Genomic DNA, 57,671 nt, shown 5'->3' on the forward strand with positions numbered 1-57,671 from the left:
CGACTCAATCAAGATCAATGTAGTCGACAATAGCGGAAATTCGATCTTCGGTGTGATCGAGCATCAGGTCCTGAAGGCTTGACCCGCGATTCGGCGAGAGCTTAGATGTTCGTCACTTCTCTTTGTCATTTCCTCGTTTCCTTTGCCCGCATTATCGCTGGCAAATGAAACGGCCAAACCGCCTATCCGACTGCCCAAATCTGCGCGGCTTTCTCTCACCACACTGCGCTCGGCTAGCAAAGCTGGTAGCGCGCATCGGGTCCGCGTGTGACAGTTTATTGGACGCGGATCATCGGCGGCAATGTGTAGGTTCCATTCAAGATCGAAAGATCTGGCAGGTATGCGCGTAGCGTGAGATTGAACGCACCGGCGGGTGCTGGCAGCCAGTTGCTGGTTGGCACACCTGCTGGCCGCGTGTGGCTAACGGCAAGCACGAGCGAACCGTCGTCTGCGAACTGAAAGTTTGATGCCGGATAGGATAGTGCGTAGATTTGATCGGGATTCGGATAGAAATAGGCCTGCGCCTGATTCGTACCACCATACAACGTCAATGACCAGAACGCACGCGCCGGGGGAAGTTGTCCGGCAGGAAACGCGATCTCGTAAACACTGTTGCCGTCGTAAGTCACACCCGCCGCGTTCGTTGGCCCCGTGCTGGCATAGTAGGTCGCCTCGCTGCTCGGGAGTGCCCCGAGACCACTTAACGCGACATGGGCACGCAGCGCGTAATCGGTTCCGTAGTTTCCGATTGCTGACGGGGCGACAGTCCACGCGTTCCCGGCGACACTCTTATCTGGTACCTGTTGCTTTCCCCCGCTTGACGTCAGGCTCGCCAACGCCTGCGCTGCGCCCGTGCTAATCGATGCTGCGTCTGTAGACGGTGGTTCGAAAGTTTGCGTCGGCCCCACGCCGATAACATCAAGCGCGTTCGCCAATACGTCCGCGTCCTGTGGGGCGGGCGGGTTTTTCTTTAGAAGCTGGTTCACGTACCGGAAATAAGATGTCCAGTTGGCATAGCCGGGCGGTATCTGCTTGTCCACACTATCCCACGAGGTGACGCCCACATCGGCAGACTGCGACGCCACCAGTTGATTCTGCACTGCCCATGCTGCCGGATAGTCGCTCGCGCCGCCCACGTAGGTGCGCGCCAAGGCCCAGACCGCGTTGGTCGACGAGCGGAGTACGGTGACGTCCGCGGGCACGGTGCCTTGCCAGCTCGGCCCTACCACCCAGAAGGTCTTCGCCATGCCGTTATCGACGCTCGTGCCGCGAATTGCAAAGTTGTTGGTATATGCGTCCATCAATGCGAGGGAAAAGTAACGGGTACCGCTCGAGGGTATATCGATACGAACGGGGCCTCTGTCTAATTGAAGCATTGCGTCGGAGTACAGCGTGTCATGATTTGGCTTCGTGACCGAGGTGGACGAAGAGTCGGCGAGCTGGCGGCTGTGCAAAAACGTATTTGGTGCAATGCCCTGTGCGATATAGCGTTGCCGGACCGCATAGAACTGGTATAGCGGGATCGTAAATATCGCGGCACGGCTTGCTGCATCTGCCACGGCGAGGCTCGATGCGACGGAACTGTCGATGCTTTCGCCGTTGCAGCCGACCAGGAGGGCGAAAGATACGGTGTATGCAACGCCGCGCGCTTGGCGAAGAAATCTCATCGGATGGATTGGCAGTGTTGGGTGAATGATTGGATGGGCCGAGCGTGAGATGGCACGTGCGTTGACGAGCCTCGCGAAGGAATCGGCGGTTCGGCGTAAAGAGCCTAGACGGCTTACAGCACGAAACGAACAACTTATTTGGTATTTGCAAATGCGGATAGATGAATAGCTAGCGGATGCCATGGATCGATATTTCACAGGTTTCTTTGCCATGTTTATCCTCGGTTCAAGGCCCGATCGAACCGCGTGTCCGATCGCCCAAAATGACGCGGCAACCTCTCCTCCACACTGCGCTCGGCACTGCAGTGCTGGTTCGAGCCCATTCGACCAGGCTGCTTGCCATAACCTTCCGAGTATTCACGCGCCGAATATGCTTCATTCAGATGATCAAGTTGATAAAGATGCACACTAGCTCGATCATCACTCCTGACACGAGAGCCAGCCGTTCGAGACTTGGCTCCTGATGGAGGCAAACTATGAAATTCCCCTCTCTTGGCAACAGCAGCCTCAATGCAGATGCTGACTCGCTTGCTAGCTACTAACGATTCCGAGGTGTGTCCCCAGCGGGCCAGTCGTCTAGCCTGGTGGTTTTCTAGCCCGCGGTACCGCCACGAAGTGACACAAAGCAGCGAGGAAAACGGACGCCGCGATGTTTGGAGTCAAAACACTGGAGAGCGGGATACCGGTCTAGCGTTCAGTGTTGGACTCTTTAGCTGCGTTGATGGGATGTAATCGACGCGCGTCATGAGGGAATGAACATGGTTGAAAATCGGTGGGCGACAAAATTTGATCGCTGACTCGCGGTGTAGTGTGTTGGGAAAGAATCAGCATGCCTTCGTGGTTATGAATACCAGATATATATTTTGCAGTGCTATGTAATTGGAGGGGAATTTATAATTTAACCGGTTTGGAGGAGGCGATGTTTATAAAAAAAATCAAGACTTCGATGATTGTATCGACATTGATCGTTGCCGGTATTCAGAGCACCTTCGCAACGGAAAACGGATTACAAAGCTATCCAATCGGTGTGGATACCGTGCTCGATGGCATTGTTCCCGCACCTAGTCAGACCCAGTTCTACAACTACACGGCGCTATACACCGCCGATCGCTTTGCCGGCCCCAATGGAGGAAGTGTTGTCCCGAACTTCAAGGTGAACGTCTTCGTTGATAGCGCACGTGTTCTCCATACCTGGGGTTCGATGCTCGGTCCGTTTACGCTCACCTCAGGTATCGCTGTACCCCTGATTCATGCGCAGACAACTGTTCCGGTCGGAGGCGATTCACGCTGGGGGCTTGGCGACGTCGTAGTTCACGCGATGAAGTTTGGATATTCGAATGAAAGTCATAGCCTATTCAGTATTCTCACCTTTGACTTCTCCTTACCGACCGGATCATTCTCCAACACCAAAATCGCCGCGACAGGGACGAATTATTATGCGTTCATACCGAATATGAGCGTGACCGTATTTCCGGTTAGCAATGTCGAGTTCTCGGCAACCGGCGGTTGGGAAATTAATTCACCCAATCACAAAGACGGATATCACTCAGGAAACGTCTTGTTTCTCGACTGGGTAGCTGGCTACTCGATATCGCCGCAGCTACAGCTCGGCGTTCAAGGCTACGCATTGCGGCAGATCACAGATGACACACTCAATGGCAATGTCGTCGAGGATGGTTTCCGCGGACGTGTCTTTGCAATTGGACCGCAGATCCGTTTCAACATCACCCCGACTTCAGGTGTCGTGTTCAAGTGGCAGCATGAGTTCGCCGCCCGGAATCGTCCGCAGGGCGATCGACTCTGGATAGAGCTGACGTTCCCACTGAAGAGTTAAGAGGCGTCTCGCGTTGACAACCGCCAGCATGCGAGATGTACAACGCGATGACTGGAAGTCTCCCTTCTCGCCTCCGTACTACGAATCATTTCGTATGCGGAATTATCTTGCCAGATTCGGAGGCGAAGAGGCCCGCGACGCGTGTGGCGTGTGATGTGTACACGATGTGGCATATCGAGGCCACACACGAACGCTTTGGGTTCTTGCCAATCCATCATCCACGTAGAGGCCGTATTGCCGCCGCTAGTGAAAACGGATTGGGGCTAGGAGGTGCGGTCACATAAGCTTCGGCTGCACGAGTCAAGACCTGTGTGAAACTATGACTATGCGAAAACTGCGCCGTCGACCTCCAGTTCGGCTCCACTGATGTAGCTCGCAGCATCCGATGCGAGGAAAGCAACCGCGTCTGCGATCTCGTCGGGCCGTGCAACTCGTCCGAACGGAATCATTGCCACGATCGCCGACTGGTCAGCGTCAGGAAGCCCGCGGAACATGGCCGTATCAGTTGGACCGGGCATAACCGCGTTCACTCGAATATTCAACGATGCGAGCTCGAGTGCCGCATTTTTTGACATACCTCGAACGGCCCACTTGGACGCAGCATAGGCGAATTGATTGGGTATGCCGCGCGTCGCGAGACAGGAGCTGATGTTCACAATCGCACCTTGCCGGTTGCTCCTGAATGCATCGACTACCGCTTTCATGCCCAGGAACGTGCCCAGTTGATTGACACGGAATAGCGCCTCCATCGAAGCGACCGTCGTATCCGTCATGGCGCCGTGCCGATGAATTCCCGCGGCGTTGACTAGAACATCCAGCTTCCCGAATCTGTTCAGGGTTCGCTCCACGACCTCGCTCCAGTCCTGTTCCTGCGAGACGTCATGTTTGAGGAAAATGGCCTGCTCGCCCAGCGACGCCGGCAACTCGACTGATTGCACGAGATCGGTAAGCACCACCGACGCTCCGCTGGCTACAAATTGCTGTGCTATCGAGAATCCGATACCTCCATTCGCGCCCGTCACAATGGCTACCTTTCCTTCGAGAGAGGTAGGATTCGCACGATTCCTTTCAAAACCCGTTTGCATAGCTTGATGTCTCCTGTCTGATAAATGAGCGCGCCGATCGTGGACGATTTGCGGGGCGTCTGGGGGCATATCCCGAGGAATCTTGGCCGTCAAGATATGCGGGATGATCTATACTATACGAGTGGTAAGTATAGAATGGAAGCCTTTTTAACATGCGGGAGGGAATGCATCTTCCGGTCAGAGCATGAAGTGCTTCGCCTTACCTTCTATCGATGTATGACCTTTGATTCGCACGTCCGCTCGCTTACATGCAGGTCGCTCGACGTACTCGAAGACGATGGTGGAGATCTGATCGGGGGCGTGCTGAGTGTCGTTAAAGCTGTGCGATAGGTCGGTCACGAAGAAATCGGGGACGAATTGATCCTTGAGTGTTGTGCGCATTGTGAGTCGCCCTCACACTGGGGTCAGATTCCGCTGCCGGCACGGGCTCTCATGATCTATCGCGATGATCGAACACGTCAGTGCTTGATATACTGTACGATAGTAAAATATAGTGACGAAGAACGAAGAGGAGACATTCGATGAAATCGTTGACAGGAAAAATCGCACTAGTGACCGGTGGCGCGCGCGGAATCGGTGCGAGCGTCGCACAACGTCTTGCCAGAGACGGCGCGCACGTCACGGTTACTTACCCAGGTGCGTTCGATGGGCCCGATAACGTGCTCCGTGCGATTTCCGACGCAGGAAGCAAGGCGTGGGCAATCGAAGCCGACAGCGCGGTGCCAGAAGCCGTAATCGCCGCAGTCGACCAGGTGGCTCGAGACAGGGGAGGCCTCGATATTCTCGTGAACAATGCCGGGATCATTATCGTCTCGCGTATCGAGGAATTTTCGACAGAAGATTTCGAGCGCATGCTGGCAATCAACGTCAGAGGTGTGTTCATGGCTTCGCGATCCGCGGCGCGACATATGAAAGACGGTGGCCGAATCATCACGATCGGAAGTTGCAATGGCGACAGAATGCCGTTTGAAGGGGGAAGCGTGTACGCGATGACGAAAGCGGCCGTAGCGGGATTCACCCGAGGTATGGCGCGCGACCTGGGGGCGAGAGGGATTACCGTCAATAATGTGCAACCGGGCCCGACAAATACAGATCTGAATCCTTCAGACGGTCCCTATGCGTCAACATTCAAGCAAATGCTAGCGTTACCGCGGTTCGCACATGTGGACGAGATTGCAGGAATGGTTGCCTACCTGGCGAGTCCTGAGGCCGCGTTTGTTACAGGTGCCAGTCTGACGATAGATGGGGGATTTAACGCGTAGGAAAGCGAGATGATCCGGGCTCGGTGTCAAAGAGATGGTTTCGTTGCGGCGACCAGTCGTGGTGACGAGAGCACAATTTTGAAGAAGATAATTCAAGGAGATCGAAATGAATGACGGTTTTGCCGCTGTGGTTCGCCTGAAAATCAAATCCGAGAAACTTGACAGGATCAAGGCATTGCTCGCTGAGGCCGGGCATGCGATGAGCGCAGAGAAGGAGTTTGTTCACGCGTGGGTGCACGAGTCGAAGGATGATCCGACGTTGCTGATCATTTATGAAGCATGGTCTTGTGACATCGACTACTTCATGAAGAACCTGTTTACCAAGTCATACCGAAAGACGTACGAGGATGAACTTTCGAGCGCCCTGCAGGAGGAGCGGAGCATCGAGGTCCTAAACTACGTTCAGAGCTATCCGCAGCGTCGGGAAAGCTAACCGGGCATCTGCGCGGGTCCTTGATGGGAGGGCCTGCGTGTAACCAAGGCAGCAAATCACGAAAGGTGAGCCCAGTCTGTGTCGCCGCACCTGGTGCATCGTCCAGTGCGCACATAGTGACGGCGCGATGGAAAGCTTGCCGCGAAAAGGTCCCCTAAATACGGTAGAGCCTCAACGCTCGCAACGCAGTATGCCTTGCGAGCGCGAACCGCTAATCCGACTTCCCCAGAATCGATATCTGACTAGCCGCGTGACAAAGCGGTTTTCCGTTCGTCGACCGGCTCTTCCCTCTCGACATAGGCGTAGAGGGTTCTGAAATATCTTTCTGCTTCATCGGCTTGCACCCTCTTTCCGCCGCAATCCACAGTTTCCCCCGCCCGACGAAATACTTCACTTCCGCTAGTAAATTTTACGATCGTTAAGTATACTGGCCTGATAGTTATGTCGAGGTGTCGGTCAGTTTCAACGGCATTGTCGAAAGGCATGGAGGGGGTGACTCGCGGTGTGAGTCGTACCTATTAAGTAGAAATGTGGTGCTCAGCGGCGCCGCAACGTATGAATCGATCTGGAGGAGAAATGATTGAAGAACGCGACCTCGTCGTAACGATGAGGGATGGAACCCGCCTTGCCGTTGACGTTTACCGCCCGGATAGCGCTGGCCGATACCCTGTTCTCTATGCCTCGGCACTACACAATAAGGACCTGCAGGGACCGGACATTGCCGATGTTCTACCACCCCAGCCAGCCCATGCACCGCTATGGTTTGGTCCCATCGAAGCTGGCGACTCTCGCCGCTTTGTCGCGAATGGCTACGTGCATGTGATTGCCCAACCGCGTGGTTCGGGCAAGTCGGAAGGGCACTACGGTGAGGAGCAGAGCGATCATTACGACATGATCGAGTGGATAACCCAGCAGCCGTGGGCAGATGGCAACGTGGGGATGGTCGGAATATCCGGTTTCGCTGGTGAACAGTGGCGGGCTGCCGCGCAGGGGCACCCGGCGCTTAAAGCGATTTTCCCCTATGACGCGTGCAGCGCTTACGGCGGCATGTTCGGATTTCGCGATTTCAATCCTGGTGGCGTGGTGCACACGTTTCCGTACCTGCTCGACGTGTTCAGCACGGTGCATGAGCCGCGTGGCGTGCCTGGCACGTTGCCGCCAGAGCAAGAGGAGTTCTGGCAGTCGGCAATGGGAAACCCCGACTATAAGATGTACATCAACCTGTACAACATCCTGACTCAGAAGGGGCAGCGAACCCGGGTGATGTACCACATCATGACCAACCCGTGGGAACCTGAAGGCACCGTGCAACGTGCTGAGGAAGCCTTCAAACAGATCAGGATTCCGTTTTACACCGGCTCGGGTGCTTATGCTTACACATACAAGCTGCACTGGCTTGGCGCGCAACATTATTTTCAGAACGTCAAGCAGCCGCGCAAGCTTCTCTTCACCGGTCCAGCGCACCTTGAGCGACCGTTCCATCAGTACCACGACGAAATTTTGCGTTGGTACGACTATTGGTTAAAAGGTATCGATACCGGAATCATGGACGAGCCACCGGTTCGTTACTGGACGATGGGGGCGAACGAATGGAGAACCGGCACCGACTGGCCGTTACCGGAGACGCAATGGGTCAAGTATCACCTTGCAGGATGGGAGCGGCTAACTACGGAGGAGCCCCGTGATGCCAGCGAGACTAGCAATGCGGCACGCGCTCCCGATGTCTATACACAGATGCCACTGACGAAGACAACTCGCGTTGAGCGCCTGCGCTACATGACCGAACCTTTGTCGCAGGATGTGCTGGTGGCGGGACCGATCTCACTGACGCTTTACGCGGAAATCGATCAGAGTGACACCAACTGGATCGTAATACTGAAGGACGTAGGTCCGGACGTATCGGTCGTTACTGCGCGGGTCGGCGAACGTAACGTGCCGGTTACGTTGCCTGAGCGCGAACTCACTCGAGGCTGGCTGAAGGCCTCGTATCGGGCAATCGATCCTGGTCGCTCCAAACCTTGGGAGCCGTTTTACAAGCTCACAAAAGATTCAATTGAGCCGGTTACGCCTGGAGAGGTTGTCAAATACGAAATTCAGGTGTTGGCGACGGCGAACCAGTTCAAGGCGGGGCACAGGATTTGCCTCGAAATCTGCAGTCTGGATGTGCCCACCGGTACTGGGGCGATGACCGACGTTGAGTACATTCCGTATCACGTGTGTAGCAGTACGACTGTCACACACAAGATTTATCGCGATGCGGATCGTCCATCACATTTGCTGTTGCCCATCGTTCCCTTGACGATGCAATCTTCCTGATTACATACCGCCTGGTACCGTTCGATTCCGGGATAGGTTCGAACGGAGAAACCTGGCAAAGTGAGCACAACAGATGAAAAGCATCAGATTCGAACGTGACGGCAGCGTCGGCACGATAGTGCTGGCCAATCCGCCTTACAACAGGCTCGATGTGCGCTTCGCGCACTGGCTAGAAGAGGCCGTCCACGAAGCCAGCGAAAGCGATATCCGTGTGCTGGTCGTGCGTGCTGAAGGACCGAACTTCAGTCTAGGTGGAGAAGTCCGCGAATGGCCGGGAAAGGATGCGAACTGGTTCCGTACTTTTGTCAGCAAGATCAACAGTTCGTACCGGTCGATCGAGGCGTTGCGCGTTCCGACGGTGGCGGTGGTGCAGGGTGGGGCGTTCGGGGGCGGCTTCGAGCTTGCGTTGAGTTGTGATTTCATCGTCACTGCTCCCGACACGGTTTTTCGCTGTGTCGAGGTTACGACCGGGATGCTTCCCCTCGCCGGCGCCTTGCAGCGACTAGCCGAGCGGGTCGGCCGCGGTCGCGCATCGCGCTTCGCCATGTTGGGCGAGCCGATACTGGGCGTGCAAGCGGCTGAACTGGGAATCGCAACCCATGTGGCCGAGCCGGGTTCGCTTGAGCACGTGGCAGACGAACTGGTCAGGCAGCTCGCGAGCGGCCCTACGCTTTCGTACGCAACCACCCGCACGCTGCTCAAGGCCTGGTCGAGTGGAGGCGTTGCGGCAGCCGACGCGGTTATGCTGGATGTCTGCATTGGCCTATACGACAGCGAGGACGCTACCCGTGGCTTTCGCAGTACCGCTGCGGCGTTTGAAGCGGACGAAGTACCGCCAGATATGATCTTCTTCGGCCGCTGACGCGCAGATACGGCGACTATGTATGCAATTCGCGATCGCAGACTGTGATTGAACCGAGGCACTTTTTCCGGTGACGTGAAATGCGCAGCGTAGTTGGGTTGGGCGAGCAGTCGGCCGGAGGGTATTCAGGCGAATTTGAATCGGGCGATTCGAAGTCCGTTGGCAGGAGATGATCCGATGAAAGTGTCACAAGGTTCGCCTGCGCTGATCAGGCCGTGCGACGGTGTTTCGTACGTCCGAGGCTCCACGGACATTCCACTTAGTGAAGCCACTATTGGGCAGTTTCTCCGGGATACTGTGCAGCGCGTTCCCGACCGTCCTGCCGTTGTGTTTCGCGAGCAGGGCATCCGCTGGACATGGAGAGCATTCGACGAAGAAGTAGATCGACTCGCTTGCGGATTGGCATCGATCGGTATAGCGAGAGGTGATCGCGTCGGCATCTGGTCTCCCAATCGGGCCGAATGGCTGCTAACGCAGTTTGCGACGGCGCGAATCGGCGCTGTACTGGTCAACATCAATCCTGCATATCGGCTGGCCGAGGTTGAGTACTCGCTGAACAAGGTTGCGTGCAAAGCGCTCGTAACCGCCGAGCAATTTAAATCATCGAACTACCTGGCGATGCTTCTCGAGCTCGCCCCGGAGCTCGCTGTTCAAGATGCTGGTCATCTTGAGATTGCGCGCTTACCGGAGCTGCGCGTTATTGTCAGCATGGGAGAGCCGAATCTACGTGGTGTTCTGGCATTTGCCGATCTCATGGAAACCGGCCGGATTGCGCTCGAAGGTGGGGCGAGTCGCGCAATCGGTGCCGAGCTGTCAGCGTCCGACAAGATCAACGTTCAGTTTACGAGTGGTACGACGGGTAGCCCCAAAGGCGCCACGCTGACCCACCGGAATGTTGTTAACAATGCACGTTTCATCGCGATGGCGATGAACCTTTCCGACGCAGATGCGCTTTGCATTCCGGTACCGCTCTATCACTGCTTCGGAATGGTATTGGCTGTACTCGCATGCGTATCTGTCGGGGCAAATATGGTCTTTCCGGGAGAGGCATTCGACCCCGGCGCAACGCTTGCAGCAGTTGCCGAAGAGCGGTGCACGGCACTACATGGTGTGCCAACGATGTTCATTGCCGAACTCGAACATCCACAGTTCGCGTCTTTCGATCTGAGCTGTCTCCGCACTGGCATTATGGCAGGCTCTCCGTGCCCAATCGAGACGATGAAGCAGGTCGTGGCAAGGATGCATCTTCAGGAGATTACGATTGCCTACGGGATGACTGAAACCAGCCCGATCTCATTCCAGAGTGCAACCACCGACCCGCTGGATAAGCGCACTACAACGGTGGGACGAATTCAACCTCATCTTGAGGTCAAAATTGTCGACGAGTTCGGCACTACTGTACCGATCGGTGCGACCGGTGAACTGTGCACGAAGGGTTACTCGGTCATGCAGGGCTATTGGGAGGACGACAAGCGGACTCGGGAGAGCATTGTGGATGGTTGGATGCATACGGGCGATCTCGCAACGCTGGACGCTGATGGCTATTGCAATATCGTAGGCCGACTCAAGGACATGCTGATTCGAGGAGGAGAGAATATCTATCCTCGCGAGATCGAAGAGTTCCTGTTCCGACATCCAAAGATTCAAAATGTGCAGGTATTTGGTGTACCCGACGAGAAGACAGGGGAGGAGGTTTGCGCGTGGATCGTGCTTCGGCAAGGGGAGGGGGCAACTGAGGACGAGATACGAGACTTTTGCCGGGGTCAGATTGCACACTACAAAGTGCCTAAGTACGTTCGGTTTGTGAGCGAACTGCCGATGACGGTCACAGGTAAAGTTCAGAAATTCGTGATGCGCGAGCAGATGATCGAATTCTTGAAGCTTGCCGATCAGAGAACTGCATGACGATGCTCAGCGTCCCCGTCAGGTGACGCTAATATCGATTGGGCCGCGCGCCGTGACCTTGCGATGAGCTGAAGGTGGAGCTCGCCGCCTGATTGGGCGTAGATGGTCACGTCTCCCAAGGGGACATTCCCCAGAACGTAGGTAGTCCCAAACCAAACCAAACCTGCCGTGCCGACCGTTCGTTCGCAAACGAGCAATCAATCGTACATCAACCATTTGCCATGTAAAGTGTACGGGCGTAAAGTATACTGAGAAACTCGATTTGGACCGAAGCGCGGGCCGGAGAGAATTTGAACAGTCCGCCCATGTCCTGTCTGATGACGGAGAGACGATGTGATCGAAAGGAGCGTTTCGATGAATCAATCAGTGAATCGGCAGGTGTGGCTCTGTTCTCGTCCAAACGGTATTCCGCGTGCAAATGACTTTGCCGTGCGGGAGGTCGGCATTCCCAAGATTGAGCAGGGGGAGTTTCTGGTGCGCAACCGCTTTTTGTCCGTTGATCCCGCAATGCGCGGTTGGATCGCGGACAAGAACAATTACTGGCCTCGTATCGAAGTGGGTGACACGATGCGTGCTTTCGCCGCTGGCGAGGTGGTCGAGTCGAAAAATCCCGAATATGAGGTCGGCGAGCAGGTCATGGGCATCTTCGGGTGGCAAGACTATGCGGCCGCCAAACAATCACAGGTGATGCGCAAGGTTCGGGAGCGTGATCTACCGATGTCACTTACGCTGGGTGTTTTGGGCCTCAACGGCATGACGGCCTACTTTGGCATGCTCGACGTGCTTCGCCCGACGGAGGGGGAGACCGTTGTGGTATCGACGGCTGCGGGTGGCGTTGGTTCAGCAGCCGGACAAATCGCAAAACTTCGCGGTTGTCGCGTGGTGGGCGTGACAGGTGGTCCTGAGAAGGCACGCCAATGCCTTGACGACTTTGGCTACGATGCCGTAATTGACTATAAATCTACTAAAAATATTGAAGCAGCATTGGCCGAACACTGCCCTAACGGCATCGACGCCTACTTCGACAACACTTCCGGCGCGACGCTGGACGCGGTGCTGCGTCTTATCAACGTGCATGCTCGCATTGCGATCTGCGGTACGGCCTCATTTGCCAGTTGGGATCCGTGGAACGAGGGGCCACGGCCGGAGCGGCATCTGTTAGTCAAGCGTGCGACGCTGCAGGGATTTCTCACCACCGACTTCGCGCCACGTTACGAAGAGGCAGCTACTGCTCTCGCGGGCTGGATTCGTTCTGGGCAGTTGAAATATCGTGAGGATCTCCACGAAGGTATCGAATATGCCCCAGGTTCAATCGAGAAGCTTTATGCAGGCGAGAACAAGGGTAAGTTGATCATTCGTCTATAGATGCGTCAACCCGGCGATATTCCACGGGTATGAAGAGGGCGTCCTGTCGCGGCTATAGCGCGGGCGTCCAGCCTGAGAGAGGTGGAAATTGAACAAGGTAATTATCAGCTGCGCAGTTACGGGCTCGATTCATACTCCTTCCATGAGTCCCCATCTGCCCATCACGCCTGATCAGATTGCAGATCAAGGCATTGAGGCGACGGAAGCTGGTGCCGCGATACTTCATCTCCACGCAAGAGATCCAGAGTCGGGCAGGCCAACCCCTGACCCGGCCGTCTTCATGCAGTTTCTTCCGCGCATCCGCGAGAGGACCGACGCGATTATTAATATTACGACCGGCGGCGGTCAAGGCATGTCTCTGGACGACAGACTTGCGGCGGCACTGGTGACTTCACCTGAACTCGCATCGTTAAACATGGGGTCGATGAATTTTGGTCTCTTTCCGGCGCTCGGTCGCTACAAGAAGTTCCAGTACGCGTGGGAGCCGGCCTATCTGGAGGGATCGCGAGACTGGATTTTTCGCAACACGTTCAGCGATATCGAGTCGATTCTTGAGAGACTGGGGAAGGGCCATGGGACGAAATTTGAGTTCGAATGCTACGACACCGGACATCTTTATACGTTGGCTCACTTTCTCGACAGAAAGCTGGTGACGCCGCCGCTATTTGTGCAGTCGATCTTTGGAGTGCTGGGTGGGCAGGGTGCAGACACCGAGAACCTGATTCATACCAAGCAGCTGGCAGAAAAGCTCTTCGGGAATGACTACCGCTGGTCGGTTATGGCAACAGGCCGGCATCAGTTGCCGTTCACGACTATGGCCGCGCTGAACGGAGGCAACGTCCGGGTGGGGCTCGAGGATTCACTCTATGCGGGAAAGGGGCGCCTCGCGACATCCAATGCCGAGCAGGTTCGAATCCTTCGTAGCGTATTGGAATTGCTTTCGCTCGAGATCGCTACACCTGCCGAAGCGCGAGAAATCTTGTCCCTGAAAGGAAGCGGCAACGTTGCGTTCTAACGGTCGCCGGGCCGCGCGTTGAGGAAGGTGCATTAAAGGGATCGATTTCAGAACATATGCCAATGAGATCGGGCGCGGGTTAGCCTGGAACAACGCATTGCCTTGCAAGGTTCTGGGGCAGCGGAGGGTGTACTCGCTGCGATTGACCATGTGAGAGGAGCATCAGATGAACGTGCAAGCAACTCAGCCACAACAACTCGGAGATGGAATGTTCGCTCGGATGGAATCCCTAGTTAAGGCTGAGTCTATGGCATACGTCATGTTCGAGCGTCGGGATGTCGAGAAGATGACGCAGTTTCTCACTGACTTTGGTCTCATCCTGCTCACCGCAATTGATGGTGTGTGCTATTTCCGTGGACACGGAACTGTGCCATGGCTTGTCTCGATAGCACCGTCGACAGAAGATCGGTTTGTCGGGTTTGGTCTGACTGTCGCAACAGAGGCAGATTTACATGTACTCGCGTCCGCGACTGGCGTCGCGGTTGAGCTCGCAGATGGTCCGGCAGGTGGCAAGCGAGTGCGGCTCACGGATCCTGAAGGTTTGGTGGTTGATGCTCTGTACGGTGCGAAACCTCTCCCCCCGTTGCCGACACGCAGAGAAAAAATCCAGGTGAATACACCATTGGGTGACGCTCGAATTAACAGCGGAGTAAGACCGCCACTTGAGCCATCAGCCATTTTTCGCTTTGGACACGTCGTACTCCAACGGCCGGACTTCATGCGTTCTGCCCGTTGGTATATGCGGCATTTCGGCTTCATTCCATCGGACATCCAGACTTTAGAGAATGGTCAGCCAGTGTTGGGATTCTTTCGGTTGAACCGAGGTGCAGTGCCTTCCGATCATCACAGTATTGCAATCCTCGGTGCAGCGCCGGCGTCTATGCTGCACGTCTCTTTTCAAACCTTTGATCTTGATTCCGTCGGGCAGGGGCATCAGTATTTGCGCGCGAGAGGATGGACGCCGTTTTGGGGGATTGGTCGCCACAGGCTTGGAAGCCAGATCTTTGATTATTGGAAGGATCCGGTCGGAAACGAGTGGGAACATTACGCAGACGGCGATGTATTCGACGCGGAACAGCCGACCGGATACCAGACGTTAGCTCGCGGAACCCTGTGGACATGGGGAGATGATCTTCCTGATTCGATGCGACCAGATCTCAAGTTTGATGACATTCCGAAAATTCATGCGGCCGGTGGATTCGGGGATGTTCCGCTGGATCAGATCACAGAATTTATGAAAGCGATGCTGGTCAAACCACGCCCCTGGCTGAAGTGATTCCTGTTGAGAAGTCGATTACCTATCCAAGGAGAACGATGTGTCGTTATTGGTTACCAGATATCTTCTCGATGGTCGTGTGAATTGGGGAGTGGTGGCAGGAACGCCGCCTTCATCGCCTGACGACCTCGTTGAGATCAGACCTTTGAATGTTGATGCTCAATCCACTGCGGAATTGATCGAAACAATTGAGAGCAAGAAAGCCACCGCTCAACAGTCTTCGACGATCAAGATTTCAGCCAACCAGATGTTGAGCCCAATTACAGGTGATTCGACAATCATCTGTCAGGGCTTGAACTATTCTGATCACGCGGCGGAAGCCCAGCACCACGCACGCAAGCAGAACCTCTTTTTTGCCAAGGCAAGTTCTTCGATAACGGGCGCTTTCAGTGCGATTAAACGTCCAGGCGAAGTAAATCTGCTGGACTACGAGGTCGAGTTTGGCATTGTTCTTCGCCGTGGAATTGATCGGCAAGTCACTGTGACTGAGGCCGAACTGGGCTCTTACGTTGCCGGTGTCGTTCTTGCTAACGACGTTTCCGCGCGTGATGTCATGTTCGGCGCATCGTTTCTGCAGTGGTTTCAGGGAAAGAGCTACCGCACGTTTTGCCCACTTGGACCTGTGCTGTGCTTGATGGAGAGGGAGGAGGTTGCCGAGGTCCTGGCTAATCTTGAAATCAAACTATGGGTTAACGGTGAGCTTAGACAGTCGGCTACGTCATCACAATTGATCTTTGGCCCGGCTGAGACGATTACCCATGTTTCCGGGGTATTGGATCTGAAGCAAGGTGACGTCATCTTGACGGGCACTCCTGGTGGAGTGACGGCCGCGGCGACGCCGAAACTTATCGAAATACTGAAAACGCATCTTCTTGCAGATTCGGTCAGGCGTGAGGAATTGACAGCGGAGATGGTCAAGGGGAGGCCATTTTTGAAACCCGGGGACGTGATTAAAGCCACGCTTCGAGACGTGTCAACAGGGCGAGCACTTGGCGGCATGGAAAATGCGGTTGTGGCGGACGAGAGTTAGCGTTGACGCTCGACCCATATGGGTCTGATACCAAACCGACAATGCGTTTTGAGCCCAATCCGCGTACATCCGAGATGACAAACAACATCACATTGAAGCAGGTGGACGACGTCGCGATTGTCACGATGAACAATGGCGGTCATGCCAACACTGTTGACATGGCATTCTGTGAGGGAATGCTGGGTGCCTTAAACGAGATTGAAGAGTCCTCACGTTACCGGGCGATGATCCTGCGAGGCACCGGGAGTGTATTTTCGGCTGGTGGCGATCTTTCACAGATCCGGGCGGGACTGAACCAGCCCGGCCGGTATCTGGAGCTGCTTATCGACGCATTTCATTCGACGATTCTCGCACTGCGTCGTTTGCGCATCCCCGTCATCGCGAGCGTACATGGCGCTGCAGCGGGAGGTGGGTTTTCGTTGGCGATGGCGTGCGACATTGTTGTCGCGTCGAGTAAGGCACGATTCGTTGTCGGGTACTCGAAGCTCGGTACTTCAAGCGATGGGGGACTTTCCTTCCAGTTGGCACGTCGCTTAGGGGTGGCGAGGGCGTTAGATCTCTTTCTGCTCAAGGACGCGCTGAACGCAGAGGAGGCGGGTTCCCTGGGACTTATTCAACGCATTGTTGATCCGTTGCTACTCGAAGAGACAACTCTTGATCTAGCTCGAAAGATTGCGAGCTATTCCCCGGACGCCGTCGGGGAGATCAAATCGCTTGTGGCATTGCCTGCGGACGACGAGTTGGAGAAGCATCTTGAGCGCGAAAAACAAGCCTTTCTACGGTGTGCCTCTACGGCCGAATTCCAACGACGCGTCGCCGAGTTCGTCGAGCGATCCACCACAGGGCCGGCGCGAACGTCGGCATGATGGTAGAGGTATGTCGACACGATACCGCGCATAGCGAAATGCAGGGAATTTGTATCGAGCGACGATGAACTTAAGGAGTGGGTCATGCGTGCAGTCTTTCAAATAGCGGCAGGCGAACCGGTCGACGTGTTGGCGGTGAGAAACACAGTGTCTCCGACTGCTCCCGGCCCAGGAGAGGTTCTCGTGCGAGTGGTGTTGGCTCCTGTTCATCACGGGGATCTCTTCGTAACGCGCTCAGCGCAATGGGGTAGTGGAGCGGACGGAGAGCCAGAGTTGATTCCTCGGGGCTCGGAGGCGGTCGGTGTCATAGAAGCAATTGGTCGAGGCACGTCGGCGCATGATGGATTGAAGGTTGGAGCGCGCGTTGCGGTGTTCCCTGGCCCAGGCATCTGGCGAGAGAGAATAGTTGTTCCTGCGGCATCGGTCATCGTGGTTCCTTCAAGTCTTCCGGACGACGTTGCGAGCATGGTACTTGTCAACGGCATTACGGCGCGGATGATTCTGCGTCGGACACAACAACAACTCGTCGAAACCGGGGAGGGTATTGTCATTCAGAGCGCTGCTGGCGCCTTAGTTGCGCAATTGCTCGCAACTCTCCTGCGAGAGAGCGACATTCCTGTCATTAACCTGGTTCGACGAAGTGCGAGTACTGCATTGTTGAGTAAGCAGTTCCCAGACATTCCGGTTGTCGCAACCGACGTCGAGCACTGGCAACAGCAAGTTCATCGGTATGCCGATGGGCGATCGGTCGCCGTGGCGGTTGATTGTGTGGGAGGCCCGTTCGCAGGTGCGTTGGCTCTTCTACTCAAGGACGGCGGGGCGATAGTTACGTACGGCGGTCTGGCCGGAGGTCCTATAGATTTGACCAGTCTGCAGATTACGTCTCGAGAACTTGGCCTGAAGGGCGTTTCAATCGGACGTTGGTTCAGCAACACGCCTCCCGAGTTACAGCGGAAGGATGTCGAAGCAGCAGTGGATCTGGCAGTGAAGCACTCGGATCTTTACAGCGTCGCCGCAGAGTATCCGCTTGAACGAATTTCGGAGGCAGTGGTCCACGTTGAGCGCCCTGGTAAGTCTGGGGCCGTGTTGCTTCGCATCAACGATAGATAAATTCAAGGCGAGCACTTCGGCCCAAGGCGCGGACCGATTTTGACGATGGCAAGGCGACGGCATTCCAGTTTGGGATGGCACCGATATGGGCCGGAAACTCGAATCAAGCGATCTGATGTTCGACCGTCAGCGACTAGCTGGTCTGTCGGGGCCGGCCGGAACGGTCATCAAATTTCGCAAATAACTCTGCGACCCAGTCGACGAAAACTCTCAATTTGGTTTGCAGATGACGATTGGACGGGTAAAGCACATGAAGCGGATGACGTGGTCGGTGCCAGTCGCTCAACACCTGCACCAGCGCACCGCTATCGAGATGCGGTCGTACCAGGGCGCTGAATGTCTGGGAGATCCCCAACCCGGTCAACAATCCTGTCAAATGCGCTGTGCTTTCGTTCACTGCAACCATTGTGCGTCCAGTCGTCTCGAACGACTCGTTACCTCGTTGAAATTGTAGCGGGAATGCCTTACCTGTCAGTGATGAAAAGTAGCTGAGCAGATGATGTCGTTCGTTCAGTTCCGCAGGATGCGCAGGTACTCCGTTGGTCGCGAGATACGACGAGCTTGCACAGGTCACGTAATCGAACTCTGCGATGCGCTTCGCTATAAACGAGGTATCGGCCAGTACACCTCCTCGGATGACACAGTCCACCCCTTCTCCAATCAGATCCACTGGGCGATCGCTCACTCCTAGATCTAGTCGGATATCGGGGAAAGACGCGCGGAACTCAGGTAACGCTGGGATAAGAATCAGGTTGGCCAGGGACGATCCGATATCTACACGTAGACGCCCCGTGGGTTGGGCTCGCGCGCCTGTGACCAACGAGTCCATGTCCTCCAGATCCGCGATGAGCCGTATCGCACGCTCAAAATACGTCGCCCCCTCGGGAGTGACGGTTACCCGACGCGTCGTGCGTTGCAGCAGTCTGACCTTTAGATGTCGTTCGAGATCCTGGATCAATTTGGTTGCGGTTGGGCGGGGAATATTCATCGAATCGGCAGCCCTGGAGAATGTGCCGGCTTCTGCAATTCGTACGAAAACGCGCAGGGCGAAAAGTTGATCCATTCGAAGACTCCATGTTCAAGATACGTCATTTTCTACGCAATGATTCTGATCTGCCTGATTTCTACGGGCCATCTCAGTCTTAGAGAATGACCTCTATGATCTACCTCACTGAACGTCAAAACACTCGATCGCTTCTGCTCATCTATCCAACCGCTGCGCGTTAGCCGCTACTACACTGTTCGGATATCGCAGCATATGTATTCGTCTCAGACACGTTTATCCCCACCTATCTGCCGACTAGACTGGGTGTTGGCACCGTCAACAGCTCCTGGCACCATCCCGGCGGTGCTCCCGGCAATCAAACGTGAGAGGACGCAATCATGAACAAGCTCGTTGGCAAAGTAGGAGTCGTAACCGGCGCATCGAAGGGAATTGGCGCTGCTATTGCCGTAGCTCTCGCTAAAGAGGGGGCGTCTGTCGTCGTCAACTATGTGTCCAGCAAGGCAGGAGCCGATGCTGTCGTCGAGAAGATTACCGCCGCGGGCGGCAAGGCGATTGCCGTGCGCGGAGACGTGTCGAAGGCCGCGGACGCACAAGGCATCATTGATGCGGCGATCAACACTTACGGCCACCTCGACATCCTCGTCAACAACTCGGGCATCTACGAGATGTTGCCACTTGAGGAGATCACGGAAGAACACTTTCACAAGCATTTCAATATCAACGTGTTGGGTCTGCTGCTCGCGACCCAGGCTGCAGCAAAGCATCTCGGCGAGAATGCCAGTATCGTCAATATCGGGTCGGTCGCAAGTAGCGTCACGCTGCCGGGCAGCGCCGTGTACACGGCCACGAAGGGTGCGGTGGATGCGATCACGGGTGTGCTCGCGCGCGAACTCGGACCGAAGAAGATTCGCGTCAACTCGGTGAACCCTGGCATGGTTGTTACCGAAGGCACGCGCAGCGGCGGCTTCATCGGCTCTGACATGGAAACGTGGATCCTCGGACAGACCCCGCTCGGCCGCCTCGGTCAACCTGAAGACATCGCTGCAGTCGCAGTTTTCCTCGCGTCGGATGACGCGCGTTGGCTCACGGGAGAACACCTTCTCACAGGTGGTGGGTTGCGCTAAGGTGGGTTCGTTCCTGGCCGCTCGTCGACGTCGCAGGTCCGCTTGAAAAGAAGCGAGGATAACCATCGGCGGTTCTCAATTCGATCGGCCCGACGCTCGGACCGATTCGACATCTGCCTACACCAGGGACGGACGATTCCCTGCTGTCAGGCAGTCCGTGTTCGAAACGCCTCGTTTTCCGCACTATTATCCACAGATGGAAATTCATAAATCGCTTTCCTGATATTTATTCACAGATCAATAGGAAGTACCGTTGCTGCTCTAGGTCCCCCATCGCCGAAAATGCCCGCGTGTTCATAGCGGGCGGGAGAAGGGGCGAACTCGATGCGACGGCACGGACCAATCGCAGCGGTGCAGCGCTTAGGTTTGAGACGCAACATTGCAACTATCTCGAGGAGCGTTTCTTGGTTGCCGTCGAGTTATCAATAAGCTGTCTACGCTTCTGCATGGAAACTCGCTGGCAAAGAGATTGATGAATTGCATGGGCACGTGCCACGAGAGAATCAGATGCAACGAGACTCGATCTTTGGATGCAAAGAATGAAGAATAGCTATCTCACGCAGGTACCAAATTCGCGCCGGAGAGTGCTGCAGGGCATCGTCGGAGCGGCAGCAACGCTAGGTGTGGGCCTTAGCGGCCTCGCTCAGACGCGGTCCACACCAATGGCCCGAGCCAATGTGACTTCTCTTACGCTTCCGCCCGCGTCGGATGCGATAGAGTCGTTTTCCGTTCACGTACCTCAATCTTTGCTGGACGACTTGAAGCAGCGACTGGAAACCACACGATGGCCCGATCGGGAAACGGTTCAGGACTGGTCTCAAGGCGTACCGTTAGAGCGAATGAAGTCCGTGGTGGAGTATTGGCGCACGAGCTATGACTGGAGATCTGTCGAGAAAACTCTCAACAGCTTTGCGCAATTCCGAACCCTCATTGACGGCTTGGGGATTCATTTCCTTCATGTGCGTTCCCCCCATCCTGATGCGTTGCCCATTGTCTTAACCCACGGCTGGCCAGGTTCCGTGATCGAGTTTCTGAAGGTCATTCGGCCGCTTACCGATCCAACTTCCCACGGTGGCAGTGCGAAGGATGCCTTCCACGTTGTCGTGCCCTCGTTGCCTGGATTCGGTTTCTCAGATAAACCTACTACGTCCGGATGGAACATTCCACGCATCGCTCAGGCCTGGGCCCAGTTGATGAAGAAGCTCGGTTATGCCCGTTGGGTGGCGCAGGGAGGTGATTTTGGCGCGGGGGTCACAACGGCGCTTGGCCACCTTCGACCACAAGGCCTGGCAGCTATTCACCTCAATTGGCAATTTGTTTTTCCGGAGAAAATTCCTGATTCGGGACTGACACCGGATGAGGCGCGCGCCGTTGCTCAGGCGAACGCGTTCCTGTCTAAGGGATATGGGTACTTCCTGGAGCAGAGTACGCGGCCGCAGACTGTGGGGTATGGCTTGGCTGACTCTCCCGCTGGCCAGGCTGCGTGGATCTATGAAAAGTTCCAGGCGTGGACAGACAGCAACGGTGATCCCGAAACTGTTCTCAGTCGAAGTCAGATTCTCGATGACATTTCTCTGTATTGGTTGACGGATACCTCGGCATCCTCAGCGCGTATCTACTGGGAAAATTTTCCGGCCAGTTTCGCCGGCGGGCGCATCGACCTGCCAGTTGCTGCCACCGCCTTTCCCAAGGAAATCTATCAGGCGCCGCGAAGCTGGGCCGAACGTGATTATCCTGATCTCATCTACTGGCATGAAGCGGAGCGGGGTGGACACTTTGCCGCGTTCGAGCAACCGGAGATTTTTGTGCGTGAGTTGAGGGCCGCTTTCCGTACGCTACGGGTATAGATATCTGTTTGCGCAAGAACCGATAAATCAACATTTCTCCAGGATCAGTTAATGGGCAAATCTCGTATCGAAAGTCCGAGTCGTCGACAGATAATAGTCAGTTGGTTCGTAGCCACGGCGGCGTTAGGATTTGGTCTTGTCGAGAAGGCAGTGGGTGCGACCATGACTAATCCAGACGTAGAAACAGGCAACCGAGAGAAAGTCTTGAATTCGACAGAGAACCTCCGACTAGCCAAACAGTTTCTCGAGAAGCTGGGTTCCGGTGCCAGCGCTGATGAGATTGCTTCGTTGTGCACACTCGATCTCGACTGGAACGTACCGGGTGACCCAGGCGCATTGCCTTGGATCGGGCACAAGAAGGGACGTACAGCAATGTCGGGTTTCGTTCGCGACTCAAAAACCATGATGGAACGCGTTAGCCTCGATATCCAGGGTGTTTTCGCAAACGAGGAACGAGCCGTCATCCTAGGCCACCTGCAATCGCGGATCAACGCCACTGGAAGACTTATCGATGGCGCATTCGCGATATTCCTGACGTTTTCCGATGCGAAGATCGCAAGCTTTCTGATGTTAGAAAACAGCTTCGCCGTCTCGATGGCCGCCCGACGTTGACAGATAGCACTTGCTTCGCACGAGCGTGGTCCCGGATGCTGCCGACTCACGTCTGAGTCGGTTCCCGACTATTGAGGGGAATCCGCGTGCGGTTTCAGGCACCGTAATTTGATCGCCGGAGTGTTTGCAGCTGCAGCTGCGGTGGCGTTGAGGTTTCGACTTCGTCAAGAGAGTGGCGAACGCGACGTCAGCTACCTTCGTTCGGCTTGCCAATGTTCCCCAGCTTACACATCGGGTTGCCCTGCGCCTGTCAACTTCCTGAAACTACCCCATCAGCCTTCATATCTGCGCCAGAGCAAAGTTGCCTTACGCCCTGCTGTGTCGATGCACATGCATCCGAATTTCAATGAGGGGACGATCTTGTGCTACTCTTCAGCAGCAGTTCTAGGTGCCCCTATTCCCGCCGAAGCGACTTCGGAGGCAGCCGGCGACGTGCAGATACAGCGAATCTGGGTAGCCGCTTGCTGTAGCCCGGCGCAGACCAAATTCGCATTGGTCGTGGCACATTCAATCGGCGGAACAGAGCGGCGAGGTGACTGACGCTTGGGTGAAGGCAATCTCAACTCGAAACATTAGATGGCGCAACGCAATCTTTCCAAGAAAAAAGTCGTCAGCTCGGGCCGACCAGCGGAGCTAAAGCGTGCAGAACAGCAGCGCGCGCAGGATACCCGATCTGCGATCCTGGACGCCGCGCTTGCGGAGTTCGCGGCGAAAGGCTTCACGGCAGCAAGTATCCGCAGCATCGCAGAGCGCATCGGCTTGCAACATCCGCTTATTACCTACCATTATCGCTCCAAGGATATCCTTTGGCAGGCGGTGGCAGAGTATGCATTCAGTCGCATTCGGAAAGAATGGGATAAGAGTTTATCGGGTACGGAATCCATGAACGCAGTGGATCGGCTACGGCTGGTCTACCGGATCCTTTTTCGGTTCACGGTCGAGTTTCCTGAGTTTCACCGCTTTATGAGGCAAGAGACGCAAGGGCACAGCCCACGACTACAATGGGTCGCCGATACGATACTCAGTCCGTTGATTGAGTGGTTGCTACCCCAGATTCGCGCGGCACAGGATGACGGCACTTTGCCGAAAGTGGAGCCAATTCTCATCCACTACCTGTTGATTAGTCTGACCACGACACTTTCTGACTTTGGCCCGGAGATGTCGGTAACTAGCAAGCTCTCTCCCTCGGACCCTGCGGTGATTGACGCTCATTGGCGCACGGTTGAGAACCTGGTGTTTGGTGAACCGCAGGCATCCCGCGGCAAACTGAAGACTGCGGTGCCGAGCGGTGACGCTATCGATCGGCCACGCGTTGCGGCCCGTTCGAAAGCCCGAAAATGAGGCCGGTCTAAGAGTTGAGCCTGTGCGGCAGCGGCAACCTGGCGCGACGTTGAGAGAATCCTGCCAGAAGCGATGCCGCCGTGGTGCCCCTGCGGGCAACTGCGATGGTGAGGCATCGACTCCCGCAAACGGGCCCGAGTGGGGACGACCATGGGAACAGCCCGAGTCGGCGTACATGGTGCGTAACATAGTCACCATAACGTGCTGCATTCATAGCCTTCCCTCATCAGCAACCGGGCGTCCAGCGCCTCGATTCGGGCTGCCGCCTGGTAGCCTTTGCCATGGCATGCCATGCGAGCCGTTTCGCATGGGCAATTTCGCTCTCCACCGACTCCCGCTCCAGCGAGTCGATCACCTTGCTGCCGAACAGGGGGCGCTACGCCACCTGGAGCTTCATATGGGGGCGCAGCGTTTGCCATGCTGAATGTCAACCGCTGTTTCATCGATGGAAGCCTTGCGTAGCGAATTTGGGTGAACGAGCAGTCGACACACTGGACCATTCTTCTATGCGTAAGGTGCTGTCTCTTTATATTTTACTCTCGGTAAGTATAAGTACCAACTGGCGCTCACAGGGTCGATGGGGGACATTAGAGAGCAACTGAGGGCACCGGCTTGGTGCCAACGCGTGGGATAGGTGATGGGTTGATGCACACTGGAGATTGTGTCGATTGAAGATCATTCGTGCTTCGCCATGGTGAGGCTGCCATTGGACAAGAAGTTCGAGGACCTATGTCGTGGCTTCATAGTCCACTTCCTTGTCCCCCCAAAGCTACGTTTTGCTAACGATACGTCGATAGCGGAGACGAAGAGTCTGCAACGGTTCGTCGCGCGCGAAAGAATGCTCGACCTGTTTGTTGTCAGCAGGCGAAAGACTGCGTGACGTCTCGCAACTCCTGGATGCGATCGACACCAGGGTAAGCGAGATGGGTATTCGAGTGTTTTCTTGAAATTATATACTTTACGATAGTATAGTATTGAAAATCAGGGAAGTGAAGGTGACGTGGGCATCGACTGGAATTGCCTAAATTCTTATGTGCCTGAGTGGAAGGTCCATGACGAAGCGCGCACCGCAGATCTTGGGGAAACCGATCCGCGTACAAGAGAGACGGTTTTGGGCTGCCAAGATTTCATGTAATAAAATTAGAAATACTTATTATATGAGAATGTAAATTCTTGACTATGGCGATCGCCCATGTAAACGGTGATGTCATTCTTTGGGACGATGCGGATGTGGATCAGACTGATTGCCTGTGTGCGGAGCGTTTAACAGATCAAGTGTTGATGTGCGGATTGAACAATACCAGGAGACAAGCATGAGCGGACATTTGCCTGCCGAACGCTCGGGAGCAGTCGCGAGCGTAATGGCCAACGCATCGGAAGGCTCAAACCCAGTACAAGATGATTATCAACCTGGAACCGGTAGCACTACACTACGTGCGCTCTGGCAGAGATTTGAAGAGAAAGGACTGGTCATCACGTTGATTGTCATGATGCTGTGCATCGGGATTCCAAATCATGCTTTCTTTAACCTGGCGTCAATCGTTAGCATCTTACGCCAGGCCTCTCTTGTAGCGATCATTTCGTTCGGTATGGTCTTCCTGATCTCCATGATCGAGCTGGATCTGTCGGTCGGTGGAATTTACGCGATGGCGACGACGATCACCGCGCTACTGATAAAGTCGTCCGGACTTGACCCATGGACGGCGGTACTAATCGCTCTTGGTGTATCAACACTACTCGGAGCAGCAAATGGAATTATAGCCAACCTGATTCAGGTCCCAGTGATTATTGTTTCCCTTGGCTCCCTGCCCCTGTTTGTCGGGATCACGCTGACTATCTCGAACGCGCAACCTATCATCGGAATGCCGGAAGATCACACCTTTTTCCAATTGTTCGGCAGCGATTGGTTCGGACTTCCGGCTGCATTCTGGACGATGGTCGTTGTGGGAATTGGCCTCCACGTCGTGTTTTTCCATTCGCGATTCGGAACAGCAGTACGCGCCGTCGGCTCCAACGCACAGGCCGCGTTCTTTACTGGGATTCGGGTCTCGCGGGTCCGCGTAAGTGTCACTGCACTGGTTGGTCTGCTTTCTGGCCTTTCCGGCGTACTGACTTTGGCATTCTTTAAGTCAACTGACCCGACCGTTGGACGTGGCCTAGAACTTCAGGTCATCGCTGCGGCCGTCATAGGGGGTACATCCTTGACGGGTGGATCCGGAACGATACTTGGTGCAGTTCTTGGTGTGTTGATAATTTCGACTATTAACAGCGGTATCGTCTTCTTCGGAGTCGACTCGAACTATGCTGAACTCATTACAGGGATCGTGATTCTGATAGCCATTTCGCTGGATCGGATTCTCAAGCGGAAACGCGGCGCGTAGATTCTCAGAATTGGAATGGACGTACAGATTCAGATTCGTGACTTTTGGTGGATCTGTGCTGCCTCATAAAACAAATGCCAGGAGACGAGATTATGAGAATCAGAATACAGTGCCGTTCGACTTCATCTATTGTTCGATCGCTAGCGAACGTAGCCTGCGCGACTGCGTTTCTCGCGGCCGTGAGTCTGACGCATGCAGCCGAAGCCAAGAAGTCTGTCACCATATCGGTGGTGCTTCCATTCAATTCAATGGAGTGGTCTACGCAGATGCGTGAAGGAGCGGAAGCGGCTGTCGCCCAGTTTGGAGAAAAAGTGCATCTGAAGGTGGTTGGACCTGCTACGTATGACACGGCCAAACAGGTGCAGATGTTCCAAAGCGAAATTCAGGCTGGTAGCGACGGCATCGTGATCGTTAATGTGGCGCAGGCTTTCTTTGTTGAACCGGCCAGACAGGCGCAGAGACAAGGCATCGGGATTGTCTGGGTGGATAGTCCGCCGGCTGCAAGCGTGAAAACGGCATTATTCGTCGGGCAGGATGAGCACGCTATGGCCAAACATGCTGGCGAACTCGTTGCGAGGAACATTCTTGCGCGATCGGGGAAACCAGCGTCGCAAATCTCGGGGGCGGTTGTAACGGGCGCATGTGCGCGCGGCGTCGAGACATTAGATGCTCGCTTGAATGGATTCAAGCAAGCCATCCATGCTGAATTGCCCAACGTGGCGCTCCCAAGTACTTTCGACAGTAAGGTGGATCGTTCGCAAAACTACGCAGCATGGTCACAGGCAATCCAGGCACATCCCGATGCGGTGGCCTATATGGATCCGTGCGAGTATGGTGACGAAAACATAGCAAAGATCCTGAGCGACCAGAAGCGCAGTGCTTCTATTGTGGCGCTAAACGACGCAGCAGAGATTCGCGAGGACATAAAGGGCCGCAGGATTCTGGCGGCACTTCCCGGGAATTATTTCAATGCTGGGTTCATGAGTGTCTATCTGTTGGCTTCACACCTGTTAGCCGGTCAATCCTTACCGTCCGGCTGGTTCGAGACACCGACTACGCAGATCGACGTGTCTAACGTTGACGCCTTGATCGCGGCTAGCAAGAGCAAAGACGGCCTATATCGTTACTACAAGCCAACGCTCGATCAGTTGATCAAGAATCCTCCTGCCCTTCAGTCGCTCGAAAAATGGTATCAATAGGCCATATTCGATCATCTAGTTGCAGCCGGAGGAATGGATGACTGCCATCATGTCCCTGCAGGGAATCAGCAAGCGGTTTGGCGCGAATTATGCGCTCAACAGAGTAGATTTTGACGTGGTTCGAGGGGAGGTGACGGGTCTAGTTGGAGCGAACGGAGCCGGCAAGTCGACTCTTCTCAAAATTCTCGCGGGCGCCATGCGAGCAGACGAAGGGGTTTTGCGTCTGGATGGTACCGAGATTTCACTTTCTTCTGTGGCTGACGCGGGTAGGCAGGGAGTCGCCATCGTGTCTCAAGAGTTGTCTCTTTTTCCTGCGTTGTCGGTGATGGAAAACTTGTGGATGACAGGTAGTCGCGAGAGGCGTATAGAAAAAATTTCCCGAAGCACACAGATGATGAAGTCACTCGGATTGGCGACTCCATTGACTAAAAAGATTGAAAGCCTTTCGCTCGCCGACAGGCAGTTGGTCGAGATTGCGAGGGCATTGCTGCAGAGACCGCGTGTGCTGATTCTCGATGAACCCACATCGGCTCTTGGCAAAGACGAAGTAGACAGGTTGCATGGTGTAATTCGCAAACTGAGGGACGAAGGTGTGGGAATTGTCTATGTGTCTCACTTTCTTGAAGAGCTACTGGATATCGCTGATAGCTTGGTAGTGTTGCGCGATGGTAAGCGCGTACCAGCAACCTTCGGCCCCGGCCTCGCACGCTTGCCAGATGTCGTCGAGGCAATGCTCGGATCTGCGAAAGATACCGCCTGCAGGGCAAACGTAGGACTGAATCCTGTCGGCGCGCCTCGGGGGTACGAAGTTGGGAAGGAAAGCCGGGCAATTCGTTATCTTCCACTCGAGATAAGCAAGGTACGCGGAGGAGGTAATCTGACGATCGACTTTCTGCGAGTAGATCCGGGCGAGATTGTGGGGGTGACAGGTCTGGCCGGTGCGGGGGTGGAGGAGTTGTTCGCGATCCTGTTCGGACTCGTCAAACCTGTGTCCGGGCACATTGCCTATCCGTCTGGTCGAACCAACATCACGTCACCGTCGAATGCCGTGCACGCCGGCGTGGCGTTTATTCCGTCGGATCGGAAGCGCCTGGGGCTGATGAGTGGCCGCAGCATTGCGGACAATACAGTCAGTGTTCGATCACTCGTGCAACGACGCGATGGTTTGCTCCTGTCCGCGCGTCGACTGCGTGCCGCCGCCGAGCGGCGCTGCCGGTCAATTGGTGTTAAGGCAGATTCCGTCTTGCAGCGAGTGGATGAACTCTCAGGTGGCAATCAGCAGAAGGTGGTTTTTGCAAAGTGGATAGAGACGGATCCCTCTCTGGTAATCCTGGATGATCCCACGCGCGGTGTTGACATTGGCGCTAGAGCGGAGATGTATCGGATCGTTCGCTCGCTGGCCGACGAAGGACGCGTGGTACTGCTGTATTCCAGTGATCCGGTGGAGGTATTGGAACTGGCCGACAGGATAGTGGTGTTCGCTCGCGGACGAGTGGTGACGACGCTTCCAGCAGCGGGTCTGACTGAGCATCGTCTTGTAGAGGCGATGAACCAGAGCTAACTTTAAGTGTGACGAAGACGAAACTGCAAGGTGTCGCGACCAGAGTGTCGTCGTTTTTTGTTGACTTCCATTGGTCAGCTTTCCGGGGCGGGCGACGATCTATCGCAACGGATAAAGTTTCTCAACTAGATTACCGTAGGAGATGTTGTTAAATAGCGAGCAAGCGTGAATTTGGCAAACCTGTCAGACATGCGATGTTTATAGAATCATTGCTCGGATCGAGCATTCCATCGGCATGTTAAAGCATAAAGATAGATATTATTTTCTCTTTCTTCGCCGTAAATATGATGGAAAGAAACTTAGGATAATTGATCAGATAACCCAGTTCCGTTGGTGTGCGGGTAACTCTATTCGAAATAGGTGGAGAGATTTTAATTTCCTGCGCGAAGCATCGTCACCGCCGTTGATTGGATTCGAAATATTTTGGCAACTTTCAGGCGACGACATCGGTTTATCGTCTGCCGCACTTACACATGGTGGGGAAAAATATGGCACAAATGCAAACTCTGGCCGGAAAGATTGCGATCGTAACTGGCGCGGCCCAAGGCCTGGGCGAAGCACAGGCCCGTTGGCTTGCGGAGCATGGCGCGCGTATCGTCGTAACGGACGTGAACGAGTCGGCCGGTCAGGCTGTAGCGAAATCATTGGAGAGTACGTTTGGTGACGCTATATTCGTTCACCATGATGTAACGAGCGAAGATGATTGGCGAAACGTCGTCGATTCTGCTGTACAGCGATTTGGGAAGGTGGACGTGCTCGTTAACAACGCAGGAATTGTAGACATTGCCCTGATCAGCGAAATGTCACTTGATCGTTTCAGCCATGTTCTTGATGTTAACGTCACGAGTGTATTTCTCGGGTGTAAAATCGTTCTGCCGGCGATGCGCATTGCCGGTGGTGGCTCGATCGTGAATATTTCGTCGGTACAGGGAATGATCACCAGTGTTCCAGGATTCGGCAGCTATTCTGCGTCGAAGGGAGCTGTCCGATTGCTGACAAAGGCGGTCGCAGGCGAGTACGTTCACTATAACATTCGGGCAAATTCCGTTCATCCTGGAGGCATCGCAACGCCTCTGACGCAGTCCTATTTGGACGATCCGGACACTCGATGGATGATAGTTGGGCGGACACCGATGGGTCGAGCGGGGCGGCCTGAAGAAGTCGCGGCGGCCGTCGGTTTTCTTGCCTCTGACGAATCGTCCTATATGACTGGGTCTGAGATCGTCGTGGATGGCGGTTGGCTGGCCTGCTAGAGAGGCGGATAGGCAAGCTCGGCTTGTTTGGGGCTGAGTCATGGAGATCGATCGATTTCGTTATGAAATAGGCACGTTCCGACTAGCGCGAATATTTTGACGATTGGGGTTGGCGGCAACCGTGCATTTACTCGACGCTTGCCCACGGAGCACGCTGAGACAGCGAGACATCATCGCTCCATTGAAAGTTTCACGTCTCTATGTTGTGCTTAAGTGTAAGCGCGTGGTCATCTCATCTTCAGTTATACTGAGGATCTTGGGAGAATCGTATCCACTTAAAAATAGGGGTACAACATCCGGTCAGGCCGGACAAATTGTCTTCGCATCTTTACAAATATCAACCAACTTCACACGTCATTAACGAGTTGTCTCCCTCTGTACTTAGTTGTTAGAACGAGTGAGTTATCCCGATACTCCCTCCGATGGTCCTCCCGGGTGGCCCATACAATGGGCCATCATTCGAAAGCCCGGTGTTCATCTTTCCACTATTGTTGACGAAGCCAATCTGCGCGTAGATCGATGTTCGTACCATCAGCGAATATCGAACACCAGTAGCCACCATTATCGAATGATTATTCGAGTCGTTCGCGTCCCGAATAAACCACACGCCGGAGTCGATAGATAGTGCAGGGGTTGCACCGTAACTCACACCGCCTCCGTATACGTGATTGTCAAAAGATCCCGCGACCTTGAACTCGGCGAACACTCCCCTGAATCTCAATTTCCCGAACGTATACCCTGCCGCAATTGTGCGGCCGGCGAACGCAACCGTCGAAGACGCTGGAGCAGAGGTGGTTGCATCTCCCGCGTTTCCACTATAGAACGCAGCGTTAGCGAAGACGCCGTTCCGGTCATAGGTCAGGCTTCCTGAGTACTGCCTCGCGGCCTGAAAATTGCCGGACTCGCCACCTAGCGCAATCAGGACGCTTCCTTGCAGTCCTGCGAACGTCGGGCTCGTGTAAGTGATCGCATTGGAGTTAAACAACGACGTCGCGAGAACAGCACCAACGTCGATCGGTGCGATCGATCCGAAATTTGACGCATAACGCGGGTCCGAATGGATGAGCGCTAATATAAACGGGGAGAGCTGCACACCTGCAGTGATAGTGCCGAGATTGCTCGCTAGTCGAAGCCATGCCTCTCGGCCAAATAGATTTCCGTTCGAGTTTCCAAGACCACCATCTGCGAGGCTGATACCGCTCTCGAGTTTGAATGACACATTTACTCCTCCTCCCAGATCCTCAGCACCCGTCATACCAAATCGTGATCCTAGAATCTGCCCATCAACCATGGCGATTTGATGGCCGGCTCCCTGATTTGTCAAAGGATTCAACGTTCTATTTACGTAGGTTACTGAATTATCGAGTATCCCATACAGTGTTACGTTACTCTGAGCAAAAACGGAGCCGGTCAATTTCACGAACAATGTCGCGGCGATCACAGCATGCAGAGCAACCCTCCTGCGACTCATTTCTCCTCTCATATCAATCCTTAATAATTACATAGATATCCTAATGAAAAGTTCAAAAATTCTGATGTAAATTATGTAAACTGCTATGCACCGCTGTCATCGCGAGGACCTCTGATCGACCGCATTGGACAGCTCAGCACGGCCAGCCAGCAGGAATGGTGTTAGCGATTGCGCCACCAACGTTACGTCATTGCAGTGGTCAACATGAGGTCCCTCGCACGCGTCAACTTTCCAGATAACCACTCTCGCGCAATCGATGCCTATTTACTAGCCGGTGTTTATACTTACCATATGTACAGCATAGTGTCGTGGAGCGACATCATGTAGCGCGGAGACTCGAAGGTACCGGGTCGACAGGGTTCTCGGATCGGTTGAGCGAAGCTTCAGCTCGTATCTGAACCCACATTGCCGGTCAACAGGTTCGTTTCTGCAGGAACAAGCGCAAACACCATCCCCAGGAAGTCGCAACCGCCAAGGCCGGCGTCAGCGTGCGTACGGCATGCCGTATCGAATCCGATGCTCCCGGGCCATCCTAGAAGCTGCGACACCACTGGTAAATTCGCCCTGGTACACATCGTCGATGTCTGACATAGCGAAGTGTTGCCGCTACTTTGCAACAGGCCACATATGGTGGACGTCACGGCCCTGCGCACGCGCAGTATGATGACCCGGATCGTTATCCCGATGGCATGCGGTGCGTGCTGGAGCGGTGAATTCGCTAGTGGAGTACAGTCCAGAGCTGCAGCGAGAGGATCTTCTTCCCCGAGGTGTGCCAGCCCGGCGCGCGTGGACTGTCAGACTTCAGCATATAAAAAGCTGTGCGCGACGATTGATGGCACCCGTCATTCGCTGAGGTATCCTGATAGTAGGATAAATTCCAGTGCGCTTACTATTTACATCTGGATTGCTCGCAATCTGATCGTGTGCCGGAACAGTCTGACATGATCAACAGGGTGTGGCCATTATTCACATAGGTGAATAAAGAAAACACTATCCTCATCTTTATCTCCTCATGTGCCTTCACTAAGCTACGGTCATTGATCAAGGCCGCAAGGAGGCCAAAGATGACCGTTTCTCCCTACGTCAACATTCATTCGACTAAACATGCTGGCAAGGTCGCACTCGTGACCGGCGGCAGCACCGGTATCGGTCTTGCCACCGCCAAGCGCCTCGCTCGCGAGGGTGCGACGGTGTTCATTACCGGGCGGCGGCAGGCCGAACTGGACACTGCGGTATCGGAAATTGGCCACGGCGCAACGGCGATCCGGGGCGACATCTCGGTGGCGGCTGACCTGGAGCGCATTGTGAAGACCGTGTCGGCGGCTCGCGAGAGAATCGACATTCTCTTCGCCAACGCCGGCGGCGGTGAATTCTCGCGCCTGGGCGAGATCACTGAAGCACAGTTCGACAAGTACGTCGGCATCAACATGAAAGGCACGTTGTTCACCGTGCAGAGCGCATTGCCGTTGATGCCCGCGGGCAGTGTAATCGTGATTACCGGATCTATCACATCGGTAAAAGGTGCGCCGGCATTCGGTGTCTATGCGGCCACGAAAGCGGCCTTGCGATCGTTCGCGCGCACCTGGGCCTCGGATCTGAAGGGGCGGGACATCCGTGTGAACGTGGTCGCGCCGGGTGTCATCGTCACGCCGGGCTATAAGACCGAACTCAAGATGACCGACGAGCAGATCGAGGCCTACAGCAAGGAGGTTGCCGAAACAACGCCGCTTGGCCGGGTCGGCACCCCTGACGAGATCGCAAAGGCGGTGTCCTTTCTCGCCTCCGACGATGCCAGCTATATCACCGGCATTGAGTTGTTCGTCGACGGTGGCCGCGTACAGGTCTGACTTTTCATCCCCGCGCTCATCCGAGCGTGGGTAAAACATGAACGGAAAAACATCATGAGCTCGGCAGAGAACCTTCGCCTCACCCAGCAGTTTCTTGAAAAAATGGGCTCGGGCGCGAGCCCCGATGAGATCGCCGCGTTGTGCATATCCGATCTCGACTTCAATATTCCGGGCGACACAGGCGTGCTGCCCTGGATCGGCCACAAGAGGGGGCGTGAGGCAATGTCGGATCTCGTTCGCAACTCGCGAACCATGATCGAGCGCGTCAGCTATGAAATTAATGATGTGCTCGCAAGCGACGAGCACGCTGTCGTTCTCGGTCACCTGCAATCGCGAGTCAACGCTACTGGAAAACTGATCGAACTTGCATTTGCGTTCGTCCTGACGTTCTCCGACGGGAAGATTGCAAGTTTCCTGATGCTGGAAGACAGCTTCGCTGTATCGGTGGCCGCGCGACAGTGACAGGTAACACCTGGTCGTGATGCCAGCAGTCCATGGTTTGCCCCGATCTTCAACTACTCGACGGAATCTCCGATGTCTTTTCCAGTGAATGAGCTTCTCAAACGAAACCTCCTCGCTATCTTTAGCGAGCGAGATCCTGCAGCGCGCATGGCGGAACTGAAAGCCATCTGGCTGCCGGAAGGGCTCTTCGTTGACCCGGACGGCCGCTATGTTGGTTTCGATGCCATCGACCGCAGGATTGCCGGGTTACAGGACAAATTCCCCGGTTTCGATTTTATCGAGCGTGGTCCCATTCAGACCATGCATGGAATTGGGCGTCTTGCGTGGGGATATGGGCCCGCAGCCAACCGGACCGCTGTGACCGGTGTCGACATCGCTGTTACACGCGACGGCAAAATTCTCGAGTTGTACGCGTTTATTGACGGCCTGTGATAAGTCGGCGGGAGGTACCGTCAGGCTATTGCCGAGATCAGCGAATACAACGAGTCGTCACGAAGTGTTCTGCCTTCGTTGCACCGGTGGTTGCGGCGCTGCTTTCGGCCTGGTGACTCGATCTCGCTTCTATGCATCGACGTTGATCCGGCTTTGGTGAGACGCAACACGAAGCGCTTTGGCTAGACACAGCGAACGATGTCCATGTAATCGTACAAGGTGCCACAGGAGGCTGAAATGGCAAAACTGAACACCCTACCGCCCGGGCACAAGGTAGCTCTCGTGACTGGCGGCAATCGTGGTATCGGACGGGAAACGGCTTTGCAGCTGGCACAACTTGGCGTGCATGTGATCATTGGTGCACGAGACCTGGCAAAGGCCACGTCGGTTGCAACCAGCCTCCAGAGCCTGGGAGGCTCGGCCGAGGGAGTCGCGCTGGATGTGTCTGCTAAAGACAGCCGGAACGCAGCCGCGGCGATGATCGAGGCGCGTCACGGCAAGCTCGACATCCTGATCAACAACGCAGGCACCTGGTTAGAAAGCGAGGACGCGTCGCATCATGTCGCCAACAACACGTCGACGGTCAGCGAAGACGTGTTGCGTGCAATCTTTGATGTCAACTTTTTCGGGGCGGTTGCGCTGACCCAGACACTTCTTCCGTTGCTCGGTCGAAGCGTCGCCGGCCGGATCGTTAACGTGTCGAGCATACTTGGTTCGCTCGCCTTGCATTCGGACTATGGGTCCGTCATTGCGGGTAGCAAGGCTTTTGGTTACGACGCATCGAAGACCGCACTGAATGCATTCACCGTGCATCTCGCGCATGAGCTGCGTGACACCCGGATCAAGGTGAATTCCATCCATCCCGGATGGGTGCGAAGCGAAATGGGCGGGGCTGCGGCCGATATGAGCGTTGAGGATGGCGCGCAGTTAAGCGTTCGGTTTGCCACGCTTTCCGACGATGGGCCGACGGGCGAGTTCCATTTTGACACCGTACTCCCCTGGTAGCAGGCATCAACGAGACCCATCATGAGTCGAGAACAGAATCTTGTGATTGCCCGGAATTCTTTTGCCAGCCCGATCCTGGGCGACCTTGCCTCGAAGCTGACGGCAAATAGCAGGGCGATCGAAACTACCTCCGCGATCATCCGGATTATTGCCGGCGGCAAGATCCCCTGTTTCCGGATGATCGAAGACGGCTTTGATATCCCCAACGCCGCGCTGGCACTGCCAGTTGTCCGCTGAGGTTCCGGACGATGTCATTCACTGCTCCGAACTCACCGAAATCAGCGCGGCCGACAGACTTCCGTCGTGCGTCAGTGTTGATGGCGCTTTGTCTCGCCGGATTTGCTGTGACGCTCACTTACACCGGAATCGGGGTCGTCGTTCCGGCGATTCAAAACGACTTCCACGCGAGCAGCATCACAGCAAACTGGATCATCAACGCCTTCGTACTCGCGTTCGGCGCATTCGTGATGGCAGCTGGAACGCTGGCTGACCGCTATGGTCGGCGGCGCGTAATGGTGTTTGGCGTCTTCATCTTCACCGCGTCATCGTTCGCTGGCGCGCTTGCCCCCGGAATCGTGTTTCTGGACCTGATGAGAGCGGCGCAGGGCATCGGCGCGGCGCTCACCATGGCGGCGGCCGCCGCCGCTGTGGCGAACGTGTTCCGGGAACGCGACCAGGTGCGCGCGTTCGCGCTGCTGGGAACATGCTTCGGCATTGGCTTCGCCTTGGGCCCAATCCTGATCGGCCTGTCTGTTGGCCGCTTCGGCTGGCGTGCCGTTTTCGCCATGAGCGCCTTGCTCGGTGTGCTCGTCATGCTTGCAATGTACCTGTCGAGCATGCCGGAATCCCGCGACCCGGGCGCGACAAGATTCGACTGGGCAGGAACGTTGGCCTTCAGCTTGATGCTCGTGCTCTTCACTGACGGACTCATGGAGGCTTCCACGCTCGGTTGGACTGACTTGTTGCCGGTGTTCCTTCTGATAAGTGCGGCAGCGATGCTCGTCGTCTTCATTGTCATCGAGCGCCGACAGAGGCGACCGATGCTCGATCTTTCGCTATTTGCCTATCCCCGCTTTGTCGGCGTGCAGTCGCTGCCCGTCGCTGCCGGATTTGGTTTCATCGCGCCGCTTGCCATTCTGCCGATCCGCCTCGTCGGCGCTGAAGGCATGAGCGAGGCGCAAGCCGGGTTGGCCCTGCTTCCACTCTGTCTTCCCATGACCGTCGTTCCTCTTCTCTCCGGTTACCTGACCCGATGGATAGGTCCTGGCGTGCTCTGTGCCGCGGGTCTCGCATTGTCTGCATACGGATTGTTCTCCCTTGCTGGTATTCCTGCCGGAGGCGCGGCGTCAGCTTTTACCGCGCCGCTACTCGCGATCGGTATTGGCGTGTCGTTGCCCTGGGGATTGATGGATGCACTCGCTGTCTCGGTGGTGCCGAAAGAGCGAGCCGGCATGGCAGTCGGCATCTTTGGGACCATGCGTCTCATCAGCGAAGGGAGTGCTATCGCCATCACGATCGCGGTGCTCACCAGCTCGATCAGGATGAATCTGCCACACGTGGCGGCTGCGGGGGAGGCCGCAAACCGGCTCGCGGCCGGGCGATTTCACGAGGCCATGCTGAGAATGCCCGGGCTCAGGATTGAGCAACTGGAGGCGAGCTATAACCATGCGTTCCACGTGACCTTCCTCGTGCTGGCCGTGATTACGGGCGTAGCCGCATTTATCGCTTTCGTAACCGTACGGCATCCCAGCCCAGAGACAGAGGTGCCGGTGCTTGAAAGTTCGTGCGAGGCGTTAGTAGGTTGTGGAGGTGAGCAGTGACTTTGGTTGCCGTATCCCTCGGTTCCTGCGCCTCCAGCTTCGTCAACCGTATAGACGTTTTCGCTGACCGCGGATGCAGATTCGAACAGAGACAATCGATCACAGCGAGAATACTGACATGCTGACCCTCAAGCGCTGTGACGAGATGGGCGGTGGCGACCTGGGCTGGCTGAGGGCCAAACACCATTTTGCAATCGGCAATCACGGTAATCCGGTCCACACCCCGCTTGACAATCTATACGTGCTCAACGACGACCAGATCGCGCCGGGCACTGGTTTTCCGATGCACTCGCACGCCAACGTTGAGATCATCTCCTATATCCGCGAGGGAACGGTTACCCACGAGGATAGTCTCGGCAATAAAGGCGAAACTCGCGCGGGCGATGTGCAGGTAATGAGCGCCGGCATCGGCATCCGTCACACCGAATACAACGAAGGCGACGTGCCGGCTCGTCTTTTCCAGATCTGGCTGCGCCCACGAACCGACATGCGCGGCGGCGTGCCACGCTGGGATACACGACAATTCCCGCGCGCCGATCGTTCAGGAAAATCTGTCCCGCTGGCTAGTGGACACAATGTATCCGATGCACTGCCGATTCTCGCCGATGCCGAGATCCTTGGCGCCATGCTAAAGGCCGGTAGCTCCACTACGTACGATATTCCACTGGGCCACAGCGCATATCTCGTACCGTCGACCGGAACCATCACTGTGAATGGGTTGCGGGTGGAAGCGCTCGATGGCCTCGCGATCACGAGTGAACTGTCGATTACGGTCAAAGCAGTTGCCGACGCAGAGTTGCTGCTTGTTATCACCGCAGCCGCCGAATAAGGTCGTGAGAAAAAGACGAGATCCGGCTACGGAAGTCGGCAAACGGTTGGAGAGGTATTGTCAGATTGTCCGACGCAAGGGCAGTGATGGCATCAAATCTCGTCGAAATCTTATCCACTTCGGTCAACAGTTCAGGAGCTGAGCTGATGGATCATTTGCAGGCCATCCGGATTTTTACCCGCGTCGTCGAAACAGGTGGTTTCGGACGGGCGGCGCTCTCCCTGAAAATGCCCAACGCGACGGTGAGCAAATGGGTCAAATCGCTCGAAATGCACCTTGGCGTGAAACTGCTGGAGCGTAGCACGAGAAGCGTCACTGTGACGACCGACGGTGCCGCTTACTACGAACGTACCCGGCACCTGCTCAGCGAACTGGACGATATTGAGGCGACGCTTGGTCGAGCGCAGGCAAACCCATGCGGCGCGCTGCGAGTCGACATGGGTGGGTCGACCGCCAGCGGCATCCTGATTCCTGCACTACCGGCGTTTCGCGAACGGTATCCACATATCCAGGTGCAATTGAGCGTGACGGACCGGACCGTCGATCTCATCGCGGAGAATATCGACTGTGCCATTCGAAGCACGGCAGACGATCCGGGCCTCGTGACCCGTCGGATTGGCACGCTCGCGTGGACAACCTGCGCAAGTCCAGCCTATCTGGCGAAGTACGGGACGCCCAAACATCCTCGTGAGATCGTCGATAAAAGCATGCCTGTGGTCGGATACTTCTCTGCAAGCTCCGGTCTGACCCAGCCGCTTCGATTCCGCCGAGGCGACGAGGCGTTGACGCTTGAGCGAGTCCGTCACGATGTGCTGGTCAGCGAAAGCAACGCCCATCTTGCTACGGCGCTCGCCGGTCTGGGGATCGTCCACGCGCTGGACTTTATGGTGCGCTCGTTCATCAGGGAGGAAAAACTGGTTCCTATTCTCACTGAATGGGAGCCTGTTCCTCTCGAGGTGTACGTAGTGTATCCACCCAGTCGGAGATACAGCACCAAGGTGAGGGTATTCGCTGACTGGGTAACTATGCTGTTTGCGTCAATGTGAGTCGGCCCTTAGCAATAGCGTAGACCGTACTTATGGAGGTTCTTTCATGACATCACCATCGCCCGACGCTTCGAGATCACCTGACATGGACATCACGCGCCGTACGGTATTGCGTGCTGCCGCGTGGCTTGGCACGCTGGGTCTTGGAAGCGGCGTGGTCGCTGCACGACGAGCCGAAGCGAAAGCAACGGACATTGTGCTTCCGCCTGCCTCGGAAAACGTAACACCGTTCAAGGTGAACGTCCCACCCCCCGCGATTGAACATCTTAAGTTACGACTCGCAGCAACGCGCTTTCCCGAAAAGGAGACCGTCAGCGACTGGTCTGAAGGGGTGCCCCTGGCGAAAACGACGGCGCTCGTGGAGTACTGGCGATCCAGTTACAATATGCACCGTATTGAACGAAGACTGAATAGCATTCCTCAATACAGGACCCAGATAGATGGACTTGGCATTCATTTTCTGCATGTAAGGTCCAAACATCAGAATGCGTTGCCGATTATCCTTACGCATGGGTGGCCAGGCTCTATCGTTGAATTCCTGAAAGTTATCGAACCACTAACGGACCCTACAGCACACGGGGGTACGCCAGACGACGCTTTCCATGTCGTCGTACCATCTCTACCAGGATACGGGTTCTCTGACAAGCCGACTGAGCGCGGGTGGGGCTTGCCTCGTATCGCGAGAGCCTGGGCCGTGCTAATGAATCGATTGGGCTATACAAGTTGGGTTGCACAAGGCGGAGACTGGGGGGCCGGAGTGACTACATGGATGGCCAGGCAACATGTGGAGGGACTAAAGGCTATTCATCTGAATCTTCCCATTCTCTTTCCACCACCGCTCGAAGGAGAACCAGGCGCCGACGAGAAGGTTTCAATTGCTCAACTTGTGACGTTCTCCAATAACGGCGCGGGATATGCAAAATTGCAGTCCACAAGGCCGCAAACAATCGGGTATAGCCTTGCGGATTCGCCGGCCGGCCAGGCTGCCTGGATATATGAGAAGTTCGCCCAATGGACCGACACCAACAATCGACCAGAGCTCGAACTATCGCTCGACGAGATGCTCGATAACATTACGCTGTATTGGCTTACCAATACAGGTGCTTCTTCTGCCCGCTTATACTTTGAAAGCTTTACGACCGACTTTTCGCGGCAGCAAATTGACATCCCCGTTGGCGTGTCGATCTATCCCGGCGAGCTCTATCGACCTCCTAAAATTTGGGGTGAGCGCACCTATTCAAAACTCTTCTACTGGAATGAGGTCGCAAAAGGCGGGCATTTCGCCGCTTTCGAACAGCCTGACCTTTTCGTCGCTGAATTGCGTGCTTGCTTTAGTCGGCTGCGCTGAACAGGGATATACGCGAGCTCGCCACGCCTGGCGGCGCTTCTGGGGACTACGACGATGAAGCGAGCTCGTGAGGACGTTCCACGGTAGCCATCGAGCGTGATTGCGTCTGCTGCGTGGCCCTGATACCTGATCTCCCTCCTGAAAGAAACCTGAGCTGTGCTCGGGTTGCGCCTCGCTCTGAGCATGAAGTCTACCGCCTCGTCCGCCCGATCCACCGCCCGGTACGGATAGGTTTACCTGCCACTGATCTTTGCACAGGGTTCGTCGACGCTCTGCGATTGGCCCACTACCGGTTTGCGCCAGAACCTCTTCCTTGCGCCTCTCGTTGCCGTCGAAAAACAAGACCATTGAGAACCGAATAGAATATGAAATGTGTCATTGGGGACATTTCATTCACACCGGTGAACAATTCAGGAGCTGAGCCGATGGATCATTTGCAGGCCATCCGGATTTTTACCCGCGTCGTCGAAACAGGTGGTTTTGGACGGGCCGCGCTCTCCCTGAAAATGCCCAACGCGACGGTGAGCAAATGGATCAAATCGCTCGAAATGCACCTTGGCGTGAAACTGCTGGAACGTAGCACGAGAAGCGTCAGTGTGACGACCGACGGTGCCGCTTACTACGAGCGTACCCGGCACCTGCTCAGCGAACTGGACGATATTGAGGCGACGCTCGGCCGGGCGCAGGCAAATCCGCGCGGCGCGCTGCGAGTCGATATGGGTGGGTCGACTGCCAGCGGCATCCTTGTTCCTGCGCTACCCGCGTTTCGTGAGCGGTATCCGGATATCCAGGTGCAATTGAGCGTGACGGACCGGACCGTTGATCTCATCGCGGAGAATATCGACTGTGCCATTCGAAGCACGGCAGACGATCCGGGCCTCGTGACCCGTCGGATTGGCACGCTCGCGTGGACAACCTGCGCAAGTCCGGCCTATCTGGCGAAGTACGGGACGCCCAAACATCCTCGTGAGATCGTCGATAAAAGCATGCCTGTGGTCGGATACTTCTCTGCAAGCTCCGGTCTGACCCAGCCGCTTCGATTCGGCCGAGGCGACGAGGTGTTGACGCTTGAGCGAGTCCGTCACGATGTGCTGGTCAGCGAAAGTAACACCCATCTTGCTACGGCGCTCGCCGGTCTGGGTATCGTCCACACGCTGGACTTTATGGCGCGTCCGTCTATCAAACAGAAGACACTGGTGCCGATTCTGGCCAAATGGCGGCCTGAGCCTCTTGAGGTGTACGTCGTGTATCCACCTAGTCGGAGATACAGCACTAAGGTGAGGGTATTCGTCGACTGGGTGGCCGCGTTGTTTGGTTCAATGTGAGTCGAACTGCGGTAATTGAGAATTCAATTGACGCGGAGTCGGGCGATAATTGTGTAACTCGCCTGAGTCAAATCGCCGCGTTGAGCTTCTCGTCGATCACATCGGTCCATACGTGGCGGACCCCAAGTTACATTTCTGGCGGAGAAGAATTGCTCTGGATTAACGGTTACCACGATCAACCGTGTCTCCACTTTTCCGTCGATTGTCGATCTCACTAGTTGCACCAGAGTCGACTTGAAAGCTACCCGATTGCCTTTTCCACCGTATTCCGCAAGGTACCGATCTTCTCGATCTGAACCTCGCAGACGTCACCGGTTTTCATAAAAATCGGCGGCGTGCGGGAGAAGCCCACACCAGACGGTGTTCCAGTAGCAATGACGTCGCCCGGTTTTAACGGTACGAGTGCCGAAGCATACGCGATGATTCGTGCGACACCGAAGATCAGGTGACGGGTATTGCTGTCCTGAAGGGTCTTGCCGTTGAGCAAAAGCTTGATGTCAAGGCAGCTCGGATCTGGGATTTCGTCGGCCGTGACAAGCCACGGTCCGAGGCCACCGGTTTGCCAGAAATTTTTGCCGGAGGTTACCTGGCTCGAGTGATATTGCCAGTCGCGCACACTACCGTCGTTGAAGCAGGTATACCCCGCGACATGGTTCAATGCGTCGGCTTCGTCGATATAGCGTCCACCTTTTCCAATGATCACGGCCAGTTCTGCTTCGTAGTCGAACTCGTCCGATACCTTGGGTATTTGCAAAGGTTGGTCATGTGCGGCCAGCGATTCCGGAAAACGGGGAAACAGCGATGGGTGCTTCGGTTTCGGGCGTGCGATACCGGCATCCTGGACCTCCTTCAAATGGTCTGCGTAATTGACGCCGACACAATAGAAATGGGCTGGGTCCGGGATAAGCGGCAGGAACACCACGTCGCTGAGAGCGTGGTCGGGTTGCGTCTCCTGAAACTCGGCGGCAGCCGCAAGCTTCCCGGCCTCAAGCAGTGCGCGCATGCTATTCACGCCAAGCCGCCTGCCGATGTCGACAATGCCGCTATCAACGAGCGCGCCTAGACGGGGAGTGCCCTCGAACTCGTAAGACAGAAGTTTCACGTTACCTCCATTTCGTCGATTGGGGCGACGACTTTGCCGGGACTGTCCCGGGCGATTGCCATAGATAACTACACACAAGCATGGTGAATGAGTCGCGGTTATGGGCCGGCTCAGGTTTCCCGACCAGTGACCGTCGTCTTGCGGGCGATATCGCGGAGCAGATCGTTCAATCCGTCGGAAAGAACCCGTGTGGTTTCCTGATCGATGATTCGGCCGTCGCGTACTTTTTCATGTGCCATGCCTATGACAATCTGCGGACGCAAGACGAGCAATGCCGCATTCGAGAGCAGGGTTTCGCTGAGTTGCGCCTGCGCTCTTACTCCTCCCGTAAATGCTGGCGATGCTGAGAGCGTCAGGACAGGTTTTCCTTTCAGTTTGGTCTTTCCATAAGGTCTGGATGCCCAATCCAGGGCGTTCTTCAGAACGCCAGACATGCCGTAGTTGTACTCCGGCGTGACGATCACCAGCCCCGCCGCTCTTTCGATCGCCTGCCGCAGGGCAGCCACAGATTGGGGAGGAGATTCGTTATCGAGATCCTGGTTGTAAGGAGGCACCGAATCGAGCGGAAAGATCTCGAGCGTCGCGCGGCTTTCCGTGAGGCCGGCGATGTTTTGCAGGATCGCCGTGCATAGCGAGGCTTTGCGCAGACTCCCTGAGATTCCAAGCAAAACGGGTTGATCAGACATTCAAGTTCTCCAGTTGTGTTCTCAGAAATCATGCAGGCGCCAGTTTATTCCCAATGTTGGGAATAATTCAACTGAAATTCAGAGGTTCCCGTGGAGGCGGAATCTCTGCTCGCTACCGAGGCTTTGGTTTCGGGAGGTGAGGTTGGTGAGCGGGGGGTGAACGTCACCTTGACATATTCCCATTATGGGGAATATATTGCTCGAAAGCACGGACGGTCGGTGTCGCCCGCAGTCTGGACGAGCACAAATCGGCCGTCGGGCCAGGTACCGCGTCCTGCACCGTTCAGAACAGTGATCGACGGTTTCGGTGAGTCAGCACACAGAAGTGGAGATATGGATGACTAAGGAAGTGGCGTTGGAGCCGAGTGGATCGGATCAGAAAAGATCCTACGGTATGGTATTCGAGCAGGACGTTCCGATCCCCGTGAGCGACGGGCTCGTTCTGCGTGCGAACGTGTTCCGTCCGGACGCAGAGGGCCCCTTTCCTGTGATCATGGCGCAAGGCGTATATGGCAAAGATCTCCATTTCGAGGACGGCTTCAAGGCGCAATGGGACCAGTTGATTGGTGTCTACCCGGATCTCTCCAGCAACGGCTCCACGGGTAGGTATCTACGTTGGGAAACGGCCGATCCAGAACGGTGGGTGCCCGATGGTTTCGTGATTATCCAGATCGATTCGAGAGGAAGCGGCAAGTCACCCGGTTACCTCGATCCGCGTTCGCCGCGCGAGATCGTCGACTACTACGATGCAATCGAATGGGCGGCGCGGCAACCCTGGTCTAACGGCAAGATCGGCTTGCTGGGCATCTCCTACTACGCTGTGACGCAGTGGCGCGTTGCGACGTTAAGGCCGCCGCATCTGGCCGCGATCTGCCCGTGGGAGGGCTATACCGACTACTACCGCGACAGCACGCATCACGGCGGTATTCTGAGCAGCGGCTTTGCGAACTACTGGTGGCCCAAGCAATGCCTTGCTGTGCAACATGGCAACGGTGCCTCGCCTCACCGGGAGCGAGAGAGCGGAAAGCGGATCACCGGCGAAGATGCGCTGAGCGAACAGGAGCTCAGCGCTAATCGCACCGACTACGTCGCCGACATTCTGCGTCACTCGCTCGATAGCGCATGGTGGCGTGAGCGAACGCCGGTGCTTGATCGTATCGAAGTGCCGGTCCTGTCGGCTGGAAACTGGGGCGGTCCCGGCATGCACCTGCGCGGCAACATCGAGGGGTTTCTCGGTGCTGCTTCGCAACAGAAGTGGCTCTCACTGCATGTCGGCAAGCACTGGGAGAGTTTCTATCTGCCCGACTACGTCGCGATGCAGAAGCGCTTCTTCAACCACTTCCTGCGCAACGAACAGAACGGCTGGCAGGACGAACCCAAGGTGCGAGTGGTCGTGCGCGATCCGCGAGGCGATCGGGCGCGCACAGCATCGTCATTCCCACTGCCAGGCACGCAACTCACGCGACATTACCTCGACGCTACCTCTAGCAGCCTCTCCGCCACTTGTCCCGCAGAGGAGGATGTGGCGAGTTTCGACGCGATGGGAGACGGTGTGAGTTTTACGACAGCACCGTTCGAGGTCGACACCGAGTTTACTGGCTTCGTCGCGGCTCATCTATGGGTGTCGTCGTCGACGGAAGACATGGACCTGTTTGCCGTCCTGCGTATCGTCGATGCAAACGGCAAGGAACTCGTTATCAACGGAGCGCATGAAGCTTCGCCGGTCTCACGCGGCTGGCTACGCGTGTCTCATCGCAGGCTCGATCCGCAGCGCAGCGACGCGTTGCGCCCCTTCCATGCTCACGACAGGGTAGAGCCACTGGTGCCGGGCCAATTCTATGAGGTGGACATCGAGATCTGGCCGACGTCGATGGTCTACCCCAAGGGCTATCGGCTGGTGTTGACCATTATGGGTAAGGATTTTGAATTCCCCGACATCCCGGGCCGGATCCTGCACAAGCATGCGTCCGACCGCGGCGGTGCGACTTTCCAGGGGACCTCTCGCATCGCGACCGGCGGTGCCCGTGCCTCTTACCTGACCCTTCCCCACATCCCCAACCATTGACGATCAAGAGGAGGAGACCATGCAAATTCGAAGAGTGGTTACAGGGCACAAGCCGAACGGTGACGCCACGATTCTGATAGACGAAGCGTCAAATGACGTAGTCAGCTTTCGCCCAGGTGCTACGGTGTGCAATATCTGGTCGGCCTCGCTGCCGGCCGATAACGACGATGCTGCGGACGGTGCGAAGCAGATCGTAGGCACGGCGATGAAAGGGCGCTCGGTTTTTCGCGTCATTGAGTACGCACCGGGCGTTGCGCCGCGTAACCATCGCACCGACTCAATCGATTACGCCGTCGTTCTCTCCGGTGAAATCACGATGGAAATCGATGACGAGACAGTGGTGTTGCGGGCCGGTGACGTGCTCGTGCAGCGCGGCACGATTCATAACTGGGTCAATCGCGGCGAGGCCCCGTGCGTCATCGCCTTTGTCCTGATCGACGCGGCTCCAGTGACAGTCGCCGGCGACGCGATGGTTGCAGTTGGATGACGTGAAGATTCCGGCCGACGGTATCGGCGGCATCATCATTGTCCACTACGGAGTCGACTACTCGACTCCAAAATCTATGAACGAAACTCTCCAGCAGTTGTTCACCTTGGGAAGGAGCTGCGATGAAACCGATTAGGCGGGTGCTGATCGTGGGTGGAGGTATCGGCGGTCTGTCATTGGCCGTCGCGTTGGGACGTCAGGGAATCAGGGCCGAGATTGTCGAGATCAAGCCTCAGCACAATGTCTATGGTGTGGGCATCATGCAGCCAGGGAATGCGCTGCGTGCGCTAAAGAGTCTCGGTTTGATGGAACGCTGTCTCGATGCGGGGTTTCAGGTCGACGACTACGTGATGAATGATGGCGGCGGCGAGTTCATCGCCAGAATGAAGCTACTGCGGATTGCCAGTCCAGATACGCCGGCTGTCAATGGCTTGCCGCGCACGGCGCTGCACCACATCCTGATGGAGGCGGCCACGGCCGCTGGCGCAACGATTCGTCTGGGCTTGAGCGTGCAGACACTCGAACAGACCGGTGACGAAGTGGACGTCACATTGACAGACGGATCGAGGGAAAAATACGATCTCGTCATAGGGGCTGACGGCATTCGCTCGCGGGTCCGTACGCTGCTATTTGGCAACCAGTACGATCCTCGATACACCGGCCAAGGTGTCTGGCGTTTTACGACCGAGCGACCCGCCGAGGTCGATCATCAGATCATGTTTTTCGGCGTGGGAGTCAAGGCGGGGATTATGCCAGTCTCGAAGGACCAGATGTACCTTCTGCTTGTGACTAACGAACCCGATAATCCGTGGTTTGAGGCGGATCAACTGGCACGCCTGCTGCGCGAACGATTGCAGTCGTTTACCGCGCCCCTCGTCACACGGATCCGGGAACAGATCGAAGATCCGGCGCGTGTGATATACGGTCCGATCGAGGAAGTCATCATCCCGTCGCCGTGGTACCGGGGCAGCGTGTTACTGATCGGCGACGCAGCGCATGCGTCGGGTCCTCACGTGTCGCAGGGAGCGACGATGGCGATCGAGGATGCCGTGGTGCTCGCGGAGTTGGTCGCGCAAGGCGAGGGCGCGGAAACGACTCTTGCGAAGTTCATGGCGCGGCGCTATGAGCGCTGCAAATTCGTGCAGGAGGTTTCACACCAGATCGGTCAGGACGGCAATCTCGAGGACCCGGTTCTTTGTGAGTTGCGCAACGAACGGATGCGAGTGGCTTTCCGGGATCCGCAACCGCGGCCGCACGAACGGCGTCTTGCGGAGCCGATCTAGCGGTGCGGCGATGGCGTCGGGCGATTATCGCTTGCGAGTGGTTTGCGCAGCTACCGACGACTTTCGCGAGGTCTTTTTGTCTGCCGCGACTTCGATCGAGGCGGAGCCCATCACTAGATCGCTAACGAAGTCGCAAAACCGGTCCTTGAATGCAGGAGAGTCGACTTCGTTCCCGAACAGTGCTGTGAAGACAGGTTTCGCGCTGAACATGAATTCGCAAATAGCGGCGATGGAAACGTGTATGAACCTGGCGTCCAGCGGATAAGCCTGCTCTCCGTGAAGGAGATTGCGCAGCTCGTCAATGGAGTGACGGAACCTGTCGAGTGCGGCATCCCGCTCGGGGCCGGTCGTATTGAAGAGATAGTCAACGACCAGCCGATGGTAATGAGGGTTGCTTCCGAAGAAATCCCAGAAGATCGAAATGCGCAGCCGTAGACGGTCTCTCACGGACCCATCCTTGACGTTGGATGCAACGAAGCAGTTGCGTAGCTCCTCCGTGACCTGGATGGCGACCACCTTGAGCAAGTCTGGCATCTGACCGAAGTAGTAGCGGATCAACCGCTTGTCAATGCCCGCGAGGAGCGCGACCTGCTGGAATGTGATCTCTCCCGGCGGCACTGTCTTCAGCGTCTCCCGCGTAGCGGCTACGATCGCCTCTTTGCCGACGGCTCCGGACGTGGATGGACGGCCTTGAGGGCGCCGGGTCTTTGGAGTTTTTCGAGCTGACATGTTCGCCTGGTTAGATGGATGATGATGAAGGGCGATTGCAATCTGCAGCGTGTGTAGGGCGTTCCAGTTGTGCGTCGCAGATGAATTATGCCCAATACACGGGGCCTGGCGGGCGTGAATCAAGTATCTTTCGTCGAAGTATATTGACATTTCCCATAATGGGGAATTAAATTGTCAGCAACGCAGGAGACGAGCAGCAAGGAGGGGACGTCGATGCTGGAGCTTTATCACACGGTGAATTCCGTCTGCGCCCAGAAGGTCAGGATCGAACTGGCGGAAAAGGATCTGGTCTGGGAAAGCCATCGGATGACCTTGCGTGGAGATCAGTTCGATAAGGCCTATCTCAAGCTCAATCCGAACGGTGTGGTGCCGACGTTGATTCATGACGGGAAGCCCATCATCGAATCATCCGTCATCCTCTTCTACCTGGAGGAGTGTTTTCCCGAGGTGCGATTGATGCCTGAGGACCCGATGGCTCGAGCGACCGTGCGGTTGTTCAACAAGCTCATCGATGAGTACGTGCATAACGCCTGCACCGTGCTGACTTTCGCGATTGCGTTCCGGTCGCGGTTTCAGGAGATGGATCCGGTTGACCTCGAAAGCTACCTCTTGAACTCGCCGAACCAGAAGCGTTCTGATCATAAACGCGACGTGATAGTCCATGGGCTCGACTCGAAATTTTGCATCGAGGCGGTCGAGCATTTCATCAAGCTGTTGCAGTGGATCGAGCGGGCAACGTGCGAACATCCGTATCTGGCTGGTGACGAGTTCTCGCTTGCGGATATCGCCGTCGTACCGTACGTCATTCGCCTCGACATGCTGCGCCTCACACCAATGTGGCGCGCCCAACCGCATGTGGCGACATGGTACGAGCGTGTGCGCACACGTCCTGCAGTCGAGCGCGTGATCGTCGGCAGCATGACGCGGGCGGATAGGGCACCGTTCGAGGAGATCTCCTTCGATCCATGGCCAGATATCGGCCGCCTGCAGGAGCATAGCGCGCTCCGTACGTCGTTCGATCAATAACAACTGCCCGTCATCGTAGAACAGGCGAAATCAGGAGACAAGACGTGTTGACGGTAAAGGCAGTCGTTCCCCCCGCGGAACATGCAACCCATTCGACGGCCACGACGGCCGATGACCTTCATTCGAGGAGCGCGGCGGAGATTACCGCGCGCATCGAGCGGCTGCCGTTTTCCTCATGGCATGTCCGCCTCGTCGCGGTGGTCGGCATCGCGCATCTGCTCGACGCGTTCGATTCACTCGCTATCGCGCTCGTGTTGCCTGTGTTGATCGAGCTCTGGCACTTCGCGCCCGGGCAGGTCGGCCTGGTCTTTTCGATCGGCTATCTCGGACAGATCGTTGGCGCGATCGGTCTGAGCTGGCTATCCGAGCGCTTCGGGCGCCTGCGCGTGCTCCGTCTCGCTCTGGGCATCATGGCGGTGTTGAGCCTCGCGACCGCGTTTGCCGGCAACTACCTGACTTTCGTCATCCTACGTCTGATCCAGGGCGTGGGGCTCGGTGGTGAGGTGCCGGTTGCCGCTACCCTGGTCAACGAACTGACGCCGGCGCGGTTCCGTGGGCGCGTCATCAGTTCACTGCAGACCATCTTTGCAGCTGGCCTGTTCCTGACGTCGTTCGCCGCGGTCTGGCTGATTCCGTCGTTTGGCTGGAAATCAATGTTTTACCTGGGGGCGTTGCCAGGGGTGCTGATCTTCGTGATTGGTGGGCTGGTGCCAGAATCGCCTCGCTGGCTTGCGCTGCGGGGCAAGGTGGACGAAGCCGCTGCAGCGACAACGCGCATCGAGGCCGCGATATCGAAGCAGGGCACGCGGCCCCTTCCGGCGCCGGGTCCGTTGACGCTCCATCCGGTGCTGCGGCACGGGCGCTTCGTCGATCTATTCCGTAACGGCTACGCGGTTCGCACCGTCTGCATCTGGGTACTGATGTTCTGCATTTCTGCCTGCGGCAACGCGTTGATCACGTGGCTGCCGACGATCTACAAGACGATCTACCACGCCACGCTCACCAATACGTTCCTGTTGAGCAGCGTGCTTGGCGTGGCGGGCCTGACCGGCGCCACTACGAGCGTTCTCGTGATCGACAGAATCGGCCGGCGTCGCACCTTCATGCTGTCGCTGTTCGGTAGCGCCGTGCCGCTGATTGTCCTTGGCTTAGCCGGACCTATGCCGATGCCCGTGGTCGTGTCTCTGCTAACGATCGGCAACTACCTGCTCGCGATTGGGCTGGGCAGTGTTCATACCTATGCAACCGAAATCTATCCGACTCGCATGCGTGCGCTGGGAGCGGGCGCTGCCATGGCCTGGCTGCGTATCGCGCAGGTGGTGAGTCCGCTCGTGATCGGTACGCTTCTTGGGCACTTCGGAGTTGGAGCGGTTTTTCTGTTTCTCGCTGCGATGGGATTGATCGGCGGCATCACGGTTGCCGTTGCGGCGATCGAGACCAGAGGGCGCATCCTCGAAGAGATCTCTGTTTGAGAGGGTCGTCACGTCAGCACGGCTATTCCAGAGAGTCCGGATGAAATGTTTTCAGGTACCTGAGTGGAGAAGGGAATGGCTATCGTAGGTGTACAAACCGTGGTGTTCGGCGTCGACGATCTGGCGCGCTGCAAAAAGTTCTTCGATGACTTCGGTCTGGTAAGAGACGATTCTAGTACCGGGGGCATCGACTACAAACTGCGTGAAGGATCGCACGTAGTTCTGCGACAAAATGGGGATCCCGCTCTACCGCGGTCGTTCGGCGAAGGCTCGGGCGTTCGCCAGGTTATCTGGGGAGTCGACAACCAGGAAAGCCTGGATGCGATCGAGGCCAACCTGCGCACGGACCGTCCTGTCGACAAGGACGTCGACGGGAGAATTTATTGCTTCGACGATGCGGGATTGTCGATTGGATTTAGTGTCTTCGACCGTCAGCCGCTCTCTTCGGAGGAGGAGTTGATCAACTCGCCCGGGCGGTCGCTACGCTGGAATCGCCACCGAAAATGGTTCAAGCGTGCGGCACCCCAACTCATCCATCACGTCGTCTTCGCATGCCCAGAGCACGAAAAGGCGGCCCGGTTCTATCGGGATCGACTCAAGTTCCGCATCACTGATGTTTCGCGCGATCGTGGCATATTTCTTCGAGCCGACGGGCGATCCGATCACCATAATCTGTTTTGGCTAAAGGACAAACGCGCCCGATTTGCTCACATCTCCTTCGGAGTCGAGAACCTGGACGAACTGGTAGCCGGTGCGAATCATATGCAACGCACGGGCTGGACGAGCAATCTGGGTCTGGGTCGACATCGGCTATCTTCGACGATATACGCCTACATCAACAATCCCGCGGGAGGCGAGGCTGAATATTCGGCTGATACCGACTGCCTGGACGATCGCTGGCAACCGAGGATTTGGAATCCACCATTCGCGAATCAGCATTGGGTCGCAAATTTGCCGGAATTTCTGATCAAACCACCCGAGGAAGACGTGAGGTTGCTCGTCGAAGTCGATCCGGATCTCGCCAGAATTCCGGAGTAGCTGGAAGCTTTGTTCGGAATGCCGTGTACTTATGGCGAGCCACGCGACGTGCGTTGAGGGACATCGCAATCTCGTTGTCCCTGTTGCGCAGGCTGGCAGGAACACAAGTAGCGGTCAACTGCCTCGACTCTGGGGGCAACGTTACGGGACTCGGACGCGAGCTTTGGTTCGCAGCACACTCAGGGTCGGTGACCCAGAGCGAGGCGCAGGTGCTATCGTCGCGCCTCGCGACCGATACCGCATTCGCTGAAGTTACAGGGGGATACTTTTCGGTTCGTGGCACAGAACCACTCGTCCCGATTACACTAGGCAACGACCCGCAAGCACAGCTAGCTCTTTGGCAGTCGACGGCAGAACGCGTTGCACCATTCACCTGCGTCGAGTTTGTCGGGAGGAATTCGAATGAATTCGGTTTGTCAGGCAATGGATAAGCCCTGTTATTGTATCCCCAATCGTTTCGTCGTCCGGACGGTGAGTCGCGGAGACAGAAAGTTCTTACGCAAATGAGGAATCTGGAATGAAAATCGAGGTAGAACCCATTGGCATTGTTGAGGCTCCCCGGCCTCACGCCGAAGACGACTTCTGGGGTGGCGAGGAGGCGTGCATCGCGCTGACAAATGCATTCTCCCCGGATTCTCTTCAAGGGCTCTCCGAATTTTCGCATGTCGAAGTCATTTTCTATTTCCATGAAGTCGATCCAGCGAAAATCGTTAGTGGAGCAAGGCACCCACGAAACAATGCGTCATGGCCAGCTGTTGGTATATTTGCCCAACGTGGCAAAAACCGCCCGAACTGCATAGGTAGCACGATCTGTGCGGTCGCCCGAATAGATGGAACTCGCTTGTATGTCACGGAACTGGATGCGATCGACGGGACGCCCGTGCTCGACATCAAACCTGTAATGGTAGAGTTTTTGCCACGGCGTAGAATTATCCAACCAGCCTGGGCGCATGAACTCATGCGCAAATATTGGTTGCCTAAGAACGACTCCGAATAGTCGCCGGAGGTCACACGGCATCGTCCAAATCGTCTTGTCGGAACGCCAGGACGAAGGAGGGTGAATGTCCGGTGTCCGGCAAGTCGACCGGCAGCTTCGGGTCGAGACTGTGTGGGAACTCAATTTTTGGCGCTGAAGGCTCGCTGTCGGTTCAGCTGAATCAGGTTTGGTCGGTGCAGCTTACGCTAGTCGAGTCTCGCGAGCACAGCGAAGCCCCTCCGGGCTTTAGCTTCCAGTTACCGTCATGACCTTCATCGTTCCCGCGACACCGAGTATGTTGATGACCCGCTTCAGGTTGTAGGCCAATACCTGAAGACTCATCTCCGTACCCACCCGCCCAAGCGTGGGGGTCAGGAAATGCGCGGACCCTTCCAATGTTTGAGCGTACCGAAGACATGTTCAACAGTACTTCGGCGGATCGTCATTGCATCGGGCTTCCTGTCGAGCTGGCGCTGCATGGCTTCCAGTACATTTTTGTGCTCCCATCGTCGGATGCGGCGATAGTCGCTGGGCATACATCGTTCCTTGAGGTGACAACGGGGACAGGCGCTGGGCCAGTACACCTGCAGGGTCATGTCATACTCGACGGTGTTGACTCGATGAATGGCACGCTCACCCGCAGGGCATCGGTACACGTCGCTTTTTGAATCGTAGATAAAGTCGGCCTTCGTGAAGAGACCTTTCTTCCTTGACGCGGAGGTGAGTAGTTTGGGAACGTACGCGCTGATATTGTCCAGATCGCATGCACGTGTCTCCGGGCCGCTGTAGTAGCCGCGATCAGCTAATACCTTCATCCGTGCTTTACCCATCGCGTTCTTCGCAGACGTTGCCATCCTGCTGAGTTGTCAGTGGTCGTTTCCGACGTTGGTTACCTCGTGCGCGACGATCAGATGATGCTTCGTGTCCGCAGCGGTCTGAACGTTGTAGCCCACTATGCCTGAGCCTCTTCCGCTTGTTGCCATGGACCGTGCGTCGGGATCCATCATGGACAGCTGTTTGTCCGGTTGCTTCTTCAACTGCTTCCTGACTTGGTCGAGCTCACGCATCTGCTGGCGCAAGCTGGCAATCTTCTCGTACAGGCGCACAGTCTTCACATCGAACCCCGTCGGGCTGGTCCGGTCTGCACTCTCGATCAGGTCGAGGTGTCGCTGAGCGCTTTCCTCGATCTGCAGCTGGCGCTTGTCGATCTTGCACATCGTGTAATTCCTGTCGCGGCTGTTCGTAGCCTTGAACTTGCTGCCGTCGATGGCCACCATGTCACTGGATAGCAGCTTCAGTCCGCGACACGGTTCAACGAAACGACGGCACACATTACGAATGGCTGGCCCGTTGTCGCGGCGAAAGTCGGCGATCGTCTTGAAGCCCGGTGCCAGACGTCCTGTCAGCCACATCAGTTCGACATTTCGTTGGCATTCACGCTCCAGACGAATGCTAGACGGCACCCGGTTCAGATACCCGTGACCTGCTTGCGGTCATCGCCTTCAACGAATCCCTTCATGAGTCACACGATCTCAGTACGTTGATGCAGTTTAGGCGATCGATGCGTTTTCACACACCCTGGGTCAATCCGCGACAGTGGCGAACGGCCGAGTTCTCGAAAAAAGCATCGCCCGCCCGGATGATTTCACTATTTGTACTAGCAGTTTTTCACGTAGCTGGCGCAATTCTCACTTTCTATGTCACTCGGCAAAGCGGTCGTCCGAACGAATGTGGGTTGCCACATGGAATGGGTGCGAATCCTGTCGCGATCATGCTTGGCATTTCCGGCATCGATCGTAAACCTGCTAGAACGCATGGCGGATCCCTAGCATGCTGCCCACCTGGCTCATCCTCTTGCCAGGTGTCGATGCTCCGCCGCCGCTGACGGAGTAGGCGGCCTGAGCGCTGTTCTGCAGAAATCCAACCTGTGCATAGACTGCAGTGCGCACCGATAAAAAATAGGTGGCGCGGGCTACTTCCATGGTTGCCCGCGTGTCTTGCTGGCGATCGATGACCCGTTGCAGCAAAGCTTCGAGAAACAACGATGGTGACATCTGGTACTGCGCTTCGAGCGCGAACTGATTGGACGTGACATTCGGCGTTGACGTCACCGCGGAATTCACGCGACGGTTCACCCAAACTGCCCCGAACATGAACTTGCCGACCTTGGCGTAACCGTCCACCACCAGATGCGTGTCCCGATTACCGCTGCCAGTCAGGGCGAGGGGGGGGAGGCCGTTGAACAGATTAGCGGCTGCACCAGTTCCGCCGTTCTGGCGATCGTAACTTGCCGCAGCTCCCCAGTTGCCGGCGTCATATTTCAGCATCAGCGACCACTCCCGGCACGCCTCGGCATTGCCGGCGATACCGCCAGCGCACGACCCATCTCCCGGCGTATTGGATCCATTGGCCGGAGAAGCATCGCGGCCAAATGAATAACTCGCGCCGACAGTCACACCATCAAAGCTCTTCCGATAAACCACTGAGTTGTCGCTACGTGGGTTTCCGATCCATGCATCGGGCGAAGCAAGTCCATAGATGTTGGTACCGATGAGATCCGCAGGTTGCAGAGACCAGAAGATCATCGAATACTGCCGGCCGAAGGTTAGCGCGCCCAGCGGACCGTCGACACCGACAAAGATTTGCCTGCCGAAGAACCGGCCGCCCTGGTTGAGGCCGCCCGTACCGGTGGCAAAACCGCTTTCGAGCGTGAATACAGCCGCGTAACCGCCGCCAAGTGATTCCGAACCCTTCAGGCCCCAACGCGACGGCATCTCTCCAGTCGTGCCCGGCATCCGCACCAGCGAACCACCCGCCGGGTTTGCGTGGTTAATATATTCGATGCCTGTATCGACGATTCCGTACAACGTGACACTGTCGGCACGGGCCACGCTACACTGTGTTGACACGAGGAATGCTGCTACAAGAACGCCCAGGGTCGTTGTGATTCGAGTCATGCATGTCTCCAATCCATATTTTAATAGTACTAAATTATTCAAGGCAGCCAGGGCGGTGTCTAATTCGAATGCCTGACCACCTTCAGCCTTTCCGGGTTTACCTTGGTATCTGTAGTCCGCCACCGCTCGCTGTATCAGAACCCCGATAGCGGTTGCAATTGCGGATCGTGAGACCACAGTACCCGGTGATGATTGCAGAGCCCGATCTCGTGCGCAGCGCCATGTTTCGCGTCACGGCCTAGACTGGATGAAATTTATATTCCCATAATAGGGAATTGTCAATTGACCGCATGGGAGGAGTTTCCACTAGTGACTGCGCGAGGCAACTCGGTCGCTCTCGCGACGCGACGAGGCCGTCAGGTTTCAGTGAGTGCGCTGGAGGGGAGCCACAAAGCGACGTCGGTCGGGATGGGCGCATCCAAATCGTGCCGGCGCGATTCGGCAATGCTAATTACCGCAACGGTGCCGTTTGGAACCATGCATTAGATGGTCTCGCAGCAGCGGTTATGCAATCGAACGCAAGGAGGCGTCAATTTGCATGATTCTGTTCAGGCACGAGGACTCGTTGGTTGAACAGGAAAAACTATTCCTGAAAATTTTTCGGGGCACTGTCAACTGTGAGGGGCAATACAAGGGTTAATGAACGAAAGTATCGGGTCGGGACGCAGGGAGGAGCATGTTGGCGAAGACTTTGAGCGGCGAGCGGAATTGGTGTGTGGAGAGAGGTCGGCCGTTGGGGCGGTCGGCAATGCGAGTCGAGGTCATTGTGGCGGTGGACCGAGAGATCGGTACCGTTTGGCAGATACTGGCGTGGCAGACCGTTGATGTTCTTGCATGTGCCGCGCGGCCAGAGTGCCTGGGTCTCTTTCTGAAAACGGGAAATTATTGGCAGGAATGTCAGACAAGGCCGCCAGTCAAGTGGCCGGTGCACTTGAGCGCGCGCGACGGATCGTAGTGGCCAAATCGTGTGCGATGGCCTCCGCTATCTGATGCCGATAAGTCCGGGCACCCGATCCACCGCGTCTCTGAGCAAGGTCGCCATCGTTTGCGCGTTCGGTGTCAGATGCACGTCCGAACGCATCAGCAGGCCAACGGTCATTTCGGGCAACGGCTCTGACACGTCGAGCAGCGCGATCTCCGGATCGACGATGTGGTGCGCCGTCAGTGCGTGCGGCGCAATCGCGACTGAATCAGTGCACTTCAGCAGCACGCTTGTGGCCACCAGGTTCTGGCTTTCGATAATCGTCGGATCTTCGAGGCCACGCTCGGCAAGATTCGAGCGGTATGAATCTGCGCCTGCGTCGATCGGTCCCGTATGAATCCACCGGTAGCGGCTTAGCTCCGCGCGCGTGCACGGCCGACCAACTAGCGGGTGGTTGCGGCGGGCGATGAACGCCGCCTTCGAACGGAACCACGGTTCGAACGAAAAGAAGCGCGAAACCGTGGGGGCATGGGCCGCGCAGATGCCGAAGTCGAGCGTTCCGTCTCTCAGGCCCGGCAGCACCGTCGTCAGAAAGCCTTCGACGATGCGTAGCGGTGCGTGCGGCCGCTGCGCAATGAACGCAGGCAGCGCGTGCGCCAGCAGCGTCGCGGACGCGATCGGCGATGCGCCGAACACAACCGAGCCTCGCTCGTCTTCCGATACGTCGTGAGCGAGACGCTCCATCTGCTCAACGATTAGCGCGGCGCGCGGCAGAAGAGACAGGCCGGCCGCCGTGAGCGCGACGCCTCGTACGCCACGCGACACCAGCATCGCGCCGATATCTTCTTCGAAGGTGCGCAGCGTCCGGGTGACCGCCGCCTGTGATACGCCCATCGAGCGTGCCGCCGCACGAATGCTGCCGAGACGCGCGATGCGGACGAACGCGAGCACCTGCGGGTATTTCATGACTGACAACCTGAGGTTATCGCAGCA

General features: G+C 56.1%; 47 protein-coding genes and 2 pseudogenes (1 of these 49 cut by a window edge). 38 read left to right on the forward strand and 11 right to left on the reverse strand.

The annotated features are described in order from the left end of the window. Positions 1 to 82 carry the final stretch of a fumarylacetoacetate hydrolase family protein gene (locus tag M0D65_RS19250; RefSeq protein WP_266254103.1) on the forward strand. 890 nt of this gene lie to the left of the window's left edge, so the window shows 82 of its 972 coding nt (coding positions 891-972); the start codon falls outside the window, past its left edge; its stop codon occupies positions 80 to 82. Between the two features lie 193 nt (positions 83 to 275). On the opposite strand, the gene M0D65_RS19255 is transcribed toward M0D65_RS19250, so the two are convergent. Further along, positions 276 to 1,880, reverse strand: a complete 1,605-nt coding sequence (locus M0D65_RS19255; RefSeq protein WP_266254104.1) for a DUF1254 domain-containing protein — start codon at positions 1,878 to 1,880, stop codon at positions 276 to 278. 706 nt (positions 1,881 to 2,586) lie between these two features. Here M0D65_RS19255 and M0D65_RS19260 point away from each other — a divergent pair. After that, on the forward strand, positions 2,587 to 3,501 hold the full coding sequence (locus M0D65_RS19260) for a transporter (protein WP_266254105.1): 915 nt from the start codon (positions 2,587 to 2,589) through the stop codon (positions 3,499 to 3,501). A gap of 323 nt (positions 3,502 to 3,824) precedes the next feature. On the opposite strand, the gene M0D65_RS19265 is transcribed toward M0D65_RS19260, so the two are convergent. Next, positions 3,825 to 4,586 (reverse strand): SDR family NAD(P)-dependent oxidoreductase, encoded by a 762-nt coding sequence (locus M0D65_RS19265; protein ID WP_266254106.1) that lies wholly within the window; start codon positions 4,584 to 4,586, stop codon positions 3,825 to 3,827. Positions 4,587 to 5,107: 521 nt separating this feature from the next. On the opposite strand from M0D65_RS19265, the gene M0D65_RS19270 reads away from it, so the two are divergent. The 11 genes from M0D65_RS19270 to M0D65_RS19320 all read left to right on the forward strand — a co-directional run bounded on the left by M0D65_RS19270 (position 5,108) and on the right by M0D65_RS19320 (position 18,026). Further along, complete coding sequence (locus M0D65_RS19270) at positions 5,108 to 5,848, forward strand: SDR family oxidoreductase (RefSeq protein WP_266254107.1); 741 nt, start codon at positions 5,108 to 5,110, stop codon at positions 5,846 to 5,848. Positions 5,849 to 5,954: 106 nt separating this feature from the next. Next, positions 5,955 to 6,281, forward strand: a complete 327-nt coding sequence (locus tag M0D65_RS19275) for a putative quinol monooxygenase (protein ID WP_266254108.1) — start codon at positions 5,955 to 5,957, stop codon at positions 6,279 to 6,281. 576 nt (positions 6,282 to 6,857) lie between these two features. Continuing rightward, positions 6,858 to 8,597 (forward strand): CocE/NonD family hydrolase, encoded by a 1,740-nt coding sequence (locus tag M0D65_RS19280; RefSeq protein WP_266254109.1) that lies wholly within the window; start codon positions 6,858 to 6,860, stop codon positions 8,595 to 8,597. A 73-nt stretch (positions 8,598 to 8,670) separates the two neighbouring features. Then, a complete protein-coding gene (locus M0D65_RS19285; protein ID WP_266254110.1) occupies positions 8,671 to 9,459 on the forward strand; it encodes an enoyl-CoA hydratase/isomerase family protein in 789 nt (262 codons plus the stop codon). A gap of 177 nt (positions 9,460 to 9,636) precedes the next feature. Then, positions 9,637 to 11,364, forward strand: a complete 1,728-nt coding sequence (locus tag M0D65_RS19290) for an AMP-binding protein (protein WP_266254111.1) — start codon at positions 9,637 to 9,639, stop codon at positions 11,362 to 11,364. A 354-nt stretch (positions 11,365 to 11,718) separates the two neighbouring features. Further along, the gene (locus M0D65_RS19295) at positions 11,719 to 12,729 is read left to right on the forward strand and encodes an NADP-dependent oxidoreductase (protein WP_266254112.1); all 1,011 of its coding nucleotides are present in this window, start codon (positions 11,719 to 11,721) and stop codon (positions 12,727 to 12,729) included. Between the two features lie 88 nt (positions 12,730 to 12,817). Beyond that, a complete protein-coding gene (locus M0D65_RS19300) occupies positions 12,818 to 13,744 on the forward strand; it encodes a 3-keto-5-aminohexanoate cleavage protein (protein WP_266254113.1) in 927 nt (308 codons plus the stop codon). A 166-nt stretch (positions 13,745 to 13,910) separates the two neighbouring features. Continuing rightward, complete coding sequence (locus M0D65_RS19305; RefSeq protein ID WP_266254114.1) at positions 13,911 to 15,020, forward strand: VOC family protein; 1,110 nt, start codon at positions 13,911 to 13,913, stop codon at positions 15,018 to 15,020. A 40-nt stretch (positions 15,021 to 15,060) separates the two neighbouring features. Then, positions 15,061 to 16,050, forward strand: coding sequence for a fumarylacetoacetate hydrolase family protein (locus M0D65_RS19310; RefSeq protein ID WP_266254115.1), 990 nt, complete (start codon positions 15,061 to 15,063; stop codon positions 16,048 to 16,050). 2 nt (positions 16,051 to 16,052) lie between these two features. Next, on the forward strand, positions 16,053 to 16,916 hold the full coding sequence (locus tag M0D65_RS19315; RefSeq protein ID WP_266254116.1) for an enoyl-CoA hydratase/isomerase family protein: 864 nt from the start codon (positions 16,053 to 16,055) through the stop codon (positions 16,914 to 16,916). An 84-nt stretch (positions 16,917 to 17,000) separates the two neighbouring features. Further along, a complete protein-coding gene (locus tag M0D65_RS19320; RefSeq protein ID WP_266254117.1) occupies positions 17,001 to 18,026 on the forward strand; it encodes a zinc-binding dehydrogenase in 1,026 nt (341 codons plus the stop codon). 133 nt (positions 18,027 to 18,159) lie between these two features. Here M0D65_RS19320 and M0D65_RS19325 read toward each other — a convergent pair whose 3' ends face one another. Then, entirely contained in the window at positions 18,160 to 19,089 is a 930-nt protein-coding gene (locus M0D65_RS19325) for a LysR family transcriptional regulator (RefSeq protein ID WP_266254118.1), read from the reverse strand. A 320-nt stretch (positions 19,090 to 19,409) separates the two neighbouring features. Here M0D65_RS19325 and M0D65_RS19330 point away from each other — a divergent pair, with 320 nt between their 5' ends. The 8 genes from M0D65_RS19330 (at position 19,410) to M0D65_RS19365 (ending at position 30,350) form a co-directional block, all read left to right on the forward strand. Next, positions 19,410 to 20,156, forward strand: a complete 747-nt coding sequence (locus tag M0D65_RS19330; protein ID WP_266254119.1) for an SDR family NAD(P)-dependent oxidoreductase — start codon at positions 19,410 to 19,412, stop codon at positions 20,154 to 20,156. Between the two features lie 539 nt (positions 20,157 to 20,695). Beyond that, positions 20,696 to 22,003: an epoxide hydrolase family protein gene (locus tag M0D65_RS19335; RefSeq protein WP_266254120.1), complete on the forward strand. Its 1,308-nt coding sequence runs from the start codon at positions 20,696 to 20,698 to the stop codon at positions 22,001 to 22,003. A 51-nt stretch (positions 22,004 to 22,054) separates the two neighbouring features. Then, positions 22,055 to 22,615: a nuclear transport factor 2 family protein gene (locus M0D65_RS19340; protein ID WP_266254121.1), complete on the forward strand. Its 561-nt coding sequence runs from the start codon at positions 22,055 to 22,057 to the stop codon at positions 22,613 to 22,615. Positions 22,616 to 23,191: 576 nt separating this feature from the next. Beyond that, positions 23,192 to 23,956 carry a TetR/AcrR family transcriptional regulator gene (locus M0D65_RS19345; protein ID WP_266254122.1) on the forward strand — a complete coding sequence of 255 codons (765 nt, stop codon included), beginning with the start codon at positions 23,192 to 23,194 and terminating at the stop codon, positions 23,954 to 23,956. A 1,313-nt stretch (positions 23,957 to 25,269) separates the two neighbouring features. Then, positions 25,270 to 26,337 carry an ABC transporter permease gene (locus M0D65_RS19350; protein ID WP_266254123.1) on the forward strand — a complete coding sequence of 356 codons (1,068 nt, stop codon included), beginning with the start codon at positions 25,270 to 25,272 and terminating at the stop codon, positions 26,335 to 26,337. Between the two features lie 92 nt (positions 26,338 to 26,429). Next, positions 26,430 to 27,536, forward strand: coding sequence for a sugar ABC transporter substrate-binding protein (locus tag M0D65_RS19355; protein WP_266254124.1), 1,107 nt, complete (start codon positions 26,430 to 26,432; stop codon positions 27,534 to 27,536). A 37-nt stretch (positions 27,537 to 27,573) separates the two neighbouring features. Further along, positions 27,574 to 29,097, forward strand: coding sequence for a sugar ABC transporter ATP-binding protein (locus tag M0D65_RS19360; protein ID WP_266254125.1), 1,524 nt, complete (start codon positions 27,574 to 27,576; stop codon positions 29,095 to 29,097). Positions 29,098 to 29,504: 407 nt separating this feature from the next. Continuing rightward, positions 29,505 to 30,350, forward strand: a complete 846-nt coding sequence (locus M0D65_RS19365; protein ID WP_266254126.1) for an SDR family NAD(P)-dependent oxidoreductase — start codon at positions 29,505 to 29,507, stop codon at positions 30,348 to 30,350. Between the two features lie 388 nt (positions 30,351 to 30,738). Here the strand turns inward: M0D65_RS19365 and M0D65_RS19370 are convergent, their stop codons facing one another. Next, positions 30,739 to 31,833 carry a porin gene (locus M0D65_RS19370; RefSeq protein WP_266254127.1) on the reverse strand — a complete coding sequence of 365 codons (1,095 nt, stop codon included), beginning with the start codon at positions 31,831 to 31,833 and terminating at the stop codon, positions 30,739 to 30,741. 1,052 nt (positions 31,834 to 32,885) lie between these two features. Between M0D65_RS19370 and M0D65_RS19375 the strand changes: the two genes are divergently transcribed. The 9 genes from M0D65_RS19375 to M0D65_RS19415 all read left to right on the forward strand — a co-directional run bounded on the left by M0D65_RS19375 (position 32,886) and on the right by M0D65_RS19415 (position 40,610). Then, positions 32,886 to 33,668: an SDR family NAD(P)-dependent oxidoreductase gene (locus tag M0D65_RS19375; RefSeq protein ID WP_266254172.1), complete on the forward strand. Its 783-nt coding sequence runs from the start codon at positions 32,886 to 32,888 to the stop codon at positions 33,666 to 33,668. A gap of 54 nt (positions 33,669 to 33,722) precedes the next feature. After that, positions 33,723 to 34,130: a nuclear transport factor 2 family protein gene (locus M0D65_RS19380; RefSeq protein ID WP_266254128.1), complete on the forward strand. Its 408-nt coding sequence runs from the start codon at positions 33,723 to 33,725 to the stop codon at positions 34,128 to 34,130. 72 nt (positions 34,131 to 34,202) lie between these two features. Beyond that, positions 34,203 to 34,562 carry a nuclear transport factor 2 family protein gene (locus M0D65_RS19385; RefSeq protein WP_266254129.1) on the forward strand — a complete coding sequence of 120 codons (360 nt, stop codon included), beginning with the start codon at positions 34,203 to 34,205 and terminating at the stop codon, positions 34,560 to 34,562. A gap of 237 nt (positions 34,563 to 34,799) precedes the next feature. Beyond that, positions 34,800 to 35,567 (forward strand): SDR family oxidoreductase, encoded by a 768-nt coding sequence (locus tag M0D65_RS19390; RefSeq protein WP_266254130.1) that lies wholly within the window; start codon positions 34,800 to 34,802, stop codon positions 35,565 to 35,567. A 21-nt stretch (positions 35,568 to 35,588) separates the two neighbouring features. Next, positions 35,589 to 35,804 carry a hypothetical protein gene (locus M0D65_RS19395; protein ID WP_266254131.1) on the forward strand — a complete coding sequence of 72 codons (216 nt, stop codon included), beginning with the start codon at positions 35,589 to 35,591 and terminating at the stop codon, positions 35,802 to 35,804. An 11-nt stretch (positions 35,805 to 35,815) separates the two neighbouring features. Then, complete coding sequence (locus M0D65_RS19400) at positions 35,816 to 37,387, forward strand: MFS transporter (protein WP_266254132.1); 1,572 nt, start codon at positions 35,816 to 35,818, stop codon at positions 37,385 to 37,387. A gap of 118 nt (positions 37,388 to 37,505) precedes the next feature. After that, a complete protein-coding gene (locus tag M0D65_RS19405) occupies positions 37,506 to 38,216 on the forward strand; it encodes a pirin family protein (protein ID WP_266254133.1) in 711 nt (236 codons plus the stop codon). An 86-nt stretch (positions 38,217 to 38,302) separates the two neighbouring features. After that, positions 38,303 to 39,262 (forward strand): LysR substrate-binding domain-containing protein, encoded by a 960-nt coding sequence (locus tag M0D65_RS19410; protein WP_308076690.1) that lies wholly within the window; start codon positions 38,303 to 38,305, stop codon positions 39,260 to 39,262. 85 nt (positions 39,263 to 39,347) lie between these two features. Then, the gene (locus tag M0D65_RS19415) at positions 39,348 to 40,610 is read left to right on the forward strand and encodes an epoxide hydrolase family protein (RefSeq protein ID WP_266254134.1); all 1,263 of its coding nucleotides are present in this window, start codon (positions 39,348 to 39,350) and stop codon (positions 40,608 to 40,610) included. Here the strand turns inward: M0D65_RS19415 and M0D65_RS33145 are convergent. Beyond that, a pseudogene (locus M0D65_RS33145) lies at positions 40,511 to 40,831 on the reverse strand (hypothetical protein); the annotation flags it as partial. The gene M0D65_RS19415 and the pseudogene M0D65_RS33145 sit on opposite strands and share 100 nt — an antisense overlap. Before the next feature lie 204 nt (positions 40,832 to 41,035). Here M0D65_RS33145 and M0D65_RS19420 point away from each other — a divergent pair. Further along, entirely contained in the window at positions 41,036 to 41,935 is a 900-nt protein-coding gene (locus tag M0D65_RS19420; RefSeq protein ID WP_266254135.1) for a LysR family transcriptional regulator, read from the forward strand. A gap of 241 nt (positions 41,936 to 42,176) precedes the next feature. Here M0D65_RS19420 and M0D65_RS19425 read toward each other — a convergent pair whose 3' ends face one another. Continuing rightward, positions 42,177 to 43,037, reverse strand: coding sequence for a fumarylacetoacetate hydrolase family protein (locus M0D65_RS19425; RefSeq protein WP_266254136.1), 861 nt, complete (start codon positions 43,035 to 43,037; stop codon positions 42,177 to 42,179). A 110-nt stretch (positions 43,038 to 43,147) separates the two neighbouring features. Next, the gene (locus M0D65_RS19430; protein ID WP_266254137.1) at positions 43,148 to 43,723 is read right to left on the reverse strand and encodes an NADPH-dependent FMN reductase; all 576 of its coding nucleotides are present in this window, start codon (positions 43,721 to 43,723) and stop codon (positions 43,148 to 43,150) included. Positions 43,724 to 44,060: 337 nt separating this feature from the next. On the opposite strand from M0D65_RS19430, the gene M0D65_RS19435 reads away from it, so the two are divergent. The 3 genes from M0D65_RS19435 to M0D65_RS19445 all read left to right on the forward strand — a co-directional run bounded on the left by M0D65_RS19435 (position 44,061) and on the right by M0D65_RS19445 (position 47,558). Then, the gene (locus tag M0D65_RS19435; protein ID WP_266254138.1) at positions 44,061 to 45,788 is read left to right on the forward strand and encodes a CocE/NonD family hydrolase; all 1,728 of its coding nucleotides are present in this window, start codon (positions 44,061 to 44,063) and stop codon (positions 45,786 to 45,788) included. Positions 45,789 to 45,807: 19 nt separating this feature from the next. Beyond that, positions 45,808 to 46,275, forward strand: coding sequence for a cupin domain-containing protein (locus tag M0D65_RS19440; RefSeq protein WP_266254139.1), 468 nt, complete (start codon positions 45,808 to 45,810; stop codon positions 46,273 to 46,275). Between the two features lie 122 nt (positions 46,276 to 46,397). Then, entirely contained in the window at positions 46,398 to 47,558 is a 1,161-nt protein-coding gene (locus tag M0D65_RS19445) for an FAD-dependent monooxygenase (protein WP_266254140.1), read from the forward strand. A gap of 24 nt (positions 47,559 to 47,582) precedes the next feature. Here M0D65_RS19445 and M0D65_RS19450 read toward each other — a convergent pair whose 3' ends face one another. Continuing rightward, complete coding sequence (locus tag M0D65_RS19450) at positions 47,583 to 48,287, reverse strand: TetR/AcrR family transcriptional regulator (RefSeq protein ID WP_266254141.1); 705 nt, start codon at positions 48,285 to 48,287, stop codon at positions 47,583 to 47,585. Positions 48,288 to 48,500: 213 nt separating this feature from the next. Here M0D65_RS19450 and M0D65_RS19455 point away from each other — a divergent pair, with 213 nt between their 5' ends. The 4 genes from M0D65_RS19455 to M0D65_RS19470 all read left to right on the forward strand — a co-directional run bounded on the left by M0D65_RS19455 (position 48,501) and on the right by M0D65_RS19470 (position 52,820). Next, complete coding sequence (locus M0D65_RS19455) at positions 48,501 to 49,313, forward strand: glutathione S-transferase family protein (RefSeq protein ID WP_266254142.1); 813 nt, start codon at positions 48,501 to 48,503, stop codon at positions 49,311 to 49,313. A 44-nt stretch (positions 49,314 to 49,357) separates the two neighbouring features. Further along, positions 49,358 to 50,785 (forward strand): MFS transporter, encoded by a 1,428-nt coding sequence (locus tag M0D65_RS19460; protein WP_266254143.1) that lies wholly within the window; start codon positions 49,358 to 49,360, stop codon positions 50,783 to 50,785. 75 nt (positions 50,786 to 50,860) lie between these two features. After that, entirely contained in the window at positions 50,861 to 51,823 is a 963-nt protein-coding gene (locus tag M0D65_RS19465) for a VOC family protein (protein WP_266254144.1), read from the forward strand. 517 nt (positions 51,824 to 52,340) lie between these two features. Further along, the gene (locus tag M0D65_RS19470; RefSeq protein ID WP_266254145.1) at positions 52,341 to 52,820 is read left to right on the forward strand and encodes an SAM-dependent methyltransferase; all 480 of its coding nucleotides are present in this window, start codon (positions 52,341 to 52,343) and stop codon (positions 52,818 to 52,820) included. 225 nt (positions 52,821 to 53,045) lie between these two features. On the opposite strand, the pseudogene M0D65_RS19475 reads toward M0D65_RS19470, so the two are convergent. From M0D65_RS19475 to M0D65_RS19485, 3 genes and pseudogenes are all read right to left on the reverse strand, one after another. Further along, a pseudogene (locus M0D65_RS19475) lies at positions 53,046 to 54,280 on the reverse strand (IS1182 family transposase); the annotation flags it as partial. Between the two features lie 324 nt (positions 54,281 to 54,604). Beyond that, positions 54,605 to 55,756 carry a porin gene (locus M0D65_RS19480; protein WP_266254146.1) on the reverse strand — a complete coding sequence of 384 codons (1,152 nt, stop codon included), beginning with the start codon at positions 55,754 to 55,756 and terminating at the stop codon, positions 54,605 to 54,607. 982 nt (positions 55,757 to 56,738) lie between these two features. After that, on the reverse strand, positions 56,739 to 57,644 hold the full coding sequence (locus tag M0D65_RS19485; RefSeq protein ID WP_266254147.1) for a LysR family transcriptional regulator: 906 nt from the start codon (positions 57,642 to 57,644) through the stop codon (positions 56,739 to 56,741). Positions 57,645 to 57,671: the final 27 nt, after the last annotated feature.

The sequence above is a fragment of the Paraburkholderia sp. CHISQ3 genome (genome assembly GCF_030464945.1).
Lineage (GTDB): Bacteria > Pseudomonadota > Gammaproteobacteria > Burkholderiales > Burkholderiaceae > Paraburkholderia > Paraburkholderia megapolitana.

Excerpts from the sequence above, each read along its gene's own strand:
- M0D65_RS19255 (WP_266254104.1), bottom strand. The coding sequence starts at position 1,880 with ATGGCAAAGAAACCTGTGAAATATCGATCCATGGCATCCGCTAGCTAT.
- M0D65_RS19260 (WP_266254105.1), top strand. The coding sequence starts at position 2,587 with ATGTTTATAAAAAAAATCAAGACTTCGATGATTGTATCGACATTGATC.
- M0D65_RS19265 (WP_266254106.1), bottom strand. The coding sequence starts at position 4,586 with ATGCAAACGGGTTTTGAAAGGAATCGTGCGAATCCTACCTCTCTCGAA.
- M0D65_RS19270 (WP_266254107.1), top strand. The coding sequence starts at position 5,108 with ATGAAATCGTTGACAGGAAAAATCGCACTAGTGACCGGTGGCGCGCGC.
- M0D65_RS19275 (WP_266254108.1), top strand. The coding sequence starts at position 5,955 with ATGAATGACGGTTTTGCCGCTGTGGTTCGCCTGAAAATCAAATCCGAG.
- M0D65_RS19280 (WP_266254109.1), top strand. The coding sequence starts at position 6,858 with ATGATTGAAGAACGCGACCTCGTCGTAACGATGAGGGATGGAACCCGC.
- M0D65_RS19285 (WP_266254110.1), top strand. The coding sequence starts at position 8,671 with ATGAAAAGCATCAGATTCGAACGTGACGGCAGCGTCGGCACGATAGTG.
- M0D65_RS19290 (WP_266254111.1), top strand. The coding sequence starts at position 9,637 with ATGAAAGTGTCACAAGGTTCGCCTGCGCTGATCAGGCCGTGCGACGGT.
- M0D65_RS19295 (WP_266254112.1), top strand. The coding sequence starts at position 11,719 with ATGAATCAATCAGTGAATCGGCAGGTGTGGCTCTGTTCTCGTCCAAAC.
- M0D65_RS19305 (WP_266254114.1), top strand. The coding sequence starts at position 13,911 with ATGAACGTGCAAGCAACTCAGCCACAACAACTCGGAGATGGAATGTTC.
- M0D65_RS19320 (WP_266254117.1), top strand. The coding sequence starts at position 17,001 with ATGCGTGCAGTCTTTCAAATAGCGGCAGGCGAACCGGTCGACGTGTTG.
- M0D65_RS19325 (WP_266254118.1), bottom strand. The coding sequence starts at position 19,089 with ATGGATCAACTTTTCGCCCTGCGCGTTTTCGTACGAATTGCAGAAGCC.
- M0D65_RS19330 (WP_266254119.1), top strand. The coding sequence starts at position 19,410 with ATGAACAAGCTCGTTGGCAAAGTAGGAGTCGTAACCGGCGCATCGAAG.
- M0D65_RS19335 (WP_266254120.1), top strand. The coding sequence starts at position 20,696 with ATGAAGAATAGCTATCTCACGCAGGTACCAAATTCGCGCCGGAGAGTG.
- M0D65_RS19340 (WP_266254121.1), top strand. The coding sequence starts at position 22,055 with ATGGGCAAATCTCGTATCGAAAGTCCGAGTCGTCGACAGATAATAGTC.
- M0D65_RS19345 (WP_266254122.1), top strand. The coding sequence starts at position 23,192 with ATGGCGCAACGCAATCTTTCCAAGAAAAAAGTCGTCAGCTCGGGCCGA.
- M0D65_RS19350 (WP_266254123.1), top strand. The coding sequence starts at position 25,270 with ATGAGCGGACATTTGCCTGCCGAACGCTCGGGAGCAGTCGCGAGCGTA.
- M0D65_RS19355 (WP_266254124.1), top strand. The coding sequence starts at position 26,430 with ATGAGAATCAGAATACAGTGCCGTTCGACTTCATCTATTGTTCGATCG.
- M0D65_RS19360 (WP_266254125.1), top strand. The coding sequence starts at position 27,574 with ATGACTGCCATCATGTCCCTGCAGGGAATCAGCAAGCGGTTTGGCGCG.
- M0D65_RS19370 (WP_266254127.1), bottom strand. The coding sequence starts at position 31,833 with ATGAGAGGAGAAATGAGTCGCAGGAGGGTTGCTCTGCATGCTGTGATC.
- M0D65_RS19375 (WP_266254172.1), top strand. The coding sequence starts at position 32,886 with ATGACCGTTTCTCCCTACGTCAACATTCATTCGACTAAACATGCTGGC.
- M0D65_RS19380 (WP_266254128.1), top strand. The coding sequence starts at position 33,723 with ATGAGCTCGGCAGAGAACCTTCGCCTCACCCAGCAGTTTCTTGAAAAA.
- M0D65_RS19385 (WP_266254129.1), top strand. The coding sequence starts at position 34,203 with ATGTCTTTTCCAGTGAATGAGCTTCTCAAACGAAACCTCCTCGCTATC.
- M0D65_RS19390 (WP_266254130.1), top strand. The coding sequence starts at position 34,800 with ATGGCAAAACTGAACACCCTACCGCCCGGGCACAAGGTAGCTCTCGTG.
- M0D65_RS19395 (WP_266254131.1), top strand. The coding sequence starts at position 35,589 with ATGAGTCGAGAACAGAATCTTGTGATTGCCCGGAATTCTTTTGCCAGC.
- M0D65_RS19400 (WP_266254132.1), top strand. The coding sequence starts at position 35,816 with ATGTCATTCACTGCTCCGAACTCACCGAAATCAGCGCGGCCGACAGAC.
- M0D65_RS19405 (WP_266254133.1), top strand. The coding sequence starts at position 37,506 with ATGCTGACCCTCAAGCGCTGTGACGAGATGGGCGGTGGCGACCTGGGC.
- M0D65_RS19410 (WP_308076690.1), top strand. The coding sequence starts at position 38,303 with ATGGCATCAAATCTCGTCGAAATCTTATCCACTTCGGTCAACAGTTCA.
- M0D65_RS19415 (WP_266254134.1), top strand. The coding sequence starts at position 39,348 with ATGGACATCACGCGCCGTACGGTATTGCGTGCTGCCGCGTGGCTTGGC.
- M0D65_RS19420 (WP_266254135.1), top strand. The coding sequence starts at position 41,036 with ATGGATCATTTGCAGGCCATCCGGATTTTTACCCGCGTCGTCGAAACA.
- M0D65_RS19430 (WP_266254137.1), bottom strand. The coding sequence starts at position 43,723 with ATGTCTGATCAACCCGTTTTGCTTGGAATCTCAGGGAGTCTGCGCAAA.
- M0D65_RS19435 (WP_266254138.1), top strand. The coding sequence starts at position 44,061 with ATGACTAAGGAAGTGGCGTTGGAGCCGAGTGGATCGGATCAGAAAAGA.
- M0D65_RS19440 (WP_266254139.1), top strand. The coding sequence starts at position 45,808 with ATGCAAATTCGAAGAGTGGTTACAGGGCACAAGCCGAACGGTGACGCC.
- M0D65_RS19445 (WP_266254140.1), top strand. The coding sequence starts at position 46,398 with ATGAAACCGATTAGGCGGGTGCTGATCGTGGGTGGAGGTATCGGCGGT.
- M0D65_RS19450 (WP_266254141.1), bottom strand. The coding sequence starts at position 48,287 with ATGTCAGCTCGAAAAACTCCAAAGACCCGGCGCCCTCAAGGCCGTCCA.
- M0D65_RS19455 (WP_266254142.1), top strand. The coding sequence starts at position 48,501 with ATGCTGGAGCTTTATCACACGGTGAATTCCGTCTGCGCCCAGAAGGTC.
- M0D65_RS19465 (WP_266254144.1), top strand. The coding sequence starts at position 50,861 with ATGGCTATCGTAGGTGTACAAACCGTGGTGTTCGGCGTCGACGATCTG.
- M0D65_RS19470 (WP_266254145.1), top strand. The coding sequence starts at position 52,341 with ATGAAAATCGAGGTAGAACCCATTGGCATTGTTGAGGCTCCCCGGCCT.
- M0D65_RS19480 (WP_266254146.1), bottom strand. The coding sequence starts at position 55,756 with ATGACTCGAATCACAACGACCCTGGGCGTTCTTGTAGCAGCATTCCTC.
- M0D65_RS19485 (WP_266254147.1), bottom strand. The coding sequence starts at position 57,644 with ATGAAATACCCGCAGGTGCTCGCGTTCGTCCGCATCGCGCGTCTCGGC.